The organism is Psychrobacter sp. NC44 (genome assembly GCF_904846655.1).
In the GTDB taxonomy this organism is placed as follows: Bacteria; Pseudomonadota; Gammaproteobacteria; order Pseudomonadales; family Moraxellaceae; genus Psychrobacter.
The window spans coordinates 288358-333036 of the sequence record NZ_CAJHBN010000002.1; the positions used below are offsets into that span (position 1 = coordinate 288358).

Below are 44679 nucleotides of genomic sequence, written 5' to 3' on the forward strand. Positions count from 1 at the left end.
ACCACATCATGACCCCAAATAGCGATCAAGAAGTAGATAGGAACCAGCATCATCTCCCAAAAGAAGAAGAACAAGAACAGATCAATGGCTAAGAACACACCAATGACGCCGCCCAAACTCCACAAAAGGTTGAGATGGAAAAAGCCGACTCGACGCTGAATCTCATTCCACGAACAAGCTACTGCGGCAATACCGAGCAATCCTGTCAACGCCACCATCATCAGTGACAAGCCATCCATCGCTAAATGGAAGCTAATACCAAAGCTCGGTATCCATGGCACACTAAATTCAGCGACCCAAGGCACAGCAGCGTCTGGCGCAATCACTTGCTTACTCATGCCACTAAAGTCGCCGTATTGCCACATCACTAGCGACAATACAAAGGTCAACGTCATACCGATTAGAGCAATCCAGCGCGGCAGACGTTTATTAAAGCGCTCGACCAACCAACATAGCAATCCCGCAATAAAGGGAATTGCAATTAATGCTGGTAGCATCCACGTTTGTTGTAACTCAATCATCTTATACCACCGTCATCATTACCAGCACTAGTAATACAGCCATGCCCAAGCCAAAGCTTGCAGCGTAACCTCGAAGTGACCCAGTTTGCGTCGCAGACAATACCTTATTACCAGCAGATGCCAGCTTAGGCAAGACGAGCCACGCTTTATCGATAGGGTCGGCTTTAAATAAGTGGCCGATGAACAAAAAGGGTTTTACAAAAATTACATCGTATAGCGCATCAAAACCTAGACCATGATAACACCAGTGATATAGCGCCCCACCAACACGTGAGCGCTTAAAGCGGGTGAGCATGCGACCTTTATCCACCACATATAATAGCGCCGCTATTATTAGACCAGCCAGCATCGCACCCATGGCGATAAACTCAGCCGTATGCTTACCATGCGCTTGACCAGCGACTTCCAATAAATGCCCAACACTCTCTGGCAAGACGCCTTGTAATGGCGGAGTGATAAATGCACCCACTGCCGTTGATAATACGAGCAACACACTAAGTGGCAGCCAATACGACACACCAGATAACTTATGCGCGTGCGTTTTCTCTTCACCAAAGAAGATAATCCAAATCATACGGAAAGTATAAAGTGCGGTTAAAAATGCGCCGAATACGCCCATATAGAATAAAACCATGTGACCGGTTGCATAACTTTCCCAAAGAATCGCTTCTTTAGAATAAAAGCCAACGGTAACCCAAGGTATCGCTGCCAATGCACCGCCACCGACGATATAACACCAGAATACCAACGGTATCTTTTTACGTAGACCGCCCATCTTAAAGATGTTTTGCTCATGGTGTACCGCAAGGATGACTGCACCTGATGATAAGAATAACAGGGCTTTAAAGAAAGCATGAGTCATCAAATGAAAGATTGCGCCTTGCCAAGCACCAACGCCGAGTGCTAAAAACATATAGCCAATTTGGCTCATGGTTGAGTAAGCAAGAATACGTTTGATGTCGGTTTGTGCCAGTGCACAGAATCCAGCAACGACCAACGTCAACGCCCCTACGCCGCCGACCCAATATAATAAAATACCAGGGGTCAGCTCAAACAATGGATGTAGACGAGCGATTAAATAAACACCTGCCGTGACCATCGTTGCCGCGTGAATAAGCGCTGATACTGGCGTCGGACCTGCCATCGCATCAGCCAGCCATGTATGTAATGGCAGTTGGGCTGATTTACCCATCGCGCCGCCAACCAACATCATGGTGGTCAACATCATCGTTGGATTGTTGATATCGAATACTTCTGGTGCACGAGTAATAATTTCTTGAATATTAAGCGTACCGAATTCACGGAATAATAAAAACAGACCGAAGGCTAAGAATACATCACCCACGCGCGTCACCGTAAAGGCTTTCATCGCTGCAAGACCATTGGCGCGGTCATGGTAATAAAAACCAATTAGCAAGTACGAACAGATACCAACGCCTTCCCAGCCAAGATAAAGCAAGAACAAGTTATCTGCTAATACTAGCAATAGCATACTGGCAACGAACAAGTTCATATAGCTGAAGAAGCGGGCAAAGCCAGTGTCGCCTTTCATATACCAAGCGGCAAAGAGATGGATTAAAAAGCCGATCCCAGTGATGACACCCGTCATCGTCAGTGCCAAACCATCAAAGCTCAGACCGAAACTTGGGGCAAAATCTCCGACTTGGAACCATGTCCACAGCGGAATCTCTATGACTGTTCCTGCTGGATTATTGGTTAAAAAAGTATAACTAACGATTAGCGTGCATAGTGCTGATAACAGCATACTACCGACACCGACAATCGCTGCCACCTGCTCTGTTAGCTTATCGCGCATAAAGGCTAAAATCAAAAAGCCAACGAGCGGGAATATAAAGGTTAATGGTAATAAACTCATGACATCATCCTTTCATCTCATTGGCGCTGTCGACATCGAGATGCCCACGCTGATGATAAAACCGCAATAATATTGCCAAACCAATGGCGGCCTCTGCTGCTGCCAAGGTCAAAATAAAGATAAACATAATCTGTCCATCTGGATCAACCCAACGACTACCTGCCACCACAAATGCTAATGCTGTTGCATTCATCATGATCTCAAGGCTCATTAGCATAAATAGGAAGTTACGTCGTACCATGACGCCGCACAGACCAATGGCAAATAAGATACCTGCCAAAATCAGTCCATGGCTCATGGGTATCATGCCCAGTACATTCTGCGCCTCAGCAACTGGCTGTACTAAGCCTGCTACCTCGTGGGCAAACGGCACGTTTGACACATCTTGTGCCACGCTCGCTGCTAGTACCATTAGTCTGACTCCTTGCGCGTGACTTTATTCACACCCAGCTGCGTACCTACATTCATACTTACATAGTCATGCGGGTCAACATCTTTATATTCGTAAGATTCTGCCATTTTCGCCGCGTCAGCATCTATCGGCATGCCGTGATCATCGTAGTGTTTGATACTTGCGACATTAGCATTAGATCCTTGACTACCATTACTGTGGTTTGCATTAACAGTAACCTCATCAGCGATAGACTCTTTACCCAAATGATAAGCGGCGACTAAGGCTGCCAATAGTAGCAATGCAGCCACTTCTATCAACATCACATATTTAGTAAATAGCACCGTACCGACTGCTTTGGCAGATATTGTCGAGCCACCAATCATTGCCGCTTCGTCATGACCCATACCAATCATCGCATACAGCACAACCGCGATAATAATCGTTAACCCTGTCGGTAGCGCCCAAGTGCCCGCATCAAGCCAGCGCTCTTCACGCTCATCATTGCTCATGCCTAAATTAAGCATCATAATAACAAAGACAAATAGCACCATAATGGCGCCGGCATAGACGACAATCTCTAACGCACCAGCAAATGGCGCGCCTAGGACGAAAAATATCCCTGCGATTGCCAGTAATGACACAATCATCGATAAGATAGCATGCACTGGATTGGCCTGAGTCACGACGCGCAGACTGGCAAATATGGCCACTGCTGCAAGCGAATAAAACCCCGCCAGTTCAGGATGGTTCAAAATATTCATCATGGTAGCAAGCTCCTTAGATCAATCGGTGCAGCTTCGTTTTGTGCTGCGCCTTTTGGTTTGTCCGCTACCGCCATACCCGTCACACGATAATAGTTATAATCAGGATATTTACCCGGCCCTGAAATGAGCAAATGCTCTTTTTCGTAGACCAAGTCTTGGCGCTTATATTCACCCAACTCAAAGTCAGGCGTCATTTGAATGGCTGTCGTTGGACACGCCTCTTCACACAAGCCACAAAAAATACAGCGCGAAAAGTTAATTCGAAAAAACTCTGGATACCAACGACCGTCTTCACGTTCCGCTTTTTGTAAGGAGATACACCCTACCGGGCATGCCACCGCACACAAGTTACAAGCCACACAGCGCTCGTCTCCATCAGGGTCACGCGTTAGAACAATACGTCCACGAAAACGCGGCGGCACAGGTACCGGCACCTCAGGATAAAGGATGGTGTCACGCGGTCTGAGCGCATGACTATTGACCATCCACATGCTGCGGACAATGGTAAATAGTCCAATGACGGTCTTTTTTATGGTAGTAAACATGGGATTATTATCCTTATCAGCTTTACCCTAGTTCATCAATGATGGCTAGTGATGGCTACTAGTAATGATTACAACGTTGGGGAAAAGATCAAAATGACCGCAGCAGTAACCAACAGATTAATCAGCGTTACTGGCAGACAAACTTTCCAGCCAAAGTTCATCACTTGATCATAACGCGGACGCATGAGTGAGCCTCGAGCCAAAATAAACATGGTCATAAAGAACAGCGTTTTAATCATGAACCAAAAAGCTGGTGGAATAAATGGAATATCTAAATTAAAAGGTGCAAGCCAACCACCAAAGAATAAGCACGTCATCAAGGCAGAAATCAGTACAACGTTGACATATTCGCCAATAAAGAACATACCGAACTTCATGCCAGAATATTCGACATGATAGCCTTCAGCCAGCTCTTGCTCTGCTTCTGGCTGATCAAATGGATGTCTATGGGTAACGGCAACACCAGCAACGACAAAGGTCAAAAAGCCAAAAAACTGCGGAATGATATACCAGCCGTCGATTTGCGCCTCAACAATGGCGCGCAAGTTAAATGAGCCTGTCAATGCGACTACGCCCATCAGTGATAAGCCCAAGAAGACTTCATAACTGATCGTTTGTGCAGCAGAGCGCAAACCACCCAGTAGCGAGAATTTATTGGCAGACGCCCAACCACCGAACATCACTGCATAAACGGCAATACCTGCCATCGCAAAGAAGAACAGAATACCGATATCCCAGTCAGCAACACCAAGCGTTGGCGAAATAGGAATAATGGCAAATGAGGCCAGTGCAGTGAACATCGCGACCGCAGGTGCCAACGTAAACATAAACTTATCGGTAAAGTTTGGCGTCCAATCTTCTTTAAAGAAGATTTTGAGCATATCCGCGACTAGCTGCAACGAACCAAAGGGTCCGACGCGGTTTGGACCGTAACGATCCTGCCATAAAGCTAGCATGCGGCGCTCATAGACAATCATCATAGCGGCAACCATAACCACGACCAAGAAGATGACTAGTGATTGCCCGACCATAAATAAAATGGACCAAGCATCAAAGCTCATGCTACCAGCCAAGAAGCTTGGCACATCAGGGATAATACGGGTAACTTGCATATTACACCTCCTGTGTGGTGGTCGGTGCTGTGTTCATTTGCGCAGCATCGTTATTGTTCATCATATCGTTAGCCATGCTACCCATCATCGTCACTGGTGCATCCACTTTGCGAACCGACGCTGGCATTGATGGATGAATGATACTCACCTGCCCAACTGGGTAACCGATACAGCCTTCTGCTAAATAACCGACAATCTGTACTGGCAAGGTGATTTGTTGCTTATCGATTTCAATCGCTAAGTAATCGCCATTAGCGATGTTCCAGTCCTTAGCATCATCCATCCCGATACGCCATGCAGCAACAGGCAGTTGCTCCGCAACCACTGGGCTACGTGACGCCATCATAGAGCTGGCATAGATATTATGGATAGGCACCAGTTTGGCTTGTCCTTCCTGCATATCCGTTGTCGTCGCAGACATGGCATCTGGTGCAACATATTGACGTGTTTCTAAACGTGCTAGCTGATCGAACATGCGCACACCTGGGTCGCCATTTTTTAGATGACCACCGACCTTGTCTTGGTATTTATTCCACGCTTGTGGTGAGTTCCAACCTGCCGCATTGGCAAAAGGAATCATCGAGCTTGGGGTTTCTTTACCACTATAACCTTCCATTGAGAAAGTCAAACCGGTGTCTAAATCTTTTGGTTGCATCGGCTCATGTACGGATATCGGCGCACGCATGGCGGTACGGCCTGAATAACGACGCGGCTGACGAGCAATTTTAAGACCCGTCATACGGTAATCGGCATCAGGTGCAGCGCCTTTAATCCCAGCAAGCTTAGGGTGCGTTACGATCAATGCATTGATGACGTCATCTAGCTGCGTCCAATCAACATCACGACCTTCGATGCTGCTATGCACTGCATGTAACCAGCGCCAGCCTTCTTTAATACTGCTCATCGGATGATAGTATTCGTTGTCGTAAACTTGGAAGAAGCGCTGTGCACGACCTTCAGCCGATATCAGCGTACCGTCTGCTTCTGCAAAACTAGCCGCAGGTAATACAATATCGACATCTTTGTGCCAATCAAGTAGCTGATGATCCAGTGCAATGACAGTTTTATCAGATAATAGCTGCGTCAATTTATTGGCATCGATGGCATCAGTCAGCTGATTTTCAGCGACGATGACCACATCAAAATCAGTCGCCAGTAATTCTTCGACTGATTGACCGCCAAGCATGCAAACACCCATGCTATTGGCATCGGTAACTGTTAAGTAGATACCTGCTTGTGCCTGATATTTACTGTTTACTTCTTTCAGCTCAAGTTTTTTAGCAGGAGCGCGTTCTACATTGTCTTGCGTTTCTGTATCAACACCGGTTTCAGGTTTGTTTGGTTTAGCGGATAGCTCTTTATCTTCTATTTGCGCTTGCTCATCACGGACTTGAGCATTATACGTGTCCACTTGCTGCTGTTCAGTCGCTTTAATGGCTGAGCGTTTTTGGGTCAATGCTTGAGTAATCTGCGCCGCTGCTTCAATCAAAGCCGTAGAGGATAAACTGCTACCCGAGATAACCAATGGCTTATCCGCTTGAATCAAGTCATAAGCGATTTGCTTCGCTAATGCTTGCATACCGTCAGTCTCAGTACTGGCATTAGTACTAGTAGCAGTATCGACATCTTGATCAGCCGCTTGTGGGTCTGTTATTTCTGCTAAATCATCAGCGAAGTTAGCAATCTCATCAGCGACTTTAAAGCCAAGCTTAGTGATGTCTTCAGGCGTTGCTACCACACTGACTTTACTGATGTCTTCTAGCTTAGTTTGCACCACGTCGATGACATAAACTGGGCTTAACGCATCTTGAGCAATACGTTTAACCGGTTCTGCAAGCCAAGACTGCGTTTGCAATGCCGCTGCCATTTTCAGGCCTTCATTTTTTGCCGCTTGGCGTACTGACAGCGCGACACGTGATGAGGTTTGAGTGATATCTTCACCCAATACCAATACCGCATCATAGCTTTCGATATCAGTCATGCTTGGGTTATAAATGCCATCAGTACTCAATACTTCGATGCATTTATTAACCAATGCTTGCTGCTGATGATTGAGACCTGTTGAAAACTTATCAAAGCCAACCAGATTTTTTAGTGCAAAGTTGGTTTCTAAACTGGCACGCGGTGAGCCAATACCGATGACTTTTTTGTCTTTGATACGCTTAATAGTTTCATCGAGTGCGTAGTCAATATTGATTTTGACATGCTTATCGTTGATACGCTCAAGCGCTTGCGTTGGGCGATCGTCACGATTGACATAGCCATAACCAAAGCGGCCACGATCACATAAGAAATAGCGGTTTACTTCACCGTTATAGCGGTTTTCAATACGGCGTAATTCACCATAACGCTCACCCGGTGAGATGTTACAACCTGCTGAGCAACCATGACAGATGCTTGGCGCATACTGCATGTCCCATTTACGGTTGTAGCGCTCAGAGTGCGTTTTATCGGTAAAGACACCCGTTGGGCATACTTCCGTTAAGTTGCCTGAGAATTCGCTTTCGAACTGACCATCTTTGTCACGGCCAAAATAAACACGGTTGTTTGAGCCATAAACACCCAAATCTTCGCCGCCTGCATAGTCTTTATAAAAACGGACACAGCGATAGCAAGCGATACAGCGGTTCATCTCATGCGCGATGAATGGGCCAAGCTCTTGGTTATGATGCGTGCGTTTGGTAAAGCGATAACGACGACGGCTATGACCTGACATATACGTCATGTCTTGCAAATGGCAATGTCCGCCCTCTTCACAGGTTGGACAATCATGTGGATGGTTGGTCATCAGTAGCTCAACCATCGACTTGCGAAACGCTTTGGCTTCATCGTCAGTGACAGAGATATACATGTCATCGCCCGGAGCGACCATACATGACATCACAAGACGGCCGCGACCTGCTTCCATGTCTTCTTTATTTTGGAATTGCTTGACCGCGCACTGACGGCACGACCCTACTGAGCCAAGGGCTGGGTGATAACAAAAATACGGCACATCAATGCCGAGTGATAAGCAGGCTTGTAGCAAGTTATCTGCGCTATCTACTTCGACAGTGGTTCCATCAATATGTATGACTGCCATGCCGCTCTCCTTATTTCACTTCTGGCTGTTGATTGGCTGCCGCATCAATGACATCGACACCAACCGCCTGCGCGATTTTTTGATCAAACTCTGGACGGAAATATTTAATCGCACTCATCAGTGGTTCCATCGCACCTGGCGCATGTGCACAGAAAGTTTTACCAATCCATAAGTCACGCGTGAGGCCTTCTAGTTTTTCGACATCGCCGACTTGCCCTTCACCATCATTGATAGCGGTAAGCAATTTGACACCCCAAGGCAGACCGTCACGGCATGGCGTACACCAACCGCAGGATTCGCGTTGGAAGAAAATCTCGAGATTACGAACGAGTGGCACCATATCTTGTGCTTCATCAACGACCATAATTAGCCCAGTACCCATACGGCTACCTGCTTTTTGAATGGTGTCAAAATCCACCACCACATCTAAATGCTCAGTGGTTAAAAAGTCAGTAGAGGCACCGCCCGGTAGCCAAGCTTTGAGGGTTTTACCATCTTGCATACCACCCGCTAAATCTTCAATGATTTCGCGTGCCGTATAACCAAACGGTAACTCCCACAGACCTGGGTCATTGACTAAACCTGAGCAGCCAAACAGTTTGGTACCCGGTGTCTGGCTCTTGCCTTTGATGTTAGATAATGACTGATACCATTCAACACCATGGTTTAGGATGGCTGGCATGTTACACAAGGTTTCAACGTTGTTGACGACGGTTGGACGACCCCATGCACCAGAAATTTGCGGGAAAGGTGGCTTGGTACGTGGATTAGCACGGCGACCTTCTAAGCAATTAATCAATGCGGTTTCTTCACCGCAAATATAACGTCCAGCGCCAGTATGCACATGCAGATTAAAACTAAAATCTGAGCCTAGAATGTTCTTGCCCATGAGATTGTTAGCCAAGCATTCTTCGATGGCAGTGACCAGACGCTGGGCGGCTAAGATATATTCACCACGGATAAAGATATAACCGTCAGTCGCACCAATCGCATGTGCGGTAATCAACATACCTTCAATCAGCTGAAACGGTAGACGCTCCATCAATAGACGATCTTTAAAGGTACCCGGCTCCATTTCATCAGCATTACAGATGAGATAACGAGGTAAACCATCTGGTGGTGACATGAATGTCCACTTCAAACCAGCATTAAAACCTGCACCGCCGCGACCTCTGACGTTGGCAGCTTTGATCATATTCCCGACTTCTTTAGGCGATTGACTCAAAGCTTGCTTTAAGCCATCAAAGCCTTTTAACGACTCATAGGTGGTCAAATCTAGTACGGCATCATGATGTGCTAGACGCCATGTTAACGGTTTGGTTTCGCTAGTCGCTGTGGCTTTATCACCATAAATTGGAATGCTCTGCTCATTGAGCTGGCTAGGTGCTTTGCCTTGACTACGTTGAGCAATCTGCTCTGAAAGCGTTAATCTCATGCGTATAGCTCCAATAATTGCGTGACTTCTTCGGGCTGTACTGGACCATAGGTGTCTTCGTCAATCAACACAGCAGGGCCTTTGTCACAGTTACCTAAGCAGCAAATTGGCAATAGCGTAAAGCGACCATCAGCCGTCGTCTGACCATACTCAATACCCAGCTGCGATCTGATCTCAGCAGACAAGGCTTCATAGCCTGTCAAGAAACAAGCCACTGAATCACAAATAAGGATGACGTGGCGACCGACAGGCTGACGATAAATACGGTTAAAGAAAGTGGCGACTCCGTCCATATCTGACATCGGAATGTCTAGAATATTGGCAATGGCATTCACTTGTGCGTCATCGACCCAGCCGTTGCGCTTTTGCACAATCTTTAGCGCATCGAGCGAAGCAGCACGCGCTTGTGGGTAATGGTGCATAAACTCATGAATAGCCGCAATTTCCTCGCTAGTGAGGATGCTTGCCACATCTACTTTTGGCATTTTGTCGGAAACAATTTTCATAGTCTTCTATCTGTCCTCACTCATCACGCTTTATCAGCTAATAACGACAGTCTTATGAGTGTCGCTACATGGCAAGATATCAGCATTTTGGTGTGCCATTTGGCAATGATATATTGATAAACGTATTTCTTTAATAACGATAATTTTCTGATCAAAGCATTAGACTAAAGTATTAGCGATCACGGTACTAACGATCACAGTCGGCCATTACGATATCAATCGATGCCAAATACATGATGGCATCAGAAACGAGCGAACCATTAATCACCGATGGCATCTGCTGTAAATGTGCAAACGTCGGCGTACGGATACGGGTACGATAGCTCATCGTCGCCTTATCTGAGGTGATGTAATAGCTGTTCAAACCTTTGGTCGCTTCTACAATTGTCGTACACTCGCCCGCTGGCATCACAGGACCCCAAGATACTGAGATAAAGTGATTAATCAAGGTTTCAATATCGTTTAAGGTACGGTCTTTTGGCGGTGGTACAGCGAGTGGATGATCGGCTTTATAAGGGCCTTGTGGCATATTGTCCATACACTGGCGAATGATACGTAACGACTGACGCATCTCTTCGACCTTGACCATACAGCGATCATAAGCGTCACCGTTGTAACCCACTGGCACTTCAAAATCGTAATTCTCATAGCCCATGTATGGACGCGCTTTACGCAGATCAAAATCAACGCCTGTCGCTCGCAGACCAGCGCCCGTCACGCCCCAAGCAAGTGCTTGCTTAGCATTATACTGCGCAACACCTTGGGTACGACCTTTGAGCACGCTATTTTGCAATGCCGCTTTGACATATTCGTCCAAGCGTTTTGGCATCCAATCCAAGAATTCGCGAACCAGACGCTGCCAGCCACGTGGCAGATCAGCAGCCGTACCGCCGATACGGAACCAAGCAGGATGCATACGATAGCCAGTCACGGCTTCGATGACGTCATAGGCTTTTTGGCGATCGGTAAACATATAGAATACCGGGGTCATGCCGCCCGCATCCTGAATAAACGTACCAACAAACAGTAAGTTATTGGTAATACGAAAAAACTCGCTCATCATCACGCGAATGGTTTCAGCGCGCGGTGGAATCGTAATTCCAGCAAGCTTTTCAACCGACATGATGTACGGCAGCTCATTCATCACGCCACCGAGGTAATCGATACGGTCGGTATAAGGAATAAATGAATGCCAAGTTTGACGCTCAGCCATCTTCTCTGCGCCGCGATGGTGATAGCCGATATCAGGGATACAATCGACGACTTCTTCACCATCAAGCTGTAGTACTAAACGGAATGCACCGTGAGCAGAAGGATGGTTAGGACCGATGTTCAAGAACATAAAGTCTTCATCACGACCTGAACGCTTCATGCCCCACTCTTCTGGGACAAAACGCAAGTTTTCTTGCTCGTATTGCTGCTTGGCAGTGTTCAAGAAGTACGGGGTAAATTCCGTTGCACGCGCATGATACTCTTTACGCAGTGGATGACCTTCCCAGTATTTTGGTAATAGAATACGGGTCAAATGCGGATGACCGGTAAAGACAATACCGAACATGTCCCACACTTCACGCTCGTACCAGTTGGCATTTGGCCAAATCTGCGTAGCGCTCGGTACATTGACATCGTCTTCACTCAGCGCGACTTTAATACGCACATCACTATTACGCTCAAGCGACATTAGGTGATAAAACACTGTAAAGTCACTGTCAGGCAACCCTTGGCGATGCTGACGCAGACGCTCATCTATCGCTGACAAGTCAAATAGCATGACGTATGGCTGGGGTAATTTACGCAGGTATAGAAGAATATCCAGCAAATCAGCACGTGCCACCCAAACCGTTGGAATCTCATCCACAGTGTGCTGCACGACAAACTTACCGGCATACTTCTGCTCCAGCTCGGTGATAACCGCTGGAACAGGCTTAATGTTAGGATCTATGTTTTCGACTACCGTGACCATGAATGATGTATTCCTTCATTAATCATCATTGAGCTATGTTGAGCCTAACCGAGCTACATTAATCATAACTGAACCATGTTAATCATAACTGAACTACGCTAAACATAAGCGAACTACGATGAATATATGCGTACTGAGCACTTTTACGGATTGTGTATGATTGAGCCAAACTAAAACATGATATAGCCAAATAATTTATGCCTAAATGCTGTTTATCACATGCAGTTTGGCTACAGGCTCGCTGATTAAATACTGTCTGGGCTACGCAAGTTTTTCACAGCGATACGATCTGCTTGCTTACGGTCACGCTCAGGCGTCATTTGTGGCTGATAAATACCCTGATCATTGACATGAATACCTAGCGGGCGACGCTCTTTAGTAATCGACTCTTGCAGCAACATCAAGCCTTGGATCAACGCTTCTGGACGCGGCGGACAACCGGGCACATAGACATCAACAGGGATAATTTTATCCACGCCTTGCACGACCGAATAGATATCATACATACCGCCAGAGTTGGCACAGGCGCCCATCGAGATAACCCATTTTGGCTCAAGCATTTGCTCATACAGGCGCTGAATAACCGGTGCCATTTTGACAAAACAAGTACCAGCAACGATCATCACATCCGCCTGACGGGGCGACGCGCGAATGACTTCGGCACCAAAACGTGACAAATCATGAACGGCGGTTAGGGTGGTGGCATATTCGACATAACAGCAAGAGGTACCAAAGTTAAATGGCCAAAGTGAGTGCTTGCGCCCCCAGTTTGCTGTTGAATGGACGAGGTCTTCGAGACGACCCATAAAGACGTTTTTATTCACTTCGTCTTCGATTGGATCATTGACCGTTTGACTGGTCTGTGCAGGATAGACATCTGCATCAGGGTTGGCTTTTGTTAATGTGTATTTCATAACATACAACCTTTATATTAGGCGAAGCGCAGCAATCATCTTGCTTTCACTATCGCCTTAACTTCTATTATTAATAAGCGACCATTTTGCAGTAACGTGCCACAAGACCGTCAAAAGCAATTAGCGTTTGACTTTGTCTTGTTGCGCAGATGTAGCAAAATCCATGGAAGTCACATTACCAGTAGTATTAATATGATCGATATTTTGCAAGTGACGACGGTTGGTCTCGATATTGTTCGAGACATTAATCTGCCCTGAAGACTGGGCTGGTATCTTGCCAGTTGGATCGACCATCAGCTCATCGACGCCATCAAACTGCGTAATATCTGCCAAATTAAAACCTGCTGGAGCTGCATATAGACGTGGTTGCTTGCGGCGCTTGTCCGATGGTGCCCAATTCATCGCACCCAGACTGAGCTCGTATACCAAGCCTATAATCAAGATGGTAATGAATATCGCGGCAGCGGCAAAGCCCAGCCAGCCTGCTTCACGTACTGAAACAGCATAAGCGTACAAATATAGTGCTTCTAAATCAAAGATAACGAAGAAGATTGCCACCAAATAGAATTTGGCAGACAAACGAATACGGGCGTTGCCAGCTCCGACAACACCCGCTTCAAATACTTCTTCTTTTTGTGAGCCCTGAGAGCGACCGCCAAGCAAACGCGGCACAACCAGCATAAAGACCACTAGCCCAATGGCGGCTAAGATAAAAGCAATGGCTGACCAATTAAAAGCAGACATGATAATACGTGCTCCTCACCCAATCGAGTGTCAAGCGCAGCGCGCATACTCACAAACTATAGAGTGGTAATAGCGACTGGCATAACGCAGACGAAAACACAAAGTAACTGCCATTGGGTCTTAATAACTCAATGGCTCATATAGATACTGTGCTGGTAATAACCAATTATCAAGCTTATTGACGACGATGTCAGACATGACCAACTATAGATACTCCGATGTATAACGGAGAAAGGCTGGTCGCCTAACGCATCTTCTAACAACGTAAGATCAACGTATTAAATCAATATCATATTCGATAGTTTATTTAATTGATTTAATAGCTCATTACACGTGGTCAACAATGACGAGACAACTGGCATAAATTATTTACGTACTATACGCATATCAGTGCCTAAAAGCTAGTTTTTAACTGTATTGAACGGTCACTTTATAGGTGAAAGAAACATGTTTTTTTTGCCATGAATTATGATATAGACGTTACCTTATATTAAGCCCAAATCCACATTTTTGAATGGACGCTAGTATATATAGTATAAGTCACGAAAAATTAACGCTTTTTTACTGGGTGCCGATCCTTGAACTCCTCCCCAATGTGACAGTTTTTGCTTTATAATAACCCGCCTAATTGCATGGTAGTATCAGCGGCTGTTTTAACGATGGCTCTCTTGATTAATTGTCACAAAATATTAATGGTCATGAGCGTGATTAGCGGATAGGTTGATTAACCTTATCGACGCTATGTTTTGATATTGAGATGATGCAACCAACTATAATGCTATGTTGCCATTTTGCGCTATCGATCTGCCTCATACGTGCTGTTTTTATCTCACTGAGCAACGCTTGATATCAACACTCGCCTTTTTTGCTTTCTTTTTGCTTTTGTCTTACAGGTCACCTTATGAGTCAACTTAATCCCAAACAACAAGAAGCGATGCTCTACGTATCCGGTCCATTGCTTGTGCTAGCAGGTGCCGGCTCCGGTAAGACATCGGTGATTACCCGCAAGATTGCCTATCTAATCGAAGAATGCAACATGCCAGCCGAGCGTATCACCGCGGTGACCTTTACCAATAAAGCGGCGCGCGAGATGAAAGCCCGTGTCAGTAAATTGCTGCCGAGTGAAAAAACTCGCGGGCTGACGGTGTCTACCTTTCACCAATTTGGGCTACAGTTTTTGCGCTATGAGCTGATTCATACACCACTCAAGGGTAACTTCTCCATCATGGACAGTGACGACAGTAAGCGTTTGCTGATGGAGCTGATGATGCGTGATAATTTAAGCGGCGCTGAAAGTCGTGAATTGGTCGGCAAAGCCATTAAAATGATTTCTGACTGGAAAAACGATCTGATTGAACCGGATAAGGCGATGGAAACCTTAGACGATCCAGAAGACATGATTTTTGCGACCCTCTATGCCTTATATGAGCGCAATTTGCGTGCTTATAACGCCGTTGATTTCGATGATTTGATTGTCCTGCCGACCAAGATATTACGTGAAAACAGAGAGCTGCGCGATAAATGGCAAAACCGTATTCGTTACTTACTCGTCGATGAATATCAAGATACCAACACCGCCCAGTATGAGATGATTAAATACTTAGTCGGACCGCAAGGGCGTTTTACCGTCGTTGGCGATGACGATCAATCTATCTATGCGTGGCGCGGTGCAAAACCGGAAAACATGGCGCTACTCAAAGAAGATTTCCCAAAACTCAAAATCGTCATGCTTGAGCAAAACTATCGCTCGACCACGCGTATTTTGACCTCTGCCAACGCTGTTATTACCAATAACGAGCATTTATTTGAAAAGAAACTCTGGTCAGATAAAGGTCAAGGCGAAAAAATTCGCATTATTAACTGTCGTAATGACGACGATGAATCTGAGCGCGTGGCAAAAGAAATCGTCACCCATAAACTGCGTTTTGGTAATGAATGGGAACAATACGCCGTTCTTTATCGCAGTAACTTTCAGGCGCGCATGCTTGAAGCGCAATTGCGTCAGCTGCAAGTGCCGTATAAATTATCGGGCGGTCAGTCGTTTTTTGCCCGTAGCGAAATCAAAGATATCATGGGTTATCTGCGTTTGATTTTAAACCCCGAAGACGACAGCGCGTTTTTACGTATTATCAATACGCCCAAGCGCGGCATGGGCCCTGCTACTCTTGAAAAGCTTGGTCTATTTTCGCAAGAGCATAGCATTTCGCTACTCGCCTCTTGTACCCACGCTGGACTTGCTCATGTGTTGCCGTCAAAAGCCTATGGTACCTTAAAAGAGTTTGGCGATTTCATCGAGCATTATACGCGTGAGCTCGATCAGCACCCCGACCCCGTGCCTATCGTCCGTCAAATGATTGACGAAACCGGCTATATCGACTTTGTCCGTAGCGACGCCAAAACACCGCAACAAGAAAAAAATCGTATCGATAATATCGACATGCTTTATACCAGTATTCAGTCATTGATTAATCGCGCTGAAGAAGACGAAGACCGTACGATTGATACCATCATTCGCAAATTGGTCTTGCTTGATATGCTCGAGCAGCAGCAAGAAGAAGAAAATACCAATAAAGTGAACCTGATGACCTTACATGCGGCAAAAGGCTTGGAATTTGATTTTGTCTATATCATGGGACTTGAGGAAGAAATGCTACCACACCGCAACTCTATCCTTAGTGAAACCATTGAGGAAGAAAGGCGTTTAATGTACGTGGGTATTACCCGCGCTCGCCGTGAGCTGACGTTGACGCTTGCGACCCAGCGCCGTGCAGGCGGGCAAATGCGCGTGACCTCTGAATCGCGTTTTTTGGATGAATTGCCAGAAGATCATATCGACTGGCCAGCGAAGGCAAAAAAGAAAAAAGCCAGCAAAGACCCTGAAAAAGTCGCTGATGAATACTTGGCCAATATTCGTGCTTTACTAGGTAATCGTTAAGTTTAGAACTTAAGCGATACCCTGTTTACCGCTCTTTACATGAGCGGTAAACTCAATTTTTATACGAATATCTTTTAAAAATTTGGAACCTTTATGCCGACCTCGACGACGAATCCTGAACGACCATTGACCCGACAGGCTGACTATAATCCGGCAGAAGCAAGCGGCGAATATAAGTTATTATATTTGCAAGAATTGGTAGCAGAAAAAGCGTATGCGGCGATTACTGAGTTTTTAGAAAAGCAATCAGAATATGAGATTGCCAGCCTATTAGAGTCTTTCCCGAGCCAAAATCGCTTACTGATTTGGGCGCAAGTACCAGAAAATATCAAAGGTGAAGTACTGGCAGAGCTGGAGTTTGATACCCGCCAGCCGCTGTTGGAGAATGTTTCTTCAAAAGAGATATCCCTGTTTACCCAAGACCTTGATGCGCAGGACATTTCTGAGATTTTAGATACCGTTACCGAAAGTGTGCGCACCTCGGTGATGGCAACCTTGGATGAAGACATCCGAGTGCAGGTCAATAAACTCGATACTTATGAAGACTGGGAAGTCGGCAGTTATATGGATCCTGACCTCATTCAAGTCAGGGACGACATCACCCTTGCAGAAGTGCAAAGCTGGCTGCGAGAGAATGCTGATTTGCTCGATGATGAAAGCCAAGAGCTATTAGTCGTCGACCAAAGCCAGCAGCTGCTTGGCCTGTTAAGTCTGGCGGATCTGATTAAACACCAGCAAAGCACCTTAGTCGCCGACTTGATTCATAGTGCCATCACTGTCAATGATCGCTTAGATATTCAAGATGCGGCGTCGATTTTCCGTTCAGAAGATATCCGCTTTGCCCCAGTGATTAACAGCCACGGCGAGCTGGTCGGACAGTTAAACGGCGAAGATATCATGGAGATTATCCAAGATGATGTCGATAGCACCATGAAAAACCTTGCCGGTGTCAGCCAAGATGAAGAGCTGTTTGCGCCTATTTTAACCAGTGCCAAAAGCCGTAGTATTTGGCTTGGTATTAATTTATGTACCGCGCTATTGGCGGCCGCTGTGATTGGACAGTTCGAAGCGGTGCTAGCGAAGGTTGTGGCACTGGCGATATTGATGCCGGTGGTCGCCAGTATGGGCGGCATTGCAGGCTCGCAAACGCTGACGGTGGTCATTCGCGGGATGGCAATGGGTCAAATCGGTGGGTCAAATCGCCTATGGTTATTAAATAAAGAGCTGTGGGTTGGCGCGATAAACGGTATCATATGGGCGATAATCATGGCGATTATTGCGCAATTGTGGTTTCATGATGTTAAAATCAGCGCCGTCATTGGGCTTGCTATCGCGATTAATATGACCGCCGCCAACGTTTCAGGCATTAGTATTCCGCTCATGCTCAAACGTATGAATATCGACCCTGCGCTATCCGCCTCGGTTATCTTAACCACCGTGACCGATATTGTCGGCTTTATGTCTTTTTTAGGCTTGGCGAGCGTGTTGATTCTTTAGTCAACCGCCTATGAAAATCTGAAAGCTAAAAGTTAACAATCAGCAGCTATTTCTATTAATAGTTGTTGTTAAGCATTTAAAACCTAACAGTTAAAAATGTGATTCATTCTGTTTAAAAAACCATTACATCGTTAAGTGAGTGCGTTATGCAAGCTGTACAAGTTAAAGTTTTAAACCCTAAAATTATTGAAGATAAAGCGTTCTCGCTACCGACGCGTGCTACCGATGGCAGCGCAGGTATCGACTTACGCGCTTGCATTGACGAACCTTTGACCATTAAAGCGGGAGCCACGCATTTGATTGGCACTGGCCTTGCGGTGTATATCCAAGACCCCAATTTTGCGGGCATGATTTTACCGCGCTCAGGTCTCGGTCATAAGCATGGTATCGTCTTGGGTAATTTGGTCGGCTTGATTGATGCTGATTATCAAGGTGAGCTGATGGTTAGTATTTGGAATCGCAGCAATGAAGATTTTGTGCTAAATCCTGCCGAACGTATGGCGCAATATGTGGTTGTACCAGTCGCCCGTCCGGAGTTTGAAGTGGTGGCAGAGTTTAGTGATACCAGTGCGCGCGGTGCGGGCGGTTTTGGCCATTCTGGTCGTCAGTAATTAGTTATCATTACTGATTTGCCATTTTAATTGTACTTTAGTCATCACAAAATCACCATCACGTGAATCACGCCATAAGGAGAGTAAGCGATGCCGTCTTTTGCTGCGCAGCAATGCTTATTTCGTGCTTATGATATTCGTGGTTCACGCCAGCATTTTACCACTGACTTTATTCAAGCATTGGGCAAGGCATTTGCTCAGCTTTATAGTGCCGCAGATTGCAACTCAACCGCAGCTCCTGTCAAGGTCTGCCTACCAAAACCAAGTATCGACCGCAAAAGAACCGTCATTGTGCTTGGTTATGATGTGCGTCTCGGTAGTAATATTATCGCTCAGAGATTGGCTAATATACTGACTGAATATGGCTTACAAGTTATCCAGCTGGGGTTAATTACTACCCCCATGATGGTTTTTTGGGCAGAGCAATATTCTGGTCATGGCATCATCGTTACCGCCAGTCATTCTGCTAAAGACATTTTAGGTATTAAATGGTTGGTCAACCATCAATCTCCGAGCCATGCAGAGATTCAGTTGCTTTGGCAAAAAACACGGTCTACCTATGCTTGCCACCTCAATCACGCTCAAGCACAGGTTGATGCTCAAAATACGCTGAAAAATACAACTGCTAAATCTATTTGTAATCAACCTTTCAATTTATCTGATGCACAAGTCGCGACGACTTATATTGAGGCTATCGCTCAAGTCTTTAAGCAAATCCATCTCTGTAATACACAACACTCCAAAGATAACCAACAACCATCTGACACCCTTGATGTGGTGGTAGTCATAGACTGCATGCATGGGGCGACCAGTAATATCGCCCAGCGCTTATTTGAGCATTTTTGCCAGCAGGTCATCATGATTAATGACACCGCAGATGGCAGTTTTCCCTCTGGCAATCCTGATCCCACTGAACCACACCGTCTTAAACAGTTACAGCGAAGTGTGCGTCAACATCAAGCAGATATAGGTATCGCTTTTGATGGCGATGGCGACCGCTTAATGATCGTCGATAATAGCGGTAAAGTTGTCACGCCCGATCACTTGCTATATTTATTAGCGCAAGTAGCGCTGACCGAACACCCTGAAACGCTCTGTTCTAAAAGCCCAAGCCATTCACAACTGCCTTTTCAAATCCTTTTTGATATTAAATGCTCCCATCATCTACCGAAGCTCTTATCTGAGCTTGGCGCAACACCTGTGCTCAGTAAAACGGGCAGCAGCTTTATGCGCCGACAGATGCAGCAGTCTGCTGGTCAAATCGTCTTTGCGGGTGAATTGTCAGGGCATTTCATATTTAACGATAGCCGTTTTATTATTTATGATGACGCCATGTACGCGGCCTTGCGATTGCTGCATTGGCTAGCGACTTACGATGCTCACGGTAAAAAATCTCTGACTGATATTACAGAGCAATTGCCTGCTATGGTCAGTACAGCGGATCATTATTTGCCGATGCCTAAAACCCTTAAAAAAGACGATGCTATCGTCGAGCAGCTGACCAAATTTTGTCAGTATTTACGCCAACTTGTGGAAGCGACTGTAGCAGAAGATTCTGATGATCATTGGATAGCTACTAGCCAGCCATCGCTTTGCCGTTGTTCGATGAGTCGACAATATATGACGTCCAAGCAAGCCAAATGCTTATTGCCAGTGGGGACAAAGCTGAGCTGTATTGATGGCGTGCGTTTGGATTTCGCCCATGGTTTTGGGGTGCTCCGCCAATCAAACACCAGTCACAATCTTACCACACGCTTTGCTGGTGATAGCATAGAAGACTTACGCGACATCCAAGCAAAATTTGCCGCTTTATGTCGCCCATTTGATAAAAAACTAGCGGAACAAATTGTCGCTATTCCTGCCGAATAGTTTTGATCAAAACAGTTACCGTCAAAGTAGTTGCTGTCACATAAAAATATGATTTTTTAATACCATAACTTAGGAGTTTATAATGACGCTTAATTTAGATGATGCCAAAAACACTGCTGAAGTATTGACCACAGCGCTGCCTTATATCCAGCGCTTTGTCGATAAGCTTATCGTGGTCAAATACGGCGGCAATGCGATGACGGATCCTGCGCTTGAAAGCTCATTTGCCCGCGACATCGTCTTGTTAAAAACCGTTGGCATTCATCCCGTGGTCGTGCATGGCGGTGGTCCACAAGTGGATAATTTGTTAAAAGAGTTGGGGCGTCAGTCAGACCGTATCGATGGGATGCGCGTCACCGATAAAAGCACCATGGATATTGTCGAGATGGTTTTGGGTGGTAGTGTCAACAAATCTATTGTTAGCTTAATCAACAAGCACGGTGGCCGCGCTATCGGTTTGACGGGTAAAGATGCCAATTTAATCCTAGCCAAAAAACTGATGATGGAAAAAATTGGCGCAGATGGGATTGCTGTGCCCGTAGATTTAGGGTTTGTCGGTGATGTGGTCAGTGTCAATAAAGACGTGATTAACATGCTCATTGCCTCTGACTTTATTCCCGTCATCGCGCCACTTGGGGTCGATAGCGAAGGCAATACGTACAATATCAATGCCGACTTGGTTGCAGGTAAAGTAGCCGAATTCTTACAAGCTGAAAAGCTCATGCTTCTAACCAATATCAAAGGTGTGCTGGGTCGTGACGGCGAAGTCGTGACTGGACTCACACCAAAGAAAGTCGACAGCCTCATTGAAGACGGCACTATCTCAGGCGGCATGATTCCCAAAATCCAATGTGCACTTGATGCGGTACGTAGCGGTGTAAAAAGCGCGGTGATCGTCGATGGTCGCGTGCCTCATGCCACACTGTTAGAGATTTTTACCAATGAAGGGGTTGGTACATTAATCAGTCGTGATTTAGGTTCATCATTGGCCGAGTAGCAGGAGTAAATCATGGCATTATGGCTTTGGTGTCTGCTTTTTATCTTAGAAAGCCTATATTGCTGGTGGATTATTGGCTATGGTGGCGCAAAATGGATAGAAGGGTGGAAGTCATTTTTCCTCATTAATTGGTTTGCACTAGATTGGAATGCTGAACAAATTCGCTTTTACGTCTTGCTTATATGGCTCGCAAGTGTGATTTGGTTTATTTTAGGTGTTATAAAGCCCGAGCTAAGAGGTTCTTAGCTCGGGCTTTATTGATGGTAGCCGTATTCTTTTACGAAAAAACTTTATCAAACTCAGCTTCATCATAACCGCATAGTAGTATAATCCTATTTTTATCAGTCAGCTCACCTTCAACTATCGGACGCTTAATCATACTGGTATTTTCTACGAGCAAATCAATGGCGTTATCTAGACTAGCATCAGCCGCTTGCTTTTGAGCATCTTCTAGCTTACGCCATGTCGTACCGCGTTTATTAAGCACTTTATCGATGCCTAATTTAGCTACCCAACGCTGAACGCTATCTTTATCGATACCTTGTTTTTTATAATCATGAAATTCATAGCTGACACCGAGCTCGTCTAGTTTGGTAAAGGCTTTTTTCATGGTGCTGCACGATTTGATACCGTAAATAGTGATGGTCATAGAGACTCCTCAACGTCAAATATAAATTAAATGCTTATTTACTGAAAAAAATAAACGAGCGATAACAGTATAAAAATAATTAATAATAGCCATTTGGTTTTTTTAGTAATCAGCTTTATTCTTTCCATTTCAATCGACTGATAATGTATGGCAGGCTTTCCTTCAAAAGCGAGTTTAACAATATGATAAATCTCCATCTCATTGAGTAGCGTATCTTTGTACCTCATAGTTTTTAACGGATACTGTATGACCTTACCTTGTTTTGGTTGAATAACCAATGCCCAAGTCTCTGTTCTACCATAAACCTGATAACTTATATCTATACACTCAACATCACGCCACAACACAGATTTTTGTTTTGACTTGCGTAGAACTTGCAAAATGGTTAGTCCATTCGTACTGATCTGTAAGGCAGGTTTACCGCTAAGTAAAGCCAGTAATGACACTATTACTCCTAAAACGATAAGTATTATAAGTAACAACAAGATTATGACGGCAACCCAACCGCCCTCCTCTTGCATTATAGGTACGCAGTAATAATACAGCGGAAAAATCAACAACCCCAAAGCCAAAATTAATAATATGTGTTTGTTTGATAAATACAAATCAATAGGATATGTTAATACTTGCCCTTTTTTTAGTTTTTGCATGCCTAGCCTTACTGTAAGTCCATAAGTGTTTATATAGTATTTAATACTGCTCTATTATTGCGCTGCCCCATCGCATTTTTTGCCGATTTGCGCTATTCTAGCGTATCTAATTTCTTATCAAAATATTCAATCTCGAGCCAACTATGAGCAATACTGTGACATCTGACCAAGCTGAAAATAATCATTATAACCCACAAGCGATAGAAGCGGCGCAGCAAGCCAAATGGGCAACTGATAAACGCTTTGAAGTGAGCAATGAGCCAAGCGATAAGCCAAGTCGCTATATGCTGTCGATGTTCCCTTACCCAAGCGGTAAGCTGCATATGGGTCACGTGCGTAACTATACCATCTCTGATGTACTGAGCCGTTACTATCGCCTCAAGGGCTATGAGGTCATGCAGCCTATGGGCTGGGATGGTTTTGGCTTGCCAGCAGAAAACGCGGCGATTGCCAATCAGACGCCACCTGCCAAATGGACGTTTGCCAATATTGACAGCATGCGCGCGCAGCTTAAACTGCTTGGTTTATCAATCGACTGGTCACGTGAATTTGCCACTTGTAGCCCTGAGTATTATCAGTGGGAACAATGGTTGTTTTTACAGCTATACAAAAAAGGCTTAGTCTACAAAAAACTGTCGACAGTCAACTGGGATCCTGTTGACAATACCGTCTTAGCCAACGAGCAAGTCATCGATGGTAAAGGCTGGCGTAGTGGCGCTGCGGTCGAAAAGCGCGACATTCCGATGTATTACTTCAATATCACCGATTATGCAGACGAATTGCTCGATGATTTGGATCAGCTAGAAGGTCACTGGCCATCAGAAGTATTGACCATGCAGCGCAACTGGATTGGTCGTAGCGCAGGCATGGAAGTACACTTCCCTTATGAGCTTGCTGGCGAGACCAATACCTTAGATGTGTTCACTACTCGCCCTGATACTTTAATGGGTGTGACTTATGTGGCGGTCGCCGCCGAACATCCGCTAGCGCAGTATGCGGCTGAGCATGATGAAGCGATTGCGCAATTCTGTGCGCTTTGCAAGAAAGGCTCAGTTGCAGAAGCAGACCTAGCTAAAGCTGAAAAAATCGGCATGGCTACTGGTCTTACGGTCACGCACCCACTCACTGGCGAAGAAGTGCCAGTATGGGTTGCCAACTATGTGCTTATGAGCTACGGCTCAGGCGCGGTGATGGCTGTCCCTGCTCATGATGAGCGTGATTATGAGTTTGCTATTAAATACAGCTTACCCATTAAACAAGTCATCGATATCCCTGTCGGCTATTTCGATGCGTTAGAAGCAGATGCAAAGGCGAACGATACTGAGATTAATCGTGCTTATACCGAACGCAATACTTTGGTCAATTCAGATGAATTTGATGGGTTAGACTTTGAGCAAGCATTTGAAGCGATGCTGACCAAACTAGAACCACAAGAGCTTGCTAAGAAAAAAATCCAATACCGTCTCCGTGATTGGGGTGTTTCTCGCCAGCGTTATTGGGGCTGTCCTATCCCAATGATCAATTGCGAGCATTGCGGCACCGTACCTGTCGAAGAGCAAGATTTGCCCGTTGTCTTGCCAACGGATGTCGTTCCTGATGGTCGCGGAAATCCGTTAAAAAATATTCCAGAGTTTGTCAATACGACGTGTCCTAAATGCGGTAATCCTGCCGAGCGCGAAACCGATACCTTTGACACCTTTGTGGAGTCAAGCTGGTACTATGCACGCTTTGCAAGCCCAAATGATGCGCAAAGCATGGTCAACAAATCTGCCGCCAATAAGTGGCTGCCTGTCGATCAATACATCGGCGGTGTTGAGCACGCGGTGATGCATCTACTTTATGCACGCTTCTTCCATAAACTGATGCGTGATGAAGACTTGGTGTCAGGAAATGAGCCGTTTGCTAATTTGATGACGCAAGGCATGGTATTGGCAGGGACATTCTATCGCCTAAATGCGGATGGCAGTACCACCTACTATTTTGCAGAAGACATTGATATCGACTATGACGAACGTGGTCAACCGATTAAAGCCATCTTAAAATCTGATGGGCAGCCGGTGACCATTGGCAAAATCGAGAAAATGTCTAAGTCAAAAAATAACGGTGTCGATCCGCAAATTACCATCGATAAATATGGCGCTGATACCGTTCGCCTCTATACGCTTTTCACCGCACCTGCGGATCAAACGCTAGAATGGTCAGATGATGCGCTCAAAGGCCCTTATAACTTCGTCAAAAAAGTATGGCGTATTGCTACTGAACACATGCAAGCGCTTACTGCCGCGAACCTAAGTATCGAGACGCTGAACAATGAAGCTTTGAGCACTGATGGCTTAAGCAAAGAAGCCAAAAACTTACGCCGTAAAACCCATGAAACCATTGCTAAAATTGATAGTGATTTGGGTGATCGTTTGGCATTGAACACACCTGTATCAAGTTTGATGGAGCTTACCAACGAGCTGACTGGTTTTAAGGCCAATAGCAAGCAAGACCTACAGGTACAGCATGAGGCATTGACGGATCTGCTGATTATGCTATCCGTATATGCGCCGCACATTGGTGAACATTTACTTGAGCAATTGGGTTTAGATACCATTACCTTGAATTATCCAGAAGTTGATAAAAATGCTCTGGTACAAGATATGATCACGATGGTGGTACAGGTCAATGGTAAAATGCGCGGTAAAATGGACGTAGCCCCAAATAGCGATCCAGAACAGCTAAAAGCACAAGCACGCTCAATGGAAAGTGTGGCAAAATTCTTGACTGGCGACATCAAAAAAGAAATCGTCGTCCCTAATAAGCTGGTAAACATCGTGGTGGTAGGCTAGATTTTTTAGGCTCAGTACTTTTTATTAGTTTAATGATTAGTCTGAGCCTTTTCATAATATTAGGATAGCGATTATGTCGTATAAATATCGAGCAGGTCAGTCACCCAAAGCCAGCTTAAGCAAAAAAGACGCTTTTGCCAAAAAATCAAACGGACAAAAACTGGCGGCGGCTTTTCTAACTGCCCTGCCAATGTTTACGCTACTAAGTGCAACGGCAGCTATTAGTGGCTGCGGCTTTCAACTGCGTGGCTATGATGCGCCGATGCTGCTTGATGTCGCCAAAACAGCCGTGATTCTCGAAGACAATCGCACCTCATTTCCGCTTAAGCTGCCATTGACAAGACGCCTAAAAACTTTAGGTGTTGAGGTCATTGACAACATGACAGCAGCTGATGTTGCGAACAATAACAAACAAGCAAATGCTGAACCTATTGCCGCTATCACCATCAATAACGTCCGTTTTAAGCGTTATGAGCTGGTCGGTGTACTGACAGAGATCCGCTTGGTACTTTCAGCAGATGTCAGCTATCAGACCATGGAAAATGGCAAACCAATTACGCTAAGCAACCCTATCCAAGTCGAGCGTAGCTATCAATATAATGAAGCATCGGTAAGCACTGATGATCAGCAAGGCGATCAAATTCGTGACTGGCTCTATGACAGTTTGGCACGCCGAATTACTGATCAATATGTCGCCATCTCCCTACCAAAGGTCAGCTCTTCTGGAGTCAGACAATCTGTGCAAAGCGGTAATGGCTCAACATCGATCGCGGTGGTGGTGCCAAACCCATAGTTTATAATGCGCAACACATTCCACGTTTATTTTCATCAATCTGTGTACTTATTACCCTATGCAAGATACCTTTATACAAGCCTACCCAAAGCTACTACAGCCTTCCGTTGCAGTCGCGGGCTTGTGGCTGGCGCATGGTGATGAGCCACTACTCAGTCAATGGCTCATCGATGCCCTGCGACCACATTGGCGCGCGCAGAATTACGCGATTAAGCGTATTGAGCTGATATCAGTCAAGAGCTGGCAAGAAGTATTGTCAGAGCTTGGTAGCCAGTCTTTATTTGATGATGCCAGTGCACTCATCGTGACGGGTAACCATAAGCCTGACAAGGCGGTCATCACTGAGCTTGAGCACTTTGCCGTTGAAGCTCAAACAGGGACGCACAGTCATAGTTTATTATGGCTCACGCCCAAGCAAGACAAACGAGCGCAAAGCAGCAAGTGGTTTACGCCATTTGCTCAATATGGTCATGTCATTGATTGCAATTTATATAATGAGCAGCAACGACAGCAGCTACTGCAAATACAAGCTCAGCAGTTTGGTTTACGGCTATCGCAAGAGGCGTGGCAGCTGCTTATGTCGCATACTGAGCACCATCTGCTAAGCGCTTATCAGACCTTATGGCGGCTCTCCTATTTATTTGCGCCGCAGCTAGTCGCTAAGAATATTGAGGCTAATCATCAGGCTGATCACTCTACACAACTTCCAAACAATGTTGCCTTAGACATTAAGGATCTACAAGCCGCGTTGGTCAGTGATGCACAATTTAGCGTCTTTGATTTATCGGATGCCATGCTTGCCGGTAACAGCACGCAAGTCGCCAAAATCATGTTTCAGCTGAAAGCCACCGACGAGCCAACCACCTTGGTATTATGGGCGATTAGTAAAGACATGCGGCAAATTATGCAATTGATGGATGGGCAAGATCCGCAAGCGCTTGGTATTTGGCGTAGCAAACAAGGGTTGTACCAGCAAGCTTGCCGTCGCCAGTCAAAAACTCAAACGGCTGAATGGCCTGCCCTGCTTTATAAATGTGACCAAGCCATCAAAGGACTCGTGCGTCAGCCAGCGTGGGAGTTATTATTGCAGGCAGCGCTTGAGTTATCAGGTAAGCGGCTGTTTGCCGTTTGATTGGTTGAAAAAATTCAATAACTTATTTAACCAAGTTTTCTTATCGTAAGTTCTGTTATTAACTGAATAAGGAAATTTTTTTAAAGTTTCTGTTATATCTGCTTCTTTTTTTCTACCCCATTCATGATTTAGCTGCGTCATAAGTTCAATTTGCTTATTAAAGCGTATAACTCTTTGATCTTCACTCATGACACTATTCTCTTGCTCATACTCGCCTGCTACCCTAGACGTTACCATCTCAAAAAACTCATAAATGAAATCGTCTACATCTAAAAAAGATTCTCTAGATAACTCACTACCGCGCTCACATATTACATAGTGGTAATAGCCACCGCTTATCTCCAAGTGTGGCTCACCAAATCCAGAAGGCATATCTCTTAAAATAACATCATCAATATTTAGCCCTATCTTTTTACTATAATCGTTAATTATTTTTTGAATTTGCTGATGGTTTAACATTACATTCTTCCTTTGTTTATTATTTCCATAATATAGTCTGCCTTATCTCTACTGCTGAACTTCTTAACCTTTCTTAAACTAATTACCATTCCCTTTTGGACTTCAAGCCTCTACTATATGTACACTTGATTTCATTGTGACTGGATTGTTGTTATGCGCAAAATAAGCAAAAAGTCTGCTATCAAATGGGGTGTCATCGCCTTAATCATCGTAGCATTAGGGGCTTTGGCCTATACTTTTTTAAAACCAGAGGAAGAAAAACCCAGTTATTTAACCGCACCTGTTGAGGTTGGTGATATCGAAAACAATGTCATGGCATCAGGTAAAGTTAAAGCACTTAATACCGTCGATGTCGGTGCACAGGTTTCTGGTGAGGTCACAAACCTCTATGTAGAAGTGGGTGACGAGGTGAAACAAGGCGATTTGATTGCACAGATTGATCAAGTGACTCAGAAGAACAGCCTGAGCAATGAACAAGCCAGTCTTGAGCAAAGTGAAGCCGCGCTACAAAGTGCGCAAGCAGAATCGTTAAGCAAACAAGCGAGTCTAAAAAGTGCCTATGCCGATCTTGCCAGCCGTCAGTCTGAGCTCAAACAAGCACAGTCTGACTTTGCGCGCTTGCAAGGCTTACTGGCTATCGATGCGATATCGCAGCAGGATTATGATACGCAAGCGACAAAGGTTGCTACCGCTCAGGCATCAGTAGCCAATGCCCGCGCTGCTATTGATACAGCACAAGCCGCCATTGCAACAGCCACTGCAAACATCAATAGCCAACAAGCAGCATTACGAAAGTCTCAAACCAATGTCGCAACGGCTCAAGAAGACCTTAGCTATACAACGATTCGCGCGCCAATATCAGGTACTGTCGTCTCAGTGACCACAGAGCAAGGCACGACGGTCAATGCCAATCAAACAGCCCCGACCATCGTAACTTTAGCAGATTTGTCTACTGTTAGAATCAACGCACAAATCTCCGAAGCCGATGTTATCAATGTCAATGCTGGTATGCCCGCCTACTTTAATATCATCGGTAATCCAGACAAGCAGTATGATGCGACACTGACAGCTATTGAGCCGGCACCCGAGGAAATTAGCAAGACCAGCTCAACCGATTCTGCAATCTACTATGTTGGCTACGTAGAAGTAGCTAACCCTGAGCGATTATTTCGTATTGATATGACCGCCCAGATTTATATCATCATCGATCAAGCCAAAGATACCCTACTTGTACCATCAGCAGCCATACAAGAAAGACCCGCGAGAAATCAAACTGAAGGTCAAGCAAAAACCAGCAAGGTTGTACGCGTACTAAATGATGACGGCACAGTAGAACCTCGCACAGTAGAAGTGGGCATTGATAACCGAGTAAATGCGCAAATTTTAAGCGGATTGGAAGAAGGTGAGCAAGTCATCATCGGCGAAGCTAGTGCCAAAGCTCCAGGTAACCGTGGTGGTGGTGGTACTCGTATACCTGGTACTCCAAGGATGTAATTAATTCTTTGACTATGTTAACGATAAAAGGGCTTGAGCAACTTAGCCCTTTTCTCACGACACTCACTATCTTTGATTAAAGACATTGCTATGACTATATCTCAATCTACTAAACAGCCGACTGACAGCACTAGTGCTTCGATAGAAACCAAATCACCGAATAATATCAATACTGCAGCTACCGCTGACAAGCCAATTATGGAGCTGTCGGGTATTATTCGAGAGTTTGCTGCCGGAGAGCAAACCATTCGCGTATTGCACGAGGTTAATTTAACGATTAATCAAGGTGAAATGGTCGCGATTATCGGGCAATCTGGCTCTGGTAAGTCTACACTAATGAATATCTTGGGTTGCTTAGATCAGGCGACAGCAGGTGACTATAAGATTTATGGCCAATCAGCAAACAAGCTAGAGGCAGATGAATTGGCTGAGTTACGCCGAGAGCATTTTGGCTTTATCTTTCAGCGCTACCACCTGCTTGGTGACATTAGCGCTAAAGATAACGTTGCCGTCCCTGCCGTATATGCTGGTATGAACACTGAGGCACGAATCAATCGCGCAGAAAAGCTCTTGACTGATCTAGGTCTTGGTGAAAAAGTAAATAATCGTCCTAGCCAGCTCTCAGGCGGCCAACAGCAGCGTGTTTCTGTTGCTCGTGCCCTGATGAATGGTGGCGATGTTATCTTAGCAGATGAGCCAACTGGTGCACTAGATAGCAAATCTGGCGAAGACGTGATGGCGATCTTACATGATCTAAATGCTAAAGGTCATACCATTATCATGGTCACTCATGATCCCAAACTTGCTGCCCAAGCCGAACGAGTTATTGAGTTAAAAGATGGTTACGTCATTGCAGATTACAAAACTGAGCATTATAAACCGACAACTCAACACCCAGAATCTATCCTCGGTGGACATCGTAAAAGTGCCTTTGGCAGTTTTGTGGATCGTTTGCTCGAAGCTTTTAAAATGTCCTTACTTGCCATGCGTGCACACAAGATGCGCACCTTGTTGACCATGTTAGGCATTATCATCGGTATCGCTGCGGTTGTGTCTATCGTTGGTCTTGGTCAAGGCTCTCAGCAGCAAATTCTCGCAAATATTAGCTCGCTAGGAACCAATACCATCACCGTCAATGACGGCTACCCTAGAGGCGACCCGCGACGTAAATATAATGACGACAACCTCACACCAGAAGATGCAGAAGCGGTCAGCAGTCAACCGTATGTTATCAATGTGAGCCCTCAAGTCAATACCAGCTCTAGTGTACGCTATCGCAGCGTGCAGGAAGACTCGACCATCAATGGTGTTGGTGAGTATTATCTAGAGGTCACTGGTGAGACGCTGGCATTAGGTCAAGGTTTCGATTCGCAAAGTATCGACCTTCGCAGTCAAGATATTATTATCGATGACAATGCCAAGAGTGCTTTTTTTGCAGATATAGATAACCCTATCGGAGAAGTCATACTCATCGGTAGTGTGCCTGGACGCGTGGTTGGCGTCCTTGAGGCAAGCGACGGTGGCTTTGGACCAAGTAGCACGACACCTGTCATATATATGCCTTATACCACTGTGATGTCACGTATAACTGGTAGTGCAAATATTGATAGTTTTATAGCACTGTTAGATGATAGTGTCTCATCTAGTGTAGCTGAGTCAGCTATTTCCGACATAATAGAAGGTCGCCATGGTAAAGATGATTTTAATATTATTAACTCAGATTCTATTCGTCAGACCATTGAATCAACGACAGGTACTATGACACTGCTCATCTCATCGGTTGCTGTTATCTCATTGATCGTTGGTGGTATTGGTGTGATGAATATTATGCTAGTATCGGTCACGGAACGCACTAATGAAATTGGTGTACGTATGGCAGTTGGGGCTCGTCAAAACGATATCATGCAGCAGTTTTTGATAGAAGCCGTACTCGTCTGTATTTTGGGCGGCTTATTAGGTATTGGACTGGCCTTTGCTATTGGTGAAATCATTAATAATTTTGCTGGTGATAGCTTTAAAGTGATTTACTCACCAACCTCTATCATTGCTGCATTTATATGTTCAACACTGATTGGTGTCGTATTTGGATTCTTGCCAGCGCGTAATGCTGCTAAATTAGATCCTGTTGAAGCACTGTCTAGGGACTAAAACGTCGCGACTGACGTTTTAAATAGGCATTTACTGCCATGAAACAGCCACCAATAAGCCAAATTATATAAAAAAACGCATTTTTTCGCATTAATTGCACTTTTTTTATATTACGGGGTTGTAATTGTCCTGATAGTGTATATAATGTGCTCTCACGTTTAGGGATAGAAATTCTTTAAACGTTGAAACAAACTTAATGCCTCTTTTAATGTTGATTAACCTAATATTAAAAATTAAGTTTAAAGACATTTTTTAGATGTCTAGTTTTAATAAGTTTGCCTTCAAGGAAATTTATCTTGTAGTAGATATAAACCTAGTAAAGGTATAGAGTTTTTAGAATTTACGAAAATGTAAATTCTCTTGCACTCAGATGAAGTACTACTTCATTTTATCTTCGCTCAGGGCCGATAGCTCAGTTGGTAGAGCAGTTGACTTTTAATCAATTGGTCCCGCGTTCGAGTCGCGGTCGGCCCACCATATTTAGTATTATGCTTGTTATGTACATTGCCCTATCAGGTATTGGCATAATAAGTAACAAAGTTTAAGAAGCTTTCTTTTAGAAAACTTCACCGAATTTACGAAGTTGTAAATTCACTTGCAGAGTTAAAAAAGCCATGCTTTTTTATATACTCTTCAGGGCCGATAGCTCAGTTGGTAGAGCAGTTGACTTTTAATCAATTGGTCCCGCGTTCGAGTCGCGGTCGGCCCACCATATTTAGAAAACCCAGTCATTATGTTAATAGTGACTGGGCTTTTTTTTGTTTAAAATTTCACTTTATTTTTTACGGTTTCGTTTAAAAATAGTGAAGTCAGCGTCTTTTCGCCACAGTAGCTTATGCTTAATCGTGTCTTTAATCGTCCGTGGATGCTTGGGTGCTTGCGTAATCAGCATATCAAACGTTTCTGCGTCGATTGCCAGCTCACATCCATGTGCCATCATGACCATAGAAGGTTTTAACGCCTTTATTCTTTGTAGTGACTGAATATAGACTTTAGGATCATAAATAGGAAAAGGCGCCACGAACTTATGACGCAGTTTGATAATTAAATCTGCCGTATAGACTTGCCGACTTGGTATATGAAATAGAGATAAATCACGATCTGTATGACCGGGTGTTTCCAGTACTCGCCATTCATCAAATTTTGGCACGCTATCCCCATCTTTAACGATAATATCAGGCGTAAGATGGGCAGGATAATACAGATTTTTAAGGGAGCGACCTTGACGTCTGGCCACATAATGCGCAAGATTTATATCCACAAAATGCATGGCATGCCCACCGATACCGCGATACCATTGATGCTTTTTTTCTGCCGAAACAATGATACAGCCCGTCTCTTTTCTAAATTGATGAGCGCCGCCTGCATGATCAGGATGCATATGGGTCACCACGACGACTTTTAGATCGCTGATTGGTCGCTGTAACGTCGTTCTAATATAATCTAATACCATCGCTACATCAGGGCGGCAACCACCGTCCAGCAGCATGATTTTATCTGGATATACCGCAAGATAAGTACTTTGGATATATCCTTCTAAACGTATAATTTCACATAAACTCATTTGCATTCCCTGCTACATGATTGCTCACTGTTATAGTATCCCTACTATAGGAGGCGCTTTTAATGCGCCTTAATAGGATTTAGTATAGCGCCCACCATTCAACTTGTAATGACTTTGAGTGAACGCTTGTGACTATTTTTCTTGAGATGGGCTTTATCTGAAATAGGTTTGCTTCTTAGCTCTTTTTTTGGCTTAATCATCATTGGCTAAAAAGCAAAAACCTAACATTAATGTTAGGTTTTTATTTGAGTTTTTACTGCCTATTAATTCATGCTGTTTTTAAATTAGAATGGTAAAACCAATGCCTCTTTATCGTCACTGGTGATTTCCATATACTGATAAATTCCTTTTCTATCATAAATCTGGGTTTCTAAAGAGTAGCCAAACCCTGGTTGATATGCTCGGCCCATTTGAGCAACTCCATCACTACCCAATGCAATTGCCATCAGATACTGCTGCTCACTGGTATTTTTAGAGGCCTCTAATGACATATCAGTGGGGTTATTTAGATAAATTACTTTTTTCCCAGCTACTGTTTTGACGCCTTCTTCTAGTATTTGAGGTGAAACATTATAATTGATGGCATAAGTACAAACTGGTTGTATATTATACAAAGTAGCACCAAGAATGTCTTTGTTAAAGACCAGTCCACTGTTACTCAATTTAAGCGCACAAACCAAATCTTCAATTTTTGAGTGAGCGTCACGATACGCTTTTAATGTTGAATACTTGTTGGCATCTCCTGATTGATTATTTCCTGAGAAAAAATCCACATCTTCAAGCGTTATTACCTCACCTTGCGTTAAAATAAAGTCGATATTGTATCTTTTAGCCCCGCCCGGAAGACCTACCGCTTTAATAATAACGTCATATTTTGAGCTGCCTTTATCAAAAATCAGCTTACCCGCGCCTACCTTAAAATCACTTCTATAATCAGGAAACGTAAGTTCGTCGCGGCTGCCCCATTTGCCATTGTAGCTTAGAGTATCTCCAGTAAAGTATCTATTATAAAAAAAGTCTTCCGTAATACCATCACTGACTGAGAGCCATTGCTTTAATGCAGGCTCATACATCCAATGGCGTTCAACAATTTTATTTAAACTTTCGTCCAGCTTGTACTGTTTAACAAAAGTACAATATGTTCGATTCTTGTCCGTACAGCTATAACCCTGCGGGTTATTATCCTCGTAGCGACCAATGTCAATATCAAATATTCCTGTTTTAAGGTCATTCAATCCGTCATTATTAGCTTCAATATCTAATGGCTTATTATTGAGAGGTAATGAAGGTAGGGTCAAAGTATCTTTTAGCTCTACTGCTTCAGGTTTCGGTATTTCAGGTCTGGGTTTTGAATTTTCTGGCTTGGGTTTTTCGGGTTTCGGTTTTTCAGTATTTATCTGTTCGTTAGAAGCAGCATTATCGCTGCCACTTGATCCGCCACAACCTACTAGACTGCCTGTCAGTAGAATCAACAAACTAAGTGATAAATTCTTATTAAGTGTTTTCACGATAAAAATTCCGGACGAATAGTATTGTTAGATAATTTAAACTTTATTTAACAAAAAAACAACTAAAATACACATTGAGTTTTTATTCTATTTTCAAATATTTGGGCGCTACCAAGCACTCTGAAATTAGCTTTAAAAATTCAATAAAAAACCCAGCGCTAAGGCTGAGTTCTTTATTAGAGGTCTAAAAAAACTACGCCAAATCACGAACCTTTGGCTCACGTTCCCACAGACGAGATTTGGCATTCTCAATAAAAGTATCCAATTCAGCTAGTGGCGTGACAAAGGCATCTTTTTCGATAGGTAGCTTACTTAAGATAAACTCATCGGTCGCGCCGCAATAAGCAATGGCTTTGCAATGACCATACGCATCGTTGAACCAATCTAATGCTGAGCTGTCTTTGGCTAGCTTCTTAGCTTGCTCTGGCATAATGATACTCACGACTGCGTCAAACATCACTGATGGACCGCCAGCGAGACGCTCATCAGCCTGTATGCGCGTCTCATCATCTAAGACAACTTCCTTATTGGGTGCAACGATTTTCACGCTAGCACCCTGCGCTTTTGCCGCCTCTTCGAACTTTTTGATTTCACTATGCTTTGAGCCTTCAGCGACCAAGATACCAATCAAACGGCCTTTTAAACTCTTAGGCGTTAGACCAATCGTTTGTACTGCTTTCGATGTCGCCATATCCTGTACAGGAGCAGCGGCATCAGCAGGCTCTGGCAGTTCCATACCTAGCGCTTTTGCCACACGATTTGCCAAGTCTTCATCGATATGCGGTAGATGACTCAGCATACGCGTACGTACATGCGCCGTATCTACTTTACCTAGCTCAAAGGCATAAGCAGAAGCAATGTGCGCTTGCTCAGCTGGTGTTTGGCTACGATAGAACATGCGCGGTTGACTATAATGATCGGCAAAGCTCTCTGCGCGCACGCGACCTTTCACACCATCATCCAACTGCTCATGGAATGATTCAAAGCCACGCTTGGCGCTTTCACGTGGTCTGGTTGGGTCTAAACTTTGTGGTTCATAGAGTACACGAGTCTTAGGTACTTGCATCTGCATATGACCATCTTGCTGATTATTGGCAAACGGACATTTCGGCGCGTTGATTGGAATTTGGGCAAAATTAGGCGAACCTAAACGTGATAATTGCGTGTCTAGATAACTGAACAAACGACCTTGTAATAATGGATCGTTACTGAAGTCGATACCTGGTGGCAGATGCGATGGACAGAACGCCACTTGCTCCGTTTCTGCAAAGAAATTATCGGGATAACGGTTCAGCACCATTTTACCCACGACTTTCACTGGCACCATCTCTTCTGGAATCAGCTTGGTGGCATCTAGATGATCAAACGGGAATTTATCAGCCTCTTCTTCAGTAAATAACTGGACGCCAAACTCCCATTCAGGATAGTCGCCATTATTAATGGCTTCAAACAAATCACGGCGATGATAATCAGGGTCAGCGCCTGAGATTTTTACCGCCTCATCCCACGTGGTTGACTGTACACCGAGTACAGGTTTCCAATGGAAACGGACAAAGGTACTCTTGCCTTCTTTGTTGATTAAACGATAGCTGTGAATACCAAAGCCTTCCATCATGCGTAAACTGCGTGGTAGTGCACGATCACTCATCAGCCAAATTAAATTATGCATGGTCTCAGGACTTAATGACACAAAGTCCCAAAAGGTGTCATGCGCCGAAGCAGCTTGCGGAAATCCACGATCCGGCTCTGGTTTGACCGCATGAATGAGGTCTGGAAACTTCATCGCATCTTGAATAAAGAAAATTGGCATGTTGTTACCCACGATGTCCCAATTACCTTCTTCGGTATAAATCTTCACAGCAAAACCACGCACATCACGTGGCGTATCTTTTGAGCCTTTGTTACCTGCAACCGTAGAAAAACGGGTAAATAAAGGCGTCTGTTTACCTGTTTCAGTCAAAATTTTCGCCGTGGTGTATTTTTCGAGCGACTCAGTGAGTTCAAAATAACCGTGAGCAGCACTACCACGCGCATGAACAATACGCTCAGGAATACGCTCATGGTCAAAATGATGGATTTTTTCTCGTAACACAAAGTCCTCTAATAAGGTTGGCCCACGTGCGCCTGCTTTTAGAGAGTTTTGATTGTCAGAGATGATGACACCTTGTTGGGTCGTCAATACTTTGGTGTCATCCCCTGCGCGCTGGTGAGTCTCACCGCCATTGCCACGTTCCGTATTCATATCTTTAGCGGGGTCAGTATGATCAATATTATTTTTCATTATGCATCCTAGCTAGTAATTAAAAGTAGGCTCTATTTCTTTAGAACTTTTGTATAGAGCTGTCTTTAATATTAGCCAAAAAATATGACTAATTCATGGCACTCCTTGTTGATATTTGGTTAAAGTTTGCAGCCGTGATAAAGCCGTAATTTCAGCGTATTTAAACAGAGCCTCAACGTTGACGATAGATTCTTGTCATGTAGTGATTTTTTAAGGTATGCTCTTAGGAAGCATTAAAACAGTTGATAAATAAAATGGGCATGGTTTTAGCCAACTATTTATCTTTTTTATACGATTATAAGGCGACATACCATGTTATCAACTTCAAAGACTACGTCCAAAAAACCTTATCACTCATTGCTAATGGGTGCGTCAATCGGACTAATGGCACTGACTTTCAGCCAAACAGCTGCCGCCATTACAACCAAAAATATTACCTATACCGTGGATGATCAAGCATACGAAGGCTATTACGCCAAAGCCGACAAAGCTAATGCGCCTTTTATCCTACTCATTCATGATTGGGATGGATTGACAGACTATGAGCGCAAACGTGCTGACATGTTAGCCACGGAGGGCTACAACGTATTGGCGGCAGACATGTTCGGGCAAGGCGTTCGTCCTACTTCTATTGAAGAAAACAAACGCTTAACTGGGGAATTATACGATAATCGCAATAAAATGCGCCGCATACTTCAAGGTGCGTTGAATGCTGGAAGACTACAAGGTAATGATGTGCGTAAAGGCACTACCATGGGATATTGTTTTGGCGGTACCGTTGCTCTGGAGCTGGCGCGCTCAGGATTTGAGCAAAAAGCATTTGTACCCTTCCATGGTGCCTTCGATATTCCAACAGGTCAAAGTTATGACAAGACAACTGGAGAAATCTTAGTATTCCATGGCTCTGCTGATGAATCTGTCTCTCTAGAGAGCTTCGCAACTTTGGGTAAGACATTAGAAGCAGCAAAAGTACCGCATGAGATGGTGACATATAGTGGTGCACCACATGCCTTTAGCGTGTTCGGCAGTGATAGATATGATGCACGTGCCGATGAGCGCTCGTGGAAACGCTATTTGGATTTTTTAGCAAATGAATATAAATAACTTTAATTCATATCCTATAAGAACAGCGACCCTTAATTATTAACCAGCCTATCTCATTGATAAATGAGTCGATTAAAAGCCAAGGAAGCCAATTATGTTATTGAAGAACGACGTATTGCGTGCGCGTGTTAGATTGTTAGGCGCATTTTTAGGTGAGGCCATTTCTCGCCAATCTGGGGAGGATACCCTACGTACTATCGAAACATTGCGCAAGGGCTTTATTCAGGAGCGCCGCGAGCATAATCCAGCACACAAACAGCAGCTGATCGATCTTATTGCCTCATTAGACAATCAAACCTTAAAAAACGTCATTCGCGCATTCTCTATTTACTTTTTCCTTGCCAATTTAACTGAAGAAAACTATCTGCGTGAGCAACGCCGTACTATGCGTGCTCAGTCCAATCAAAGCTGGGAAGGATCCTTTCGCCGCACCTTGTTAGAATGCCGTGAGCGGCAAATCGAACCTGCGCAAATCAAAGAGCTTATTGATCACCTTAAATTTATTCCTGTTTTTACGGCTCATCCTACCGAAGCCCGTAGACGCACCACCATGAATATCTTGCAAACCCTCTATGAGCATACCGATGCCATGAGCGACTATCCCGAAGGCAGCCTAGCCTTTATGCAAGCTAAGCAAAAGACAGCAGAAACCATTGACTTGCTGTGGTCGTCAGACGAAGTTCGCAGCCGAAAACCTTTGGTTTATGATGAAATAAACAACGGCTTACACTATTTTGATGCCAGCTTATTCACTGCCATTCCCAAAGTATATCGTAATATAAAAGACGCTATCGTCGATATCTATCCTGAGTTAATCAACTACCCTTTACCCGCCTTTGTCAGTTTTGGCTCTTGGATTGGCGGCGATAGAGATGGCAATCCATTCGTCACCCATGAAACCACTGAAATGGCGGTATTGATGCATGCTAATACCGTGCTACGCCATTACCAAGTGTTGATCAGAAAATTGCGTCGTGAGCTGATTCATAGCGATACTATCGTCGATATCGCGCCAGAGATTTATACCCGTATCAAAGACTACAACACACTCGATCAAAAAGTCTTTTGCTACAATCCTGATGATTACAATAATGAGCCGTACCGAAGACTGCTGTCCATTATTCTGGCTAAAATAAAAGCGACCAACCAGCATATCCAAAGCCAAGGCACAGATGAGGAGGCTGCAAAAGAGGCTTACTCAACACCGACGGCCTTGCTAGATGATTTACGCCTTATTCGCAAAAGTGTCAATACTCATGACAAAGCGCATGGCGAAGGCTTACTGCTTGATACCATTCGCCTAGTCAAAACCTGTGGATTCCATTTAGCCTCGCTAGATATTCGCCAAGATTCAGGTTATCACGGCGAAGTCATTGCAGATATTTTTGCTAGCGCCTCGAATCTGCCCGACTATCACACTCTCAGCGAAACAGAGCGGCAAGAATGGCTAACGCGTTTGCTAGAAAAGCCAGGTGCACCGCTGATTTATACCGACAACTTAAGCGCGCAAACACACGAACAGCTTGCTCTGATGAATTCTGTCGCTAAACTGCGTAAACTGGTCGGCGACGATACTTTTGGTAGCTATGTAATTTCGATGACCAATAACGCCAGTCAGCTATTAGAAGTGCTGCTACTGATGCGTTTTGCAGGTTTATCGGGTATTGATAAGAACGGGCATTTATTTTCTGCCCTACCAGTTGCGCCACTGTTTGAAACCATCGAAGATTTAAAAAATATCGATAAAATTATGCCAATGGTGTTGGACAATCGGCTATATCGTGATTTACTTGAGCACTCAGGAAACATTCAAGAGATTATGCTTGGCTACTCAGATTCCTCTAAAGATGGCGGCATTATTACCTCCGCTTGGCAGTTATATAGTGCCCAGCAAACCATCACCGATATCGCCAATCAATATGGTATCACCACCCGCCTGTTCCATGGTCGTGGTGGTTCCGTCAGTCGTGGTGGTGGCTCAACCCATCAAGCCATCGCTGCTCAGCCTGCTGGCACTTTACATGGACAGATCAAGTTCACTGAACAAGGCGAAGTACTTTACGCCAAGTATGCCAATCCAGATACTGCCGTGTTTGAATTAACCATGGGAATCACGGGAGCGCTAAAAGCCAGCTCGTCACGATTTGTCGAACAACCCAAACAGCTAGATAGCTATGAAGCGTTGTTTGCTGATTTGGCAGATGCAGGCGAACAGCAATATCGAGAGCTGACGGATAATACAGAGGGCTTCTATCAGTTTTATTCTGAGGCCACACCAGTACAAGAGATTTCATTGCTCAATATTGGCTCGCGTCCTGCTCACCGTAAAAAAGGACTGCCGAGCAAATCGACGATTCGGGCGATACCATGGGTATTTGGCTGGTCATTGGCGCGCTTTACCCTTCCCGCTTGGTATGGCGTGGGCAGTGCTTTAGATAGCGTCAAAAAAGACGAAGCGTTAATGAAGGAGATGAATAAAAACTGGCCATTTTTCAATGTCTTTATCAGTAATATTGAAATGGCTTTTACCAAATCCGAGATGAATATCGCCCGTGCATACAGTCAACTGTGTAAAGACGAAAGCTTACGTGAGCAAGTCATGCAGGCAGTGATTGATGAGCATGAACTGACGCACGCAGGTCTCAACTCCTTGCTAGAGCAGGCGTCTTTACTCTCAAACCAACAAGACTTGGCTCATTCATTGGAATGGCGTAACGCCTATTTAGATCCCATTAACTACATCCAGATTGAGCTACTCAAGCGTATGCGCCAATCCGATAACACTGACAATGACAATCTGGAAAATGACGATAGACCTGCTGTCGAAGATGCATTAATTCGTAGTATCAACGCTTTGGCAGCAGGGCTACGCAATACAGGTTAGTATTTATAAATAGGTTGATCTTTACTGATTGGAACTTACATAAAGCTGAGTTGATTCATAGTGTTATCACAGTGAACCAACTCAGATTTTTACGTTAATAGAGTTTTTCAAATACTAATATTTGATTGTTAGATGGCATCTCATAACGCTTATTTAACGTTAAATGATGTGTATTTGCCAAATCTATAACGTCTTCTAAATGACGGATGCCGCTGTTAGCATCGCGCTGGCGCAAGCTATGGTCAAACTGACGATTGCTTGCGCTGCTATAACTGCCATTTTCGTTAAAGGGTCCATAAATGATGAACTTACCATTTAAGGGTAGCATATCACCGACCAATTGGAATAATTTAGCCACTAAAGACCACGACATGATATGCAAGGTATTGGCGGTAAATACCGCATCATACGGTATATCGACCGCATTTTTCATTGGCACTGAATCACACGATACATCAAAAGTAAGCGGTGTATATAAATTAGGGGCAGGATAGGCAGCATGCCAAGCATTGATGGTGGCGTGATTAGCCAACATATCACTGGTCTGCCATGTTAAATGAGTCAATCTAGGGGCAAAATACACACTATGCTGACCCGTACCTGACCCAACCTCTAACACATGAATAGAACCTTGCAACTCTTGCTGTAAAAATTCTAGAATCGGCTGCTTATTATTTTCACACGCTTGAGAAAATGCTATTCCAGTAGGAGCAATCGATTGGCTATTATCTAAATCATCATTCAACACTGCTAATATCCTTATATATCTTCATTACTGTAGCTTTGATATTAATAATGGCGACAAGCAAAGCGTCGAAAAAACTAATAAATACCCGCTTCTACCCCAGCTGCCAGTGTCATCGCTAGCTCTTCGACTTGATCAGTAAAGATTTCTTGCCAATCACCTTGTAAAATCAGCGCCTCTTGCACCCATGACCAGCGCAGTCCTGTGGTAATGGTTTTGAGCGCAAGCTTAGTACCTGTCCCATCATGCCCAGCTCGAATATATACCGCAAACGGCATGCCCTGCTTCTTCTCTAACGCCCGATAATAACAGCGATCAAAAAAGTCTTTGGTCAGTCCTGCCATATAAGCCAAGTTCTCAGTCGTCCCTAATAATAGCGCGTCAGCTGCCAATACATCTTCAGGCTGGGTATCTTGGGGAGATTTGATTATGACATTGATATCTATATCAGGATGATTGGCACCATCATAAGCCGCTTGCGCCAACTTCTTAGTATTAGGTGATGGCGCATGCGCAACAATAAGTAAGGTTTTGCTAGCCATCTCAACCATCCTTATAAAGGTCACTGGTTTTTGGAATTAACAATTCTTGGAATCAGTAGTTCTTAGAATTAAAAGCTCTTAGAATTAATGGCTTCTGGAATGAATAGTCACTTTTTGAATGATATCAGGATGGATACTTTTCGCAACTGGACAAGTAAGCGCGGTGTTATAGAATATCTTTTGCGTTTTATCATCTAATGGTTGATTAAAAGTAATAACAACATGTACTTCACTGACTCGTCTTGGATCAGCAGCCATTATTTTGGTCACTTCAGCTGTAGTGCCTGCAATATCGATATCCATATCACGAGCTTTGATACCGATAATCGTCAACATACAACTGGCTAAGCTAGTCGCCAATAAATCAGTCGGCGAAAATGCTTCGCCTTTGCCGTGATTATCAGTCGGTGCATCAGTAATGATTTCATTATTTGACTGCAAATGAATGGCGGTGGTACGCAAATCGCCTTGGTAGGTCACTTTTAATGTCGTCATAGCTTGTCCTTTATAAACTATAAAACAGTGTGAATGTTACTGTTTAAAATATATTTTAATCAAGAGATGGAAGGTTTTTATCGCATCTTTGTGCATTGGAATGAGCTAGTACTCTTCCTACAGAAGTAACTTCAGCACCTATATTTATACTATTCCACCACTTCTTAAGAGTATTTAAATTAGCTCTTTCATCCCAGTGTTCTATAAATAATCGAGTATTTTCATTCTTAATATTTATATCTTGCGAATAAAGATCATATATCGTATTGATTGCTTTTTTCTGACTATCTGATAAAGCTATAGACTTAGGAATAAAAAACCCTTGCTGAAAAAGCTGTTTTGTTAAGACAAGAGATTCAATATGCTGTCTATTTGAAATAGGTACTCTTACAAATTCAGGGTTCAAAGCATGCTCAATTATAATATCTTTAGGTAATTTATTTGCTTCAATAATACTCATTGCTCTATCAAAATTTTCAGAGTTTTTCTTTATCCCTACATCTACATATCCATATAATTGCTCAGGGTAATAATCCTCTATTTTCTTTAAGGTACCAATTGGACTCAAACGCACAGCGTCTAATATATCTAAATGATCTAGCCAATCTCTACCCAAAGGTAAACTTCCATATAAAACTTTCCCGAATAGTTCATTTAAAACATCTAACCCTTGAAATATATCTCCTGTTAGTGGTAAGAAACTATTTATGCTATGGAACACCGTTAATCCAAGTAAGGCATCATCGTCTATTTCATCTACAATTTTTACAGCACGGCTGATTCCTGCACGTGCTACTCTATTTTTTCTCTTTTGGAATCTATGTACTAACAATTCGGAAAGAAGTTCATAGTCAACGGGTCTTTCGGTAGCAGCAGCTGTTTTTTGAGCTTCGACAAGTAATAATTGAAAGCTTGGATCTGCAAATACTTCTAAAGCACCTTCTAAATCTTCCATCTTAGGCATCAGTCTATTCTCAAACTCATCAATTCTAATTTGAGCGATTTTCATTGCCTCTTCAGAGTACTTATCTTTCAACTGTAAATTCATTTCTTGAAAAACCTCACGAGCTCGCTTTTCATCTATACCTAGTATATTAACAGTCATTTCTTTGGATTGAAGGTTATTAGAGTTATCACCTGCTTGTTGGTTCTGCCTATTCATCATTTTTTTTATTTCCTATATTTAAACTTCCTCCAACTTGTATATTTGTTGAATTATCACCGCCTTTTTGAACCTGTTTATTTTTTCGATTAAAGAAAAACCACCCTATTACCGAGAGAGGTAAAGCGACAGCCGCTCCACTAAATAACCAATCTTTGTTTGCAATAACCCAGTTCATAATTAAATACTCTAATAGTTCACAACATCTTGATAAAATTATATTAATTTAACTACAATATCATAAACACATATTAACATTTTATGTTCCAATAAAAATTAATCTCCCACGCAAAGAAAAACCCCCTCCGACATAAGTCAAAGGGGGTTTTACTTTAGAATAGAGAGCTGACGATGACCTACTCTCACATGGACGAATCCACACTACCATTGGCGCAATGATGTTTCACTTCTGAGTTCGGGAAGGGATCAGGTGGTGCCATCATGCTATTGTCGTCAGCAAAGGGGGTTTGTCG

The 44679-nt window shown here is 44.0% G+C and carries 36 protein-coding genes, 2 tRNA genes and 1 rRNA gene (1 of these 39 only partly in view); 15 read left to right on the forward strand and 24 right to left on the reverse strand.

The genetic code is table 11. The features are described from left to right. The 12 genes from nuoM to ndhC all read right to left on the reverse strand — a co-directional run. A protein-coding gene (gene nuoM / locus JMX95_RS02460; RefSeq protein ID WP_201539525.1) for an NADH-quinone oxidoreductase subunit M crosses the window boundary here: on the reverse strand, positions 1–521 show its start. The gene continues 1105 nt to the left of window position 1, outside the view; only the first 521 of its 1626 coding nucleotides appear in the window; it begins with the start codon at positions 519–521; its stop codon lies beyond the left edge, outside the window. Position 522: 1 nt separating this feature from the next. Then, the gene (gene nuoL / locus JMX95_RS02465; protein ID WP_201559963.1) at positions 523–2397 is read right to left on the reverse strand and encodes an NADH-quinone oxidoreductase subunit L; all 1875 of its coding nucleotides are present in this window, start codon (positions 2395–2397) and stop codon (positions 523–525) included. A 4-nt stretch (positions 2398–2401) separates the two neighbouring features. After that, a complete protein-coding gene (gene nuoK, locus JMX95_RS02470; protein WP_045445153.1) occupies positions 2402–2710 on the reverse strand; it encodes an NADH-quinone oxidoreductase subunit NuoK in 309 nt (102 codons plus the stop codon). Between the two features lie 98 nt (positions 2711–2808). After that, positions 2809–3555, reverse strand: coding sequence for an NADH-quinone oxidoreductase subunit J (gene nuoJ / locus JMX95_RS02475; RefSeq protein ID WP_201559964.1), 747 nt, complete (start codon positions 3553–3555; stop codon positions 2809–2811). Then, on the reverse strand, positions 3552–4100 hold the full coding sequence (gene nuoI, locus JMX95_RS02480; RefSeq protein ID WP_045444743.1) for an NADH-quinone oxidoreductase subunit NuoI: 549 nt from the start codon (positions 4098–4100) through the stop codon (positions 3552–3554). The genes nuoJ and nuoI overlap by 4 nt, the downstream gene beginning before the upstream one ends. Before the next feature lie 68 nt (positions 4101–4168). Continuing rightward, on the reverse strand, positions 4169–5161 hold the full coding sequence (gene nuoH, locus JMX95_RS02485; RefSeq protein ID WP_045445151.1) for an NADH-quinone oxidoreductase subunit NuoH: 993 nt from the start codon (positions 5159–5161) through the stop codon (positions 4169–4171). A gap of 52 nt (positions 5162–5213) precedes the next feature. Further along, entirely contained in the window at positions 5214–8294 is a 3081-nt protein-coding gene (gene nuoG / locus JMX95_RS02490; RefSeq protein WP_201559965.1) for an NADH-quinone oxidoreductase subunit NuoG, read from the reverse strand. A gap of 10 nt (positions 8295–8304) precedes the next feature. Next, the gene (gene nuoF / locus JMX95_RS02495) at positions 8305–9729 is read right to left on the reverse strand and encodes an NADH-quinone oxidoreductase subunit NuoF (RefSeq protein WP_201553480.1); all 1425 of its coding nucleotides are present in this window, start codon (positions 9727–9729) and stop codon (positions 8305–8307) included. Continuing rightward, the gene (nuoE, locus tag JMX95_RS02500; RefSeq protein ID WP_045444735.1) at positions 9726–10235 is read right to left on the reverse strand and encodes an NADH-quinone oxidoreductase subunit NuoE; all 510 of its coding nucleotides are present in this window, start codon (positions 10233–10235) and stop codon (positions 9726–9728) included. Before nuoE ends, nuoF begins: the two co-directional genes overlap by 4 nt. Before the next feature lie 187 nt (positions 10236–10422). Next, the gene (gene nuoC, locus JMX95_RS02505) at positions 10423–12198 is read right to left on the reverse strand and encodes an NADH-quinone oxidoreductase subunit C/D (protein ID WP_201553478.1); all 1776 of its coding nucleotides are present in this window, start codon (positions 12196–12198) and stop codon (positions 10423–10425) included. Positions 12199–12443: 245 nt separating this feature from the next. Then, entirely contained in the window at positions 12444–13112 is a 669-nt protein-coding gene (locus JMX95_RS02510) for a NuoB/complex I 20 kDa subunit family protein (RefSeq protein WP_025653094.1), read from the reverse strand. 120 nt (positions 13113–13232) lie between these two features. Beyond that, positions 13233–13856 (reverse strand): NADH-quinone oxidoreductase subunit A, encoded by a 624-nt coding sequence (ndhC, locus tag JMX95_RS02515; protein ID WP_055124534.1) that lies wholly within the window; start codon positions 13854–13856, stop codon positions 13233–13235. 901 nt (positions 13857–14757) lie between these two features. Here ndhC and JMX95_RS02520 point away from each other — a divergent pair. The 6 genes from JMX95_RS02520 to JMX95_RS02545 all read left to right on the forward strand — a co-directional run bounded on the left by JMX95_RS02520 (position 14758) and on the right by JMX95_RS02545 (position 22011). Next, the gene (locus JMX95_RS02520; protein WP_201559966.1) at positions 14758–16791 is read left to right on the forward strand and encodes a UvrD-helicase domain-containing protein; all 2034 of its coding nucleotides are present in this window, start codon (positions 14758–14760) and stop codon (positions 16789–16791) included. A gap of 93 nt (positions 16792–16884) precedes the next feature. Next, complete coding sequence (gene mgtE, locus JMX95_RS02525; RefSeq protein WP_191692301.1) at positions 16885–18288, forward strand: magnesium transporter; 1404 nt, start codon at positions 16885–16887, stop codon at positions 18286–18288. Between the two features lie 146 nt (positions 18289–18434). Then, on the forward strand, positions 18435–18899 hold the full coding sequence (gene dut, locus JMX95_RS02530) for a dUTP diphosphatase (RefSeq protein ID WP_068406547.1): 465 nt from the start codon (positions 18435–18437) through the stop codon (positions 18897–18899). Positions 18900–18989: 90 nt separating this feature from the next. Beyond that, positions 18990–20768 carry a phosphomannomutase/phosphoglucomutase gene (locus JMX95_RS02535; RefSeq protein WP_201559967.1) on the forward strand — a complete coding sequence of 593 codons (1779 nt, stop codon included), beginning with the start codon at positions 18990–18992 and terminating at the stop codon, positions 20766–20768. Positions 20769–20850: 82 nt separating this feature from the next. Continuing rightward, positions 20851–21765: an acetylglutamate kinase gene (gene argB / locus JMX95_RS02540; protein WP_055124537.1), complete on the forward strand. Its 915-nt coding sequence runs from the start codon at positions 20851–20853 to the stop codon at positions 21763–21765. Positions 21766–21777: 12 nt separating this feature from the next. Then, complete coding sequence (locus tag JMX95_RS02545) at positions 21778–22011, forward strand: hypothetical protein (protein ID WP_087815830.1); 234 nt, start codon at positions 21778–21780, stop codon at positions 22009–22011. A 31-nt stretch (positions 22012–22042) separates the two neighbouring features. Here the strand turns inward: JMX95_RS02545 and JMX95_RS02550 are convergent, their stop codons facing one another. Continuing rightward, positions 22043–22414: a Spx/MgsR family RNA polymerase-binding regulatory protein gene (locus tag JMX95_RS02550; protein WP_201553474.1), complete on the reverse strand. Its 372-nt coding sequence runs from the start codon at positions 22412–22414 to the stop codon at positions 22043–22045. 38 nt (positions 22415–22452) lie between these two features. Further along, positions 22453–23064 (reverse strand): hypothetical protein, encoded by a 612-nt coding sequence (locus JMX95_RS02555; protein WP_201553463.1) that lies wholly within the window; start codon positions 23062–23064, stop codon positions 22453–22455. 143 nt (positions 23065–23207) lie between these two features. Here JMX95_RS02555 and leuS point away from each other — a divergent pair, with 143 nt between their 5' ends. From leuS to holA, 3 genes are all read left to right on the forward strand, one after another. Then, positions 23208–25895, forward strand: coding sequence for a leucine--tRNA ligase (gene leuS / locus JMX95_RS02560; RefSeq protein ID WP_201559968.1), 2688 nt, complete (start codon positions 23208–23210; stop codon positions 25893–25895). 73 nt (positions 25896–25968) lie between these two features. Beyond that, a complete protein-coding gene (locus JMX95_RS02565; RefSeq protein WP_227675937.1) occupies positions 25969–26688 on the forward strand; it encodes a hypothetical protein in 720 nt (239 codons plus the stop codon). Positions 26689–26746: 58 nt separating this feature from the next. Continuing rightward, on the forward strand, positions 26747–27820 hold the full coding sequence (gene holA / locus JMX95_RS02570; RefSeq protein ID WP_201559969.1) for a DNA polymerase III subunit delta: 1074 nt from the start codon (positions 26747–26749) through the stop codon (positions 27818–27820). Here holA and JMX95_RS02575 read toward each other — a convergent pair. Continuing rightward, positions 27794–28279: an Imm63 family immunity protein gene (locus tag JMX95_RS02575; protein WP_201559970.1), complete on the reverse strand. Its 486-nt coding sequence runs from the start codon at positions 28277–28279 to the stop codon at positions 27794–27796. The genes holA and JMX95_RS02575 overlap by 27 nt on opposite strands. A gap of 153 nt (positions 28280–28432) precedes the next feature. Here JMX95_RS02575 and JMX95_RS02580 point away from each other — a divergent pair, with 153 nt between their 5' ends. The 4 genes from JMX95_RS02580 to JMX95_RS02595 all read left to right on the forward strand — a co-directional run bounded on the left by JMX95_RS02580 (position 28433) and on the right by JMX95_RS02595 (position 32633). Further along, positions 28433–29773: an efflux RND transporter periplasmic adaptor subunit gene (locus JMX95_RS02580; protein ID WP_201559971.1), complete on the forward strand. Its 1341-nt coding sequence runs from the start codon at positions 28433–28435 to the stop codon at positions 29771–29773. Between the two features lie 198 nt (positions 29774–29971). Beyond that, positions 29972–31921: a MacB family efflux pump subunit gene (locus JMX95_RS02585; protein ID WP_227675939.1), complete on the forward strand. Its 1950-nt coding sequence runs from the start codon at positions 29972–29974 to the stop codon at positions 31919–31921. Between the two features lie 401 nt (positions 31922–32322). After that, positions 32323–32398, forward strand: a tRNA-Lys gene (locus JMX95_RS02590). Positions 32399–32557: 159 nt separating this feature from the next. Further along, positions 32558–32633: transfer RNA gene (locus tag JMX95_RS02595), tRNA-Lys, on the forward strand. Positions 32634–32696: 63 nt separating this feature from the next. On the opposite strand, the gene JMX95_RS02600 is transcribed toward JMX95_RS02595, so the two are convergent. From JMX95_RS02600 to JMX95_RS02610, 3 genes are all read right to left on the reverse strand, one after another. Next, positions 32697–33485: an MBL fold metallo-hydrolase gene (locus JMX95_RS02600; protein ID WP_201553445.1), complete on the reverse strand. Its 789-nt coding sequence runs from the start codon at positions 33483–33485 to the stop codon at positions 32697–32699. A 284-nt stretch (positions 33486–33769) separates the two neighbouring features. Continuing rightward, on the reverse strand, positions 33770–34993 hold the full coding sequence (locus JMX95_RS02605) for a hypothetical protein (RefSeq protein WP_201553436.1): 1224 nt from the start codon (positions 34991–34993) through the stop codon (positions 33770–33772). A 193-nt stretch (positions 34994–35186) separates the two neighbouring features. Further along, entirely contained in the window at positions 35187–37274 is a 2088-nt protein-coding gene (locus JMX95_RS02610) for a catalase (protein WP_201553435.1), read from the reverse strand. Between the two features lie 312 nt (positions 37275–37586). On the opposite strand from JMX95_RS02610, the gene JMX95_RS02615 reads away from it, so the two are divergent. Both JMX95_RS02615 and ppc read left to right on the forward strand, forming a co-directional pair. Then, entirely contained in the window at positions 37587–38378 is a 792-nt protein-coding gene (locus tag JMX95_RS02615) for a dienelactone hydrolase family protein (RefSeq protein ID WP_201553433.1), read from the forward strand. Between the two features lie 94 nt (positions 38379–38472). Beyond that, on the forward strand, positions 38473–41262 hold the full coding sequence (ppc, locus tag JMX95_RS02620; RefSeq protein ID WP_201553431.1) for a phosphoenolpyruvate carboxylase: 2790 nt from the start codon (positions 38473–38475) through the stop codon (positions 41260–41262). Positions 41263–41356: 94 nt separating this feature from the next. Here the strand turns inward: ppc and JMX95_RS02625 are convergent, their stop codons facing one another. The 6 genes from JMX95_RS02625 to rrf form a co-directional block, all read right to left on the reverse strand. Further along, complete coding sequence (locus tag JMX95_RS02625) at positions 41357–42010, reverse strand: DUF938 domain-containing protein (protein ID WP_201553429.1); 654 nt, start codon at positions 42008–42010, stop codon at positions 41357–41359. A gap of 74 nt (positions 42011–42084) precedes the next feature. Then, positions 42085–42549: a flavodoxin family protein gene (locus JMX95_RS02630; protein ID WP_201553427.1), complete on the reverse strand. Its 465-nt coding sequence runs from the start codon at positions 42547–42549 to the stop codon at positions 42085–42087. Positions 42550–42633: 84 nt separating this feature from the next. Beyond that, positions 42634–43044, reverse strand: coding sequence for an OsmC family protein (locus tag JMX95_RS02635; protein WP_201559972.1), 411 nt, complete (start codon positions 43042–43044; stop codon positions 42634–42636). A gap of 55 nt (positions 43045–43099) precedes the next feature. Next, entirely contained in the window at positions 43100–44209 is a 1110-nt protein-coding gene (locus JMX95_RS02640) for an LPO_1073/Vpar_1526 family protein (protein WP_201553423.1), read from the reverse strand. Next, complete coding sequence (locus tag JMX95_RS02645) at positions 44199–44384, reverse strand: hypothetical protein (RefSeq protein WP_201553421.1); 186 nt, start codon at positions 44382–44384, stop codon at positions 44199–44201. The genes JMX95_RS02640 and JMX95_RS02645 overlap by 11 nt, the downstream gene beginning before the upstream one ends. 165 nt (positions 44385–44549) lie before the next feature. Continuing rightward, positions 44550–44664: ribosomal RNA gene (rrf, locus tag JMX95_RS02650) — 5S ribosomal RNA — on the reverse strand. Positions 44665–44679: the final 15 nt, after the last annotated feature.

What these genes read in the sequence shown, in the direction of transcription:
- nuoL (WP_201559963.1), bottom strand. Translation starts at nt 2,397, where the DNA reads ATGAGTTTATTACCATTAACCTTTATATTCCCGCTCGTTGGCTTTTTG.
- nuoJ (WP_201559964.1), bottom strand. Translation starts at nt 3,555, where the DNA reads ATGATGAATATTTTGAACCATCCTGAACTGGCGGGGTTTTATTCGCTT.
- nuoI (WP_045444743.1), bottom strand. Translation starts at nt 4,100, where the DNA reads ATGTTTACTACCATAAAAAAGACCGTCATTGGACTATTTACCATTGTC.
- nuoH (WP_045445151.1), bottom strand. Translation starts at nt 5,161, where the DNA reads ATGAGCTTTGATGCTTGGTCCATTTTATTTATGGTCGGGCAATCACTA.
- nuoG (WP_201559965.1), bottom strand. Translation starts at nt 8,294, where the DNA reads ATGGCAGTCATACATATTGATGGAACCACTGTCGAAGTAGATAGCGCA.
- nuoF (WP_201553480.1), bottom strand. Translation starts at nt 9,729, where the DNA reads ATGAGATTAACGCTTTCAGAGCAGATTGCTCAACGTAGTCAAGGCAAA.
- nuoE (WP_045444735.1), bottom strand. Translation starts at nt 10,235, where the DNA reads ATGAAAATTGTTTCCGACAAAATGCCAAAAGTAGATGTGGCAAGCATC.
- nuoC (WP_201553478.1), bottom strand. Translation starts at nt 12,198, where the DNA reads ATGGTCACGGTAGTCGAAAACATAGATCCTAACATTAAGCCTGTTCCA.
- JMX95_RS02510 (WP_025653094.1), bottom strand. Translation starts at nt 13,112, where the DNA reads ATGAAATACACATTAACAAAAGCCAACCCTGATGCAGATGTCTATCCT.
- ndhC (WP_055124534.1), bottom strand. Translation starts at nt 13,856, where the DNA reads ATGTCTGCTTTTAATTGGTCAGCCATTGCTTTTATCTTAGCCGCCATT.
- JMX95_RS02520 (WP_201559966.1), top strand. Translation starts at nt 14,758, where the DNA reads ATGAGTCAACTTAATCCCAAACAACAAGAAGCGATGCTCTACGTATCC.
- mgtE (WP_191692301.1), top strand. Translation starts at nt 16,885, where the DNA reads ATGCCGACCTCGACGACGAATCCTGAACGACCATTGACCCGACAGGCT.
- dut (WP_068406547.1), top strand. Translation starts at nt 18,435, where the DNA reads ATGCAAGCTGTACAAGTTAAAGTTTTAAACCCTAAAATTATTGAAGAT.
- JMX95_RS02535 (WP_201559967.1), top strand. Translation starts at nt 18,990, where the DNA reads ATGCCGTCTTTTGCTGCGCAGCAATGCTTATTTCGTGCTTATGATATT.
- argB (WP_055124537.1), top strand. Translation starts at nt 20,851, where the DNA reads ATGACGCTTAATTTAGATGATGCCAAAAACACTGCTGAAGTATTGACC.
- JMX95_RS02545 (WP_087815830.1), top strand. Translation starts at nt 21,778, where the DNA reads ATGGCATTATGGCTTTGGTGTCTGCTTTTTATCTTAGAAAGCCTATAT.
- JMX95_RS02550 (WP_201553474.1), bottom strand. Translation starts at nt 22,414, where the DNA reads ATGACCATCACTATTTACGGTATCAAATCGTGCAGCACCATGAAAAAA.
- JMX95_RS02555 (WP_201553463.1), bottom strand. Translation starts at nt 23,064, where the DNA reads ATGCAAAAACTAAAAAAAGGGCAAGTATTAACATATCCTATTGATTTG.
- leuS (WP_201559968.1), top strand. Translation starts at nt 23,208, where the DNA reads ATGAGCAATACTGTGACATCTGACCAAGCTGAAAATAATCATTATAAC.
- JMX95_RS02565 (WP_227675937.1), top strand. Translation starts at nt 25,969, where the DNA reads ATGTCGTATAAATATCGAGCAGGTCAGTCACCCAAAGCCAGCTTAAGC.
- holA (WP_201559969.1), top strand. Translation starts at nt 26,747, where the DNA reads ATGCAAGATACCTTTATACAAGCCTACCCAAAGCTACTACAGCCTTCC.
- JMX95_RS02575 (WP_201559970.1), bottom strand. Translation starts at nt 28,279, where the DNA reads ATGTTAAACCATCAGCAAATTCAAAAAATAATTAACGATTATAGTAAA.
- JMX95_RS02580 (WP_201559971.1), top strand. Translation starts at nt 28,433, where the DNA reads ATGCGCAAAATAAGCAAAAAGTCTGCTATCAAATGGGGTGTCATCGCC.
- JMX95_RS02585 (WP_227675939.1), top strand. Translation starts at nt 29,972, where the DNA reads ATGGAGCTGTCGGGTATTATTCGAGAGTTTGCTGCCGGAGAGCAAACC.
- JMX95_RS02600 (WP_201553445.1), bottom strand. Translation starts at nt 33,485, where the DNA reads ATGAGTTTATGTGAAATTATACGTTTAGAAGGATATATCCAAAGTACT.
- JMX95_RS02610 (WP_201553435.1), bottom strand. Translation starts at nt 37,274, where the DNA reads ATGAAAAATAATATTGATCATACTGACCCCGCTAAAGATATGAATACG.
- JMX95_RS02615 (WP_201553433.1), top strand. Translation starts at nt 37,587, where the DNA reads ATGTTATCAACTTCAAAGACTACGTCCAAAAAACCTTATCACTCATTG.
- ppc (WP_201553431.1), top strand. Translation starts at nt 38,473, where the DNA reads ATGTTATTGAAGAACGACGTATTGCGTGCGCGTGTTAGATTGTTAGGC.
- JMX95_RS02630 (WP_201553427.1), bottom strand. Translation starts at nt 42,549, where the DNA reads ATGGCTAGCAAAACCTTACTTATTGTTGCGCATGCGCCATCACCTAAT.
- JMX95_RS02635 (WP_201559972.1), bottom strand. Translation starts at nt 43,044, where the DNA reads ATGACGACATTAAAAGTGACCTACCAAGGCGATTTGCGTACCACCGCC.
- JMX95_RS02640 (WP_201553423.1), bottom strand. Translation starts at nt 44,209, where the DNA reads ATGATGAATAGGCAGAACCAACAAGCAGGTGATAACTCTAATAACCTT.
- JMX95_RS02645 (WP_201553421.1), bottom strand. Translation starts at nt 44,384, where the DNA reads ATGAACTGGGTTATTGCAAACAAAGATTGGTTATTTAGTGGAGCGGCT.